At 45.9% G+C, this 54,421-nt stretch carries 70 protein-coding genes and 4 pseudogenes (1 of these 74 cut by a window edge); 40 read left to right on the top strand and 34 right to left on the bottom strand.

Translation table 11 applies throughout. The features are described from left to right. Positions 1-122: 122 nt before the first annotated feature. Entirely contained in the window at positions 123-278 is a 156-nt protein-coding gene (locus KNQ15_RS10850; protein WP_214729364.1) for a hypothetical protein, read from the top strand. Between the two features lie 34 nt (positions 279-312). Here the strand turns inward: KNQ15_RS10850 and KNQ15_RS10855 are convergent, their stop codons facing one another. Beyond that, the gene (locus KNQ15_RS10855) at positions 313-1,011 is read right to left on the bottom strand and encodes a DUF3169 family protein (RefSeq protein WP_214729366.1); all 699 of its coding nucleotides are present in this window, start codon (positions 1,009-1,011) and stop codon (positions 313-315) included. After that, entirely contained in the window at positions 1,008-1,214 is a 207-nt protein-coding gene (locus tag KNQ15_RS10860) for a helix-turn-helix transcriptional regulator (protein ID WP_023468455.1), read from the bottom strand. Before KNQ15_RS10860 ends, KNQ15_RS10855 begins: the two co-directional genes overlap by 4 nt. A 498-nt stretch (positions 1,215-1,712) precedes the next feature. On the opposite strand from KNQ15_RS10860, the pseudogene KNQ15_RS16815 reads away from it, so the two are divergent. The 19 genes and pseudogenes from KNQ15_RS16815 (at position 1,713) to KNQ15_RS10960 (ending at position 21,283) form a co-directional block, all read left to right on the top strand. Further along, positions 1,713-2,978, top strand: a pseudogene (locus KNQ15_RS16815) (M3 family metallopeptidase). After that, complete coding sequence (locus KNQ15_RS10875; RefSeq protein WP_214729372.1) at positions 2,978-3,349, top strand: hypothetical protein; 372 nt, start codon at positions 2,978-2,980, stop codon at positions 3,347-3,349. The pseudogene KNQ15_RS16815 and the gene KNQ15_RS10875 overlap by 1 nt, the downstream one beginning before the upstream one ends. A 10-nt stretch (positions 3,350-3,359) precedes the next feature. Continuing rightward, a complete protein-coding gene (locus KNQ15_RS10880; RefSeq protein WP_214729374.1) occupies positions 3,360-3,800 on the top strand; it encodes an NUDIX domain-containing protein in 441 nt (146 codons plus the stop codon). Between the two features lie 96 nt (positions 3,801-3,896). Next, positions 3,897-4,598 (top strand): ABC transporter ATP-binding protein, encoded by a 702-nt coding sequence (locus KNQ15_RS10885; RefSeq protein WP_214729376.1) that lies wholly within the window; start codon positions 3,897-3,899, stop codon positions 4,596-4,598. Next, positions 4,595-5,365, top strand: coding sequence for an ABC transporter permease (locus KNQ15_RS10890; protein ID WP_035407693.1), 771 nt, complete (start codon positions 4,595-4,597; stop codon positions 5,363-5,365). Before KNQ15_RS10885 ends, KNQ15_RS10890 begins: the two co-directional genes overlap by 4 nt. Before the next feature lie 10 nt (positions 5,366-5,375). Then, positions 5,376-5,798 (top strand): cytidine deaminase, encoded by a 423-nt coding sequence (locus tag KNQ15_RS10895; RefSeq protein WP_214729378.1) that lies wholly within the window; start codon positions 5,376-5,378, stop codon positions 5,796-5,798. 284 nt (positions 5,799-6,082) lie between these two features. After that, positions 6,083-7,075 (top strand): LacI family DNA-binding transcriptional regulator, encoded by a 993-nt coding sequence (locus tag KNQ15_RS10900; protein ID WP_214729380.1) that lies wholly within the window; start codon positions 6,083-6,085, stop codon positions 7,073-7,075. Between the two features lie 116 nt (positions 7,076-7,191). Further along, complete coding sequence (ganS, locus tag KNQ15_RS10905; RefSeq protein WP_214729382.1) at positions 7,192-8,460, top strand: galactooligosaccharide ABC transporter substrate-binding protein GanS; 1,269 nt, start codon at positions 7,192-7,194, stop codon at positions 8,458-8,460. Positions 8,461-8,535: 75 nt separating this feature from the next. Next, positions 8,536-9,792, top strand: coding sequence for a carbohydrate ABC transporter permease (gene ganP, locus KNQ15_RS10910; RefSeq protein WP_214729384.1), 1,257 nt, complete (start codon positions 8,536-8,538; stop codon positions 9,790-9,792). 38 nt (positions 9,793-9,830) lie between these two features. Continuing rightward, a complete protein-coding gene (gene ganQ, locus KNQ15_RS10915; protein WP_214729500.1) occupies positions 9,831-10,646 on the top strand; it encodes a galactooligosaccharide ABC transporter permease GanQ in 816 nt (271 codons plus the stop codon). Between the two features lie 36 nt (positions 10,647-10,682). Beyond that, positions 10,683-12,743, top strand: coding sequence for a beta-galactosidase (locus KNQ15_RS10920; protein WP_214729386.1), 2,061 nt, complete (start codon positions 10,683-10,685; stop codon positions 12,741-12,743). 484 nt (positions 12,744-13,227) lie between these two features. After that, entirely contained in the window at positions 13,228-13,971 is a 744-nt protein-coding gene (locus tag KNQ15_RS10925) for an ABC transporter ATP-binding protein (RefSeq protein WP_214729388.1), read from the top strand. Beyond that, on the top strand, positions 13,968-16,412 hold the full coding sequence (locus KNQ15_RS10930; RefSeq protein ID WP_214729390.1) for an ABC transporter permease: 2,445 nt from the start codon (positions 13,968-13,970) through the stop codon (positions 16,410-16,412). The genes KNQ15_RS10925 and KNQ15_RS10930 overlap by 4 nt, the downstream gene beginning before the upstream one ends. Before the next feature lie 29 nt (positions 16,413-16,441). Further along, positions 16,442-16,759 (top strand): hypothetical protein, encoded by a 318-nt coding sequence (locus KNQ15_RS10935; protein ID WP_035407705.1) that lies wholly within the window; start codon positions 16,442-16,444, stop codon positions 16,757-16,759. 31 nt (positions 16,760-16,790) lie between these two features. Next, on the top strand, positions 16,791-17,261 hold the full coding sequence (locus KNQ15_RS10940; protein ID WP_214729392.1) for a hypothetical protein: 471 nt from the start codon (positions 16,791-16,793) through the stop codon (positions 17,259-17,261). A gap of 105 nt (positions 17,262-17,366) precedes the next feature. Next, positions 17,367-18,290: a DMT family transporter gene (locus KNQ15_RS10945; RefSeq protein ID WP_214729394.1), complete on the top strand. Its 924-nt coding sequence runs from the start codon at positions 17,367-17,369 to the stop codon at positions 18,288-18,290. Positions 18,291-18,499: 209 nt separating this feature from the next. Continuing rightward, positions 18,500-18,975 (top strand): annotated as a pseudogene (locus KNQ15_RS10950) (nucleotidyltransferase family protein). Between the two features lie 20 nt (positions 18,976-18,995). Beyond that, positions 18,996-19,682 (top strand): hypothetical protein, encoded by a 687-nt coding sequence (locus KNQ15_RS10955; protein WP_214729396.1) that lies wholly within the window; start codon positions 18,996-18,998, stop codon positions 19,680-19,682. Between the two features lie 204 nt (positions 19,683-19,886). After that, positions 19,887-21,283 (top strand): annotated as a pseudogene (locus KNQ15_RS10960) (MFS transporter). Between the two features lie 70 nt (positions 21,284-21,353). Here KNQ15_RS10960 and KNQ15_RS10965 read toward each other — a convergent pair. Together KNQ15_RS10965 and KNQ15_RS10970 are read right to left on the bottom strand one after the other, a co-directional pair. After that, entirely contained in the window at positions 21,354-21,518 is a 165-nt protein-coding gene (locus tag KNQ15_RS10965) for an alpha/beta hydrolase family protein (RefSeq protein WP_214729398.1), read from the bottom strand. Beyond that, positions 21,481-21,753: an alpha/beta hydrolase fold domain-containing protein gene (locus KNQ15_RS10970; RefSeq protein ID WP_214729400.1), complete on the bottom strand. Its 273-nt coding sequence runs from the start codon at positions 21,751-21,753 to the stop codon at positions 21,481-21,483. Before KNQ15_RS10970 ends, KNQ15_RS10965 begins: the two co-directional genes overlap by 38 nt. Before the next feature lie 144 nt (positions 21,754-21,897). On the opposite strand from KNQ15_RS10970, the gene KNQ15_RS10975 reads away from it, so the two are divergent. After that, entirely contained in the window at positions 21,898-22,512 is a 615-nt protein-coding gene (locus tag KNQ15_RS10975) for a histidine phosphatase family protein (RefSeq protein WP_023468438.1), read from the top strand. Positions 22,513-22,548: 36 nt separating this feature from the next. Here the strand turns inward: KNQ15_RS10975 and KNQ15_RS10980 are convergent, their stop codons facing one another. After that, positions 22,549-22,899: a hypothetical protein gene (locus tag KNQ15_RS10980; protein WP_214729402.1), complete on the bottom strand. Its 351-nt coding sequence runs from the start codon at positions 22,897-22,899 to the stop codon at positions 22,549-22,551. A gap of 89 nt (positions 22,900-22,988) precedes the next feature. Further along, positions 22,989-23,135, bottom strand: a complete 147-nt coding sequence (locus tag KNQ15_RS10985; RefSeq protein ID WP_214729404.1) for a hypothetical protein — start codon at positions 23,133-23,135, stop codon at positions 22,989-22,991. Positions 23,136-23,251: 116 nt separating this feature from the next. Between KNQ15_RS10985 and KNQ15_RS10990 the strand changes: the two genes are divergently transcribed. From KNQ15_RS10990 to KNQ15_RS11000, 3 genes are all read left to right on the top strand, one after another. Then, a complete protein-coding gene (locus KNQ15_RS10990; RefSeq protein WP_214729406.1) occupies positions 23,252-24,538 on the top strand; it encodes a right-handed parallel beta-helix repeat-containing protein in 1,287 nt (428 codons plus the stop codon). Beyond that, entirely contained in the window at positions 24,535-24,765 is a 231-nt protein-coding gene (locus KNQ15_RS10995) for a hypothetical protein (protein ID WP_214729408.1), read from the top strand. The genes KNQ15_RS10990 and KNQ15_RS10995 overlap by 4 nt, the downstream gene beginning before the upstream one ends. Positions 24,766-24,840: 75 nt before the next feature. Beyond that, positions 24,841-25,251, top strand: a complete 411-nt coding sequence (locus KNQ15_RS11000; RefSeq protein ID WP_133207369.1) for an SRPBCC family protein — start codon at positions 24,841-24,843, stop codon at positions 25,249-25,251. Here KNQ15_RS11000 and KNQ15_RS11005 read toward each other — a convergent pair. The 5 genes from KNQ15_RS11005 to KNQ15_RS11025 all read right to left on the bottom strand — a co-directional run bounded on the left by KNQ15_RS11005 (position 25,226) and on the right by KNQ15_RS11025 (position 28,101). Next, entirely contained in the window at positions 25,226-25,444 is a 219-nt protein-coding gene (locus KNQ15_RS11005; RefSeq protein WP_047394678.1) for a helix-turn-helix domain-containing protein, read from the bottom strand. The genes KNQ15_RS11000 and KNQ15_RS11005 overlap by 26 nt on opposite strands. Next, entirely contained in the window at positions 25,425-25,772 is a 348-nt protein-coding gene (locus tag KNQ15_RS11010; RefSeq protein ID WP_214729410.1) for a hypothetical protein, read from the bottom strand. Before KNQ15_RS11010 ends, KNQ15_RS11005 begins: the two co-directional genes overlap by 20 nt. Before the next feature lie 105 nt (positions 25,773-25,877). Continuing rightward, complete coding sequence (locus tag KNQ15_RS11015) at positions 25,878-26,582, bottom strand: AAA family ATPase (protein WP_023468433.1); 705 nt, start codon at positions 26,580-26,582, stop codon at positions 25,878-25,880. Positions 26,583-26,592: 10 nt separating this feature from the next. Further along, positions 26,593-27,300, bottom strand: a complete 708-nt coding sequence (locus KNQ15_RS11020) for a hypothetical protein (protein ID WP_214729412.1) — start codon at positions 27,298-27,300, stop codon at positions 26,593-26,595. An 81-nt stretch (positions 27,301-27,381) separates the two neighbouring features. After that, positions 27,382-28,101 carry an alpha/beta fold hydrolase gene (locus tag KNQ15_RS11025; protein WP_214729414.1) on the bottom strand — a complete coding sequence of 240 codons (720 nt, stop codon included), beginning with the start codon at positions 28,099-28,101 and terminating at the stop codon, positions 27,382-27,384. Between the two features lie 90 nt (positions 28,102-28,191). Between KNQ15_RS11025 and KNQ15_RS11030 the strand changes: the two genes are divergently transcribed. Further along, on the top strand, positions 28,192-28,854 hold the full coding sequence (locus KNQ15_RS11030) for a Type 1 glutamine amidotransferase-like domain-containing protein (RefSeq protein WP_214729416.1): 663 nt from the start codon (positions 28,192-28,194) through the stop codon (positions 28,852-28,854). Between the two features lie 76 nt (positions 28,855-28,930). Beyond that, positions 28,931-29,407, top strand: a pseudogene (locus KNQ15_RS11035) (histidine phosphatase family protein); the annotation flags it as partial. 8 nt (positions 29,408-29,415) lie between these two features. On the opposite strand, the gene KNQ15_RS11040 reads toward KNQ15_RS11035, so the two are convergent. After that, the gene (locus KNQ15_RS11040) at positions 29,416-29,688 is read right to left on the bottom strand and encodes a hypothetical protein (protein WP_214729418.1); all 273 of its coding nucleotides are present in this window, start codon (positions 29,686-29,688) and stop codon (positions 29,416-29,418) included. A gap of 147 nt (positions 29,689-29,835) precedes the next feature. Between KNQ15_RS11040 and KNQ15_RS11045 the strand changes: the two genes are divergently transcribed. Together KNQ15_RS11045 and KNQ15_RS11050 are read left to right on the top strand one after the other, a co-directional pair. Next, the gene (locus KNQ15_RS11045) at positions 29,836-30,372 is read left to right on the top strand and encodes a PadR family transcriptional regulator (RefSeq protein ID WP_214729420.1); all 537 of its coding nucleotides are present in this window, start codon (positions 29,836-29,838) and stop codon (positions 30,370-30,372) included. 1 nt (position 30,373) lies between these two features. Continuing rightward, complete coding sequence (locus KNQ15_RS11050) at positions 30,374-30,838, top strand: DUF4188 domain-containing protein (RefSeq protein ID WP_214729422.1); 465 nt, start codon at positions 30,374-30,376, stop codon at positions 30,836-30,838. A 36-nt stretch (positions 30,839-30,874) separates the two neighbouring features. Here the strand turns inward: KNQ15_RS11050 and KNQ15_RS11055 are convergent, their stop codons facing one another. Beyond that, positions 30,875-31,024, bottom strand: a complete 150-nt coding sequence (locus KNQ15_RS11055) for a DUF1272 domain-containing protein (RefSeq protein WP_214729424.1) — start codon at positions 31,022-31,024, stop codon at positions 30,875-30,877. Positions 31,025-31,161: 137 nt separating this feature from the next. Between KNQ15_RS11055 and KNQ15_RS11060 the strand changes: the two genes are divergently transcribed. The 5 genes from KNQ15_RS11060 (at position 31,162) to KNQ15_RS11080 (ending at position 34,177) form a co-directional block, all read left to right on the top strand. Continuing rightward, complete coding sequence (locus KNQ15_RS11060) at positions 31,162-31,587, top strand: Lrp/AsnC family transcriptional regulator (RefSeq protein WP_050678021.1); 426 nt, start codon at positions 31,162-31,164, stop codon at positions 31,585-31,587. Further along, on the top strand, positions 31,508-31,963 hold the full coding sequence (locus tag KNQ15_RS11065) for a type 1 glutamine amidotransferase family protein (protein ID WP_214729426.1): 456 nt from the start codon (positions 31,508-31,510) through the stop codon (positions 31,961-31,963). Before KNQ15_RS11060 ends, KNQ15_RS11065 begins: the two co-directional genes overlap by 80 nt. Before the next feature lie 139 nt (positions 31,964-32,102). After that, positions 32,103-32,537, top strand: coding sequence for a MarR family winged helix-turn-helix transcriptional regulator (locus KNQ15_RS11070; protein WP_214729428.1), 435 nt, complete (start codon positions 32,103-32,105; stop codon positions 32,535-32,537). Positions 32,538-32,596: 59 nt separating this feature from the next. Beyond that, on the top strand, positions 32,597-33,580 hold the full coding sequence (locus KNQ15_RS11075; RefSeq protein ID WP_214729430.1) for a ring-cleaving dioxygenase: 984 nt from the start codon (positions 32,597-32,599) through the stop codon (positions 33,578-33,580). 54 nt (positions 33,581-33,634) lie between these two features. Next, the gene (locus KNQ15_RS11080; RefSeq protein ID WP_050678013.1) at positions 33,635-34,177 is read left to right on the top strand and encodes an NADPH-dependent FMN reductase; all 543 of its coding nucleotides are present in this window, start codon (positions 33,635-33,637) and stop codon (positions 34,175-34,177) included. Positions 34,178-34,236: 59 nt separating this feature from the next. Here KNQ15_RS11080 and KNQ15_RS11085 read toward each other — a convergent pair whose 3' ends face one another. The 3 genes from KNQ15_RS11085 to KNQ15_RS11095 all read right to left on the bottom strand — a co-directional run bounded on the left by KNQ15_RS11085 (position 34,237) and on the right by KNQ15_RS11095 (position 35,049). After that, positions 34,237-34,446, bottom strand: a complete 210-nt coding sequence (locus KNQ15_RS11085) for a hypothetical protein (protein WP_214729432.1) — start codon at positions 34,444-34,446, stop codon at positions 34,237-34,239. Positions 34,447-34,521: 75 nt separating this feature from the next. Continuing rightward, positions 34,522-34,692, bottom strand: coding sequence for a hypothetical protein (locus KNQ15_RS11090; RefSeq protein WP_214729434.1), 171 nt, complete (start codon positions 34,690-34,692; stop codon positions 34,522-34,524). Positions 34,693-34,704: 12 nt separating this feature from the next. Next, positions 34,705-35,049: a DUF2200 family protein gene (locus KNQ15_RS11095; RefSeq protein ID WP_214729436.1), complete on the bottom strand. Its 345-nt coding sequence runs from the start codon at positions 35,047-35,049 to the stop codon at positions 34,705-34,707. 82 nt (positions 35,050-35,131) lie between these two features. Between KNQ15_RS11095 and KNQ15_RS11100 the strand changes: the two genes are divergently transcribed. Next, entirely contained in the window at positions 35,132-35,833 is a 702-nt protein-coding gene (locus KNQ15_RS11100; RefSeq protein ID WP_214729438.1) for a hypothetical protein, read from the top strand. Here the strand turns inward: KNQ15_RS11100 and KNQ15_RS11105 are convergent, their stop codons facing one another. Then, the gene (locus tag KNQ15_RS11105) at positions 35,834-36,862 is read right to left on the bottom strand and encodes an ABC transporter permease (RefSeq protein WP_214729440.1); all 1,029 of its coding nucleotides are present in this window, start codon (positions 36,860-36,862) and stop codon (positions 35,834-35,836) included. It abuts the gene before it with no gap. Further along, positions 36,862-37,578: an ABC transporter ATP-binding protein gene (locus KNQ15_RS11110; RefSeq protein ID WP_214729442.1), complete on the bottom strand. Its 717-nt coding sequence runs from the start codon at positions 37,576-37,578 to the stop codon at positions 36,862-36,864. The genes KNQ15_RS11105 and KNQ15_RS11110 overlap by 1 nt, the downstream gene beginning before the upstream one ends. Before the next feature lie 154 nt (positions 37,579-37,732). Between KNQ15_RS11110 and KNQ15_RS11115 the strand changes: the two genes are divergently transcribed. Both KNQ15_RS11115 and KNQ15_RS11120 read left to right on the top strand, forming a co-directional pair. After that, the gene (locus KNQ15_RS11115; RefSeq protein WP_149427425.1) at positions 37,733-38,320 is read left to right on the top strand and encodes a TetR/AcrR family transcriptional regulator; all 588 of its coding nucleotides are present in this window, start codon (positions 37,733-37,735) and stop codon (positions 38,318-38,320) included. Continuing rightward, positions 38,317-38,847: a nucleotidyltransferase family protein gene (locus tag KNQ15_RS11120; protein WP_214729444.1), complete on the top strand. Its 531-nt coding sequence runs from the start codon at positions 38,317-38,319 to the stop codon at positions 38,845-38,847. The genes KNQ15_RS11115 and KNQ15_RS11120 overlap by 4 nt, the downstream gene beginning before the upstream one ends. Here KNQ15_RS11120 and KNQ15_RS11125 read toward each other — a convergent pair. Together KNQ15_RS11125 and KNQ15_RS11130 are read right to left on the bottom strand one after the other, a co-directional pair. Then, positions 38,828-40,102 (bottom strand): hypothetical protein, encoded by a 1,275-nt coding sequence (locus KNQ15_RS11125; protein WP_214729446.1) that lies wholly within the window; start codon positions 40,100-40,102, stop codon positions 38,828-38,830. The genes KNQ15_RS11120 and KNQ15_RS11125 overlap by 20 nt on opposite strands. 30 nt (positions 40,103-40,132) lie before the next feature. Continuing rightward, entirely contained in the window at positions 40,133-41,389 is a 1,257-nt protein-coding gene (locus KNQ15_RS11130; RefSeq protein ID WP_214729448.1) for a hypothetical protein, read from the bottom strand. 266 nt (positions 41,390-41,655) lie between these two features. Between KNQ15_RS11130 and KNQ15_RS16930 the strand changes: the two genes are divergently transcribed. Beyond that, positions 41,656-41,778, top strand: coding sequence for a hypothetical protein (locus KNQ15_RS16930; RefSeq protein WP_255344362.1), 123 nt, complete (start codon positions 41,656-41,658; stop codon positions 41,776-41,778). Between the two features lie 209 nt (positions 41,779-41,987). Here KNQ15_RS16930 and KNQ15_RS11135 read toward each other — a convergent pair whose 3' ends face one another. The 12 genes from KNQ15_RS11135 to KNQ15_RS11185 form a co-directional block, all read right to left on the bottom strand. After that, positions 41,988-42,509 carry an HAD-IIIA family hydrolase gene (locus KNQ15_RS11135; RefSeq protein WP_214729450.1) on the bottom strand — a complete coding sequence of 174 codons (522 nt, stop codon included), beginning with the start codon at positions 42,507-42,509 and terminating at the stop codon, positions 41,988-41,990. A 17-nt stretch (positions 42,510-42,526) separates the two neighbouring features. Continuing rightward, positions 42,527-45,154 carry an ABC transporter permease gene (locus KNQ15_RS11140; RefSeq protein ID WP_214729452.1) on the bottom strand — a complete coding sequence of 876 codons (2,628 nt, stop codon included), beginning with the start codon at positions 45,152-45,154 and terminating at the stop codon, positions 42,527-42,529. A gap of 19 nt (positions 45,155-45,173) precedes the next feature. Further along, positions 45,174-45,944 (bottom strand): hypothetical protein, encoded by a 771-nt coding sequence (locus KNQ15_RS11145; protein ID WP_214729454.1) that lies wholly within the window; start codon positions 45,942-45,944, stop codon positions 45,174-45,176. 26 nt (positions 45,945-45,970) lie between these two features. Next, positions 45,971-46,117 carry a hypothetical protein gene (locus tag KNQ15_RS16820; RefSeq protein ID WP_251137669.1) on the bottom strand — a complete coding sequence of 49 codons (147 nt, stop codon included), beginning with the start codon at positions 46,115-46,117 and terminating at the stop codon, positions 45,971-45,973. After that, the gene (locus tag KNQ15_RS11150; RefSeq protein ID WP_251137670.1) at positions 46,111-46,665 is read right to left on the bottom strand and encodes an ABC transporter ATP-binding protein; all 555 of its coding nucleotides are present in this window, start codon (positions 46,663-46,665) and stop codon (positions 46,111-46,113) included. Before KNQ15_RS11150 ends, KNQ15_RS16820 begins: the two co-directional genes overlap by 7 nt. 634 nt (positions 46,666-47,299) lie before the next feature. After that, on the bottom strand, positions 47,300-47,614 hold the full coding sequence (locus KNQ15_RS11155; protein WP_214729456.1) for a hypothetical protein: 315 nt from the start codon (positions 47,612-47,614) through the stop codon (positions 47,300-47,302). Between the two features lie 9 nt (positions 47,615-47,623). Continuing rightward, entirely contained in the window at positions 47,624-48,607 is a 984-nt protein-coding gene (locus tag KNQ15_RS11160; protein ID WP_214729458.1) for a DUF2268 domain-containing putative Zn-dependent protease, read from the bottom strand. Positions 48,608-48,652: 45 nt separating this feature from the next. Further along, positions 48,653-49,084 carry a hypothetical protein gene (locus KNQ15_RS11165; protein WP_214729460.1) on the bottom strand — a complete coding sequence of 144 codons (432 nt, stop codon included), beginning with the start codon at positions 49,082-49,084 and terminating at the stop codon, positions 48,653-48,655. Between the two features lie 38 nt (positions 49,085-49,122). Further along, positions 49,123-49,929: a phosphotransferase gene (locus KNQ15_RS11170; RefSeq protein ID WP_214729462.1), complete on the bottom strand. Its 807-nt coding sequence runs from the start codon at positions 49,927-49,929 to the stop codon at positions 49,123-49,125. 99 nt (positions 49,930-50,028) lie between these two features. Next, positions 50,029-50,574, bottom strand: coding sequence for a P-loop nucleotide/nucleoside kinase family protein (locus KNQ15_RS11175; protein WP_214729464.1), 546 nt, complete (start codon positions 50,572-50,574; stop codon positions 50,029-50,031). A gap of 11 nt (positions 50,575-50,585) precedes the next feature. Next, the gene (locus KNQ15_RS11180) at positions 50,586-50,996 is read right to left on the bottom strand and encodes a group-specific protein (protein WP_214729466.1); all 411 of its coding nucleotides are present in this window, start codon (positions 50,994-50,996) and stop codon (positions 50,586-50,588) included. After that, positions 50,993-52,012, bottom strand: a complete 1,020-nt coding sequence (locus tag KNQ15_RS11185; protein ID WP_353048913.1) for a serine hydrolase domain-containing protein — start codon at positions 52,010-52,012, stop codon at positions 50,993-50,995. The genes KNQ15_RS11180 and KNQ15_RS11185 overlap by 4 nt, the downstream gene beginning before the upstream one ends. A gap of 144 nt (positions 52,013-52,156) precedes the next feature. Here KNQ15_RS11185 and KNQ15_RS11190 point away from each other — a divergent pair, with 144 nt between their 5' ends. From KNQ15_RS11190 to KNQ15_RS11200, 3 genes are all read left to right on the top strand, one after another. Beyond that, entirely contained in the window at positions 52,157-52,651 is a 495-nt protein-coding gene (locus KNQ15_RS11190; protein WP_214729470.1) for a sigma-70 family RNA polymerase sigma factor, read from the top strand. Further along, a complete protein-coding gene (locus KNQ15_RS11195; protein WP_214729472.1) occupies positions 52,648-53,103 on the top strand; it encodes a type 2 periplasmic-binding domain-containing protein in 456 nt (151 codons plus the stop codon). Before KNQ15_RS11190 ends, KNQ15_RS11195 begins: the two co-directional genes overlap by 4 nt. A 122-nt stretch (positions 53,104-53,225) precedes the next feature. Continuing rightward, the gene (locus tag KNQ15_RS11200; RefSeq protein WP_353048914.1) at positions 53,226-53,555 is read left to right on the top strand and encodes a GNAT family N-acetyltransferase; all 330 of its coding nucleotides are present in this window, start codon (positions 53,226-53,228) and stop codon (positions 53,553-53,555) included. On the opposite strand, the gene KNQ15_RS11205 is transcribed toward KNQ15_RS11200, so the two are convergent. Together KNQ15_RS11205 and KNQ15_RS11210 are read right to left on the bottom strand one after the other, a co-directional pair. Continuing rightward, complete coding sequence (locus tag KNQ15_RS11205; RefSeq protein WP_214729477.1) at positions 53,547-53,930, bottom strand: GNAT family N-acetyltransferase; 384 nt, start codon at positions 53,928-53,930, stop codon at positions 53,547-53,549. The genes KNQ15_RS11200 and KNQ15_RS11205 overlap by 9 nt on opposite strands. Then, positions 53,927-54,421 carry the 3' portion of an HAD family hydrolase gene (locus KNQ15_RS11210; RefSeq protein ID WP_214729478.1) on the bottom strand. 171 nt of this gene lie beyond the right edge of the window, so only the last 495 of its 666 coding nucleotides appear in the window; its start codon lies off the right edge, out of view; it ends in the stop codon at positions 53,927-53,929. The genes KNQ15_RS11205 and KNQ15_RS11210 overlap by 4 nt, the downstream gene beginning before the upstream one ends.

The following is a 54,421-nucleotide window of genomic DNA, read 5'->3' on the forward strand; positions in this document are numbered from 1 at the left end:
GATACCGGGGTTTTCGCTTTTTTTCTATGTTCGATTTAAAATCCGATGGATTTTATGTGTCAACCACACCTTATGGTGATGAGCCAGAATAAAGTAAAAAAGGAATCTAAAGGAGGGTGTCTATGATCTTTATTGCTATTTTTCTCGCCGTTGGTGGAGTCGTCTGGTTCATTTCAGCGCGGAGTCAATCGAAACATCGCTCGCTCGACGATCAGGAATATACACTGAACCAGCATGATGTCCATCACAAAATCATCGTGATTTTTAAAGGCATGTAAAGGAGCATCCAGTCGATTGACTGAATGCTCCTTTTTAGCGATTGCGTACATGGAGAAAATATTTTGCGTTGCTCCAGATCAAGGCGATAATCAATAAGCTGATTGCAAAGATCTGAGATTGACCGGTCTTATACGAATACACGACTAATACGACAATGATACCCATCAATAAAAATTGTAACAGGGACTGTGACCGAATCAGACCTTCGAACATGACGTGACGTTCTCCGTCATCTGAGGCAGCGAATAGCTTTTCAGCATAGTTCTTTTCCGAATACTTTGGGAAATAGCGGTTGGGATAGATCTGGCGCATAAGATTGAGAAAATAAATCGAGGCAATACAACTGATGACGAAAAAGAATCCGCTCAGTATCAAATGAAGACCGAACTGGTTTTCAATGATGCTAAAAGAAGCGAGCCCGATACTGAGGAGATTGGAGAACTGCACGATCATCATGCCGTCCGCATAGTAACGATTCACTTGATCGTCAATCGCGTCCTCTTCGTCGGAAGAAACGGATCGTCGAGTCAATTGACGAATTTGTAAATAGCGTACGACGTAACTGAGAGTCAAGATCGTCAAGATAACGAAAAGACCAGTGAATATGTAATCAAGATAGAGCGATCGTTCAAACTGTGACAAATTGGTATTTTTGAGGACAAACATGACGAAATAACTGCTAATGAAACCGAGTAAAGCTGCGATGATGACCTTGCCTGCTTCCTTGTTCATGTTAATTCCTCCTCATCGAAATAAAAGATGTCTTCTAGCGGTGTATCAAACACACGAGAAATTTTGACGGCGATCAGTAGCGACGGCATGAATTCTTCGCGTTCGATTAAGCTGATCGTCTGGCGCGAAATGTTCGCGCGCCGTGCCAGTTCAGACTGATTCCATCCGTGGCGAGCACGTAATTCTTTTAAACGGGATTTCATATAGGGATTCACCTCCTATATAATGTAACTTATCATAGTCTTTTTGAAAACGATAATAGTCAAAAAAGACAACATAATAGTCATTTATTCGTAAAATGATCATATCGTTGGCATAAACTGTATACTGGAATAAGTTGAAAGGAGATGTGAAATCCGTCGATGAAATCTCAGTCACCTGTAAATGATATTTTTTATAATGATAAGGATGTTGCGCATCGAATCGCTTCGATTCTCCAAATGGAAGAGACATTGCTCAAACAAAAAATCGCGTATCTCCAGGACGTTACAGACCTCGGTACCACTTCTGAATACGAACAAGGGCGTCAGCAGCTATCGGATAAGCTCGATACGTTGAGACGTTCCGTAAAAATGGATCTCGTCTCGCGCGATGACGTCACACTTCGAACGAGAGCACGTTTTGAACAATCACTCAGAGCAACAAGTGCGACAGAGGAGGAAGCTTGTCTTATTCAAGACTATCTCCGGATTGAGGCGACGATGCTGACAAAATCGGGAGAGTCGGTTTCCGATCTTCATGCTGCTTTATTTGACGCGAATGAATCCACTCGAAAACAAGCGCTCTTATCGATTGAGGAAGCGTTCCGCATGAAAGAATCCGTCATTCAACCGTTGTTTTCACGACTCGTTGATTTACGACAAGCGCGTACCACTGCAAGTGGTAAGATCGGATACGAGGAACTAGCTTTTGTAGAACTCGGACGCGTCGATTATACGAGTCAAGATGTCAATCATTACGCCACTATCATTCAATCCGACTTTCTACCGGTCAAACGGCGATTTCAGCGCGAACAACAAACGTTTCTCGGCAAACAGGTGCTCCATCCGTGGGACGTCCGGCAATCGGCCTATACACAGATTGATCATCACGCGACCGGTTCTGACACTTCATTCTTAGACAAGGCACAAGCAATTCTCGAGAGCGTGCATCCATACTTTGCGGACGTATTAAAAGAAATGCGACATAGGAATCATCTCGATATCGGTGCCCGGTCGAACAAAGCTGGCGGAGGATTTTGTGAGTATTTACCGGTCGAACAGCAATCGTTCTTATTCATGAATCGCATCGATACGTTTGATGATCTCGTCATCTTCATGCATGAGATCGGCCATGCCGTCCATCATGATGCGATGAAAGAAACGTACGACGGACTACAACCGATTCCGCTTGAAGTAGGGGAGTTCGCTGCCATGTCGCTCGAGTTGTAGACGATGAACGAATGGCATCAGGTGATTCCGGATAAAAAAGACGTTGCCCGGGCAAAACTCGAACAGATGCGTTCCATGGTTGAGTTCTTACCCGAGACGATCATCGTCGATCGTTTTCAATCATGGCTCTATGCTCACCCGGGTCATGATCCAAAAGAACGACATGCCTATTATGCCGATCTCCGAGAAACATTTGATACGGACGTCATCGATTGGTCGGAAACACCCGATTGGAAAGGCCACGAATGGATGAGTGTCATCCATCTCTTTGAGACGCCGTTCTATTACATCGAGTACGCGATTGCTCAGATCGCCGCTCTCCAGGTTTATCACCGTTTCACGAAAGATCCCGACCAAACGCTGAAAGATTTCATCGCATCTTTAGCGCTTAGTCAAACCCATCCGGTTCAAGACGTCTATGCGAGAGCGGGTGTATCTTTCTTGCCGACTGAAGGAGAGATGAGCGAATTAGTGAGCTTTTTGACATCAGAAGTGGAGACTTGGAAGATAATTTTACAGGAAGGTACATCGATATAATGAAGGACGACAAGAAAATTCATATACCAGAAGAGTTAGAAAGCCTCTATTTTTTCGGAGTAGAGCCGATTCTTGAGTTTCCGGAGGAAGAAGCATTCTATCAGCGGTCTAAATACATGTTACACAACTCCTCAAAAGAGCGTATTCAGTTTATCCTGTATCCGGCATTTACTGAAATGGAACTCCATGTCCTCCGACCGACTGGGGAGACGCTGTCACGATTACGAATTGAAACAATCCAATCCTTAAAATATGTTGAAGAAAACAGAAAACGTCTGTTACTTGATCATAGTGATGATGAATATTACCGCATCAGTGAGATTCAACTGGATCCGTTATTTTGTATCATTCAGACGGAAAGAAGAAAATAGGGGGACGAACATGAATATCCGTAAAAACATCGTCTATGCGACATTATTCAATGCTGCAGGCGATCAATTATTGATGGTCGAGAATCGTGGAGATCATGGTGACTACTATACATTGCCCGGTGGGACAGTCGAGCGCGACGAAACGTTACATACAGCAATCACGCGTGAAGTTCTGGAAGAGACAGGATTTACAATCATACCAGGTGACATCGTCCATCTGGCAGAAGCATTCTTCCCGCAAGCGGGGGAACATTGTCTCTTTTTCTTCTTCGCGGGAGAAATCACTTCTGGTCAGTTAAAAACGAATGTTCCAGAAGAGATTTCCGGACTCGTCTGGATGGACCGTGAAGAAGCGTTCAAACACCTCAACTTACCGGAAGCGTCAAAAGAATCGCTCTTTGCTGGTCGAACGGTACCGTATGATTTTGCCGGAGAGATCATTCACGCGTAAGGAAGTGTCGCTTGACGTACTAAGGTGACGGATTTTCGGGTACAACATTACAGGAGCATTACCCGAAATTTGTAGAAAGTTAGGTGAACACACAGTATGTCGATTCTTACGTTTCACGAAGTCAGCTATCAACACATCTTACACGAAATAACGGGTGAGTTCCGAGAAGGTGTCATTACGACGCTCGTCGGACCGAGTGGTGCCGGAAAATCCACAACATTGAAACACATCAACGGACTTATTTCTCCCGATCGCGGCGAAATTTGTTTTCGAGGCGAACCACTCGAGCAGATGAATCTGCTCGACGTCCGCAAACGGATCGGAATGGCGTTCCAAAGCGCGCCGATGATTCCAGGTACCGTCTACGATAATATTAATTTACCGAAATCGATCTTCGGGGAATCGTTACCACGCGAAGAGGCGGAACGCTTGCTACAACAAGTCGAACTATCCGTCGAACTTGAACGACCGGTCAAAGATTTGTCCGGTGGCGAACGGAGCCGACTCGGAATCGCACGAACACTCGTTAATCGACCGGACGTCCTGTTGCTTGACGAAATCACGGCAAGTCTCGATTACCGGATGGTACAAGAAATTGAGAAGCTGATTCTTGATTTACAGCAGGAGTTGCAGACGACGATCATTTGGATTACGCATGACTTAGAGCAAGCCAAGCGGGTCAGCGACGACGTCTGGTTTTTAAAAGACGGTCGATTGATCGAGTCTGGTGCTTTTAAAGAACTCGTTTCAAGTGGTCAAGCAGAGACACAAGCGTTCTTGAAGGGGGTATCGATATGAGTTACCTCCAACTGGCGACTTCGCTGATCTTCATTTTGATCCCCCTCGTCTTAGCGCGGACGTTACGGCTTGGTCTAGAGAAGGACATCCTCATCGCAACCGTTCGATCAATCGTCCAACTCTTGATCATCGGTTATATTTTGACGTTCGTCTTTGAAAGCGGCAGTCCAATTTTCATGTTACTCATGATTCTGTTGATGATCGGTGCAGCGACACTGAACGTCATCCGTAAAGGGGACGGGATTCCCGGGATCCAGTGGATCATCTTGTTGACATTGATTGCGGTCGAAGCATTAACGATGGGCATTTTGCTTGGATTACAAATCATTCCGTTTGAAGCCCAGCAAGTCATTCCGATCAGCGGGATGGTCATTGGGAACTGTATGATTTTGTCCTTGTTGTTTCTTAATAAGTTCAAGGACGAGGTCGAACGAAGCGACGAGGTCATCGAACTGATTCTTTCGCTTGGTGGAGATGCGAAGACAGCGATTGATACGAGCTTAAAAGGCGCGATCCGGACAAGTATGATTCCAACGATTGAAGCGCAAAAAACGATGGGCCTCGTCCAATTGCCAGGGATGATGAGTGGGTTGATCATCGGTGGCGCGGATCCAATGGAAGCGGTCCTTTATCAACTATTGATTCTATTCCTGATCTTGACGACGGCGGCGATGGCATCGGTCCTCGTTGGTTTTCTATCCTACCGTCGACTATTCAATGAAAAAGCACAATTCATCGGTTTGACCTATAAGAAAAAAGACACGTAAGGAGCACGTTATGCAGACTTATCCGATTACTGAAGCCGACCTGCAACTGGTCGAACTAGCAACCAAAACGATTCAAAGCCGTTACGCTGACGATAAACATCACGTCGCAGCTGCGTTGCGGACAAAAGATGGCGCGACGAAAACGGGTGTTCATGTCGAAGCGTATATCGGACGGGTGACGGTGTGCGCGGAAGCCATTACGATCGGTTCCGCCATCACGGATGGATTGACGGATTTTGAGACGATCGTCGCTGTCCGACATCCCTATTCGGATGAAACGGACCGAACGATTCGTGTCGTCAGTCCGTGCGGCATGTGTCGCGAATTGATTTCCGATTATGCACCGGACGCGTTTGTCCTCTTGAAGATCGACGATCAGTTGACGAAAGTGCGGATTGCAGACTTAATTCCACTTAAATATGTTCGTTCGTGATTATAAGAATGGAATAAAATTCGTTGATTTAAAAAAAGAAACGAAGGAACTATCATCGTCTGAGATGTGTAGTTTCTTCGTTTTTCTTTTTGTAGAACACTTAGTTTTGTAATTGAAAAAAGCTCAACATCGTTAATGCATTCTTTTCTTCTCATTATGGTTTCCTTCCTCTTTTTATGAATTATGAAGTAATATAAAAAAAGAAAGGTATAATTTAAAATATAAAATTTGTAATTTTACTTAAAAATTTTACTTAAATCTAAATTTAAAAGGAGTGTTATCATTTGGCGACGATTAAAGATATTGCTAAAAAAGTAGGCTGTTCAATTTCGACAGTTTCACGGGTATTAAATAATGATTTAAGTTTATCGGTTGGTGATGAGACGCGAACGCGGATATTTGAGGTAGCTGAAGAGCTTGGTTACAAAAAAAAGACGATGAAATCACTCGTTAAAAATATTGCTTTTTTGTATTGGTTGACAGATAAAGAGGAGCTTGAAGATATTTATTTTCACACGATGCGAATTGCGATCGAGAGATTGGCTAGGGAGAATAACATGGAGTTAACGACCTACAAAGTAGCGGATGGGATTGAAAAGATTCCGCTAAACATCGAGGGATTTATTGCAGTGGGTTCTTTTATGGATCGAGAACTGGAATATTTAAGAGAGTTGACGACTAATGGAGTCTTCATAGATTCGACACCAGATGCTGAACAATATGATTCGGTGCGTCCAGACCTTGACCAAATCACACGAAAGACAATTGAAGTTCTGAAGCAGCAGGGACATAAAGAAATTGGATTTATCGGTGGAACTTTTCAGAATGCTGATACAAATGTAGAAGAAATGGATGGGCGGGAACGTGCTTTTCGTAAGTATATGCAGCAAGAAGGAATGCTAAATGAGACATTTATCTTCTGTCATCATGGTTTTTCAGTTGATAATGGCTATTTTTTAATGATTCAAGCGATTGAACGCCTTGGTGAAAATATGCCAACCGCTTTTTTTGTAGCGGCAGATCCAATCGCCGTTGGCTGTCTGCAAGCACTTCACGAAAAACAAATTGATGTCCCGAACCGCGTCAGCCTGATCAGTGTGAATAATACGAGTATCGCGAAGTATGTTTCGCCTCCCTTGACGACTTTCAATATTGATATTGAAGAAATTTGTAAAAACGCGATTCACTTATTACTTGAACAAATCATTGAAAAACGAAAAGTAGTAAAAACATTGTATATAGGTTCTGAGTTAATTATGAGAAAAAGCACCATTTAATTTTAGTAAAATTTTTTACTAAAATTATTTACTAAATCTTTTTAGAGTGTTATATTTTATTTGTTAAAGCGCTTTCATTTGTGTTTTACAATTCTCTAAGGAGGTTTGGTTTTTTTATGAAAAAACAATTAAAATATTCTGCTGTGCTTAGTGGTTTTGTATTGAGTATGTCGTTAGCTGCGTGTGGTCCGCAAGATGAAGCAAAAAATACAGAGACTCAAAATGGAAAAATCAAATTGATTGTTTGGGAAGATATCGAAAAAAGCGAAGGAATCAAGTCTGCTGTGAAACGATTTGAAAAAGAGAATGATGTTAACATCAAAGTTGTTGAAAAACCGTACGCAAAACAAATTGAAGATCTCCGGTTGGACGGACCTGCCGGAACAGGTCCCGATTTATTGACGATGCCTGGAGACCAAATCGGAACGGCAGTAACGGAAGGAATCATAAAAGAAATAAAGGTTCCGAAAGAAGTCCAGTCTCAATATACGGATGTTGCACTTGATTCACAAATCGTCAAGGGCAAAATTTACGGCGTGCCTAAAGCTGTGGAGACGACGATTCTATATTACAACAAGAAATTAGTCTCAGATAAAGCGTTACCTAAAACGATAGAAGATTGGTATACATTGTCGAAAAAGATGAAAACTGAAAAGTCGTTCGGTTTTTTAGCATTGTTTGACCAAGTTTATTATGCGCAGAGTGTCATGAGTGGATATGGCAGTTACATATTCAAGCGTTCGGAAAGTGGAGTATACGACACAAAAGACATCGGTTTAGCGAATGCTGGCGCAATCGAAGGAGCAAACCACATTCAAAAATTCTACAAGGAGAAGCTGTTTCCGTCGGGAATTATTGGTGAACAAGGGATTAACGTTTTGGAATCACTGTTTATGGAAGGAAAGGCAGCAGCTATCATCTCTGGTCCATGGAATGTTGGACCATTTGAGAAAGCGGGCATCGATTTTGGGGTCGCCAAACTTCCTGAGCTTGAAAATGGGAAAAATATGAGTTCATTTTTAGGTGTAAAAAGTTATAACGTTAGTAGCTATTCAAAACACGCAGAGCTTACTGAAAAATTAGCGCTCTATTTAACGAACGAAGAAAATTCAAAAAAACGCTTCGAAATCACTAAAGAAGTACCTGCCATCAGTGCATTGGCGAATGACCCGATCGTTACAAAAAGTCCAGCAGCTCAAGCCGTGGCAGAACAATCAAAATTCGCTGATTTGACACCGAATATCCCAGAAATGAATGAAGTATGGAAGCCAGTCGATGCAGCCCTCCAAACCATCGCAACAGGAAAAGCTGAACCGAAACAGGCGATGACTCAAGCCGTTGATACCATTGAAGGACAAATTAAAGCGAAGCACAGCTCAAAATGAGAAGGATGACTCCGATCCGTCGGTTAGCCCATTGATGCAGTCTGTTGCTAAATAATTTGTGAAGAGGTGAAAGGCGTGCAACATCGTAGAATAGGTATGCTTTTGTCAGTGATTCCCGGACTCGGGCAATTGTATCATCGTCAGTGGATTAAAGGCGTGTTGTTATTTACGGTAAGTATTGCATTTTTAATTGCGTTCGCTGACTTGTTGAATATGGGGTTGTGGGGTATCGTGACGCTTGGTACGGAAGTGCCGCGAGACAACTCTATATTCTTACTAGCACAAGGTATCATCGCTATTATTGTATTGATGTTCGGTCTTGCCCTTTATTTTTATAATCTTCGAGATGCATATCGAACAGGACAAAAAAGAGACGATGGATTACATATAAGTTCATTCAAATCAGATTACTTGAACCTGATTGGACAAGGATACCCTTATTTAGTAAGTAGTCCAGCATTGTTTCTCTTGATTTTTGCGGTTATTTTTCCGATTTTATTTAGTTTTGCTTTAGCCTTCACGAACTATGATCTTTATCATTCTCCACCAGCAAAATTAGCTGATTGGGTCGGTTTTTCTACATTTGTTCAAATATTCACAGTCGATATATGGCGATCGACATTCTTTGATGTGTTGTCATGGACGATTGTTTGGACATTAGTCGCATCGACCTTACAAATTTCAGTCGGGATATTTTTAGCGGTTCTTGTCAACCAGAAAGAAGTTCGTTTTAAAAAAGTCATTCGAACAATATTCGTCCTTCCTTGGGCAGTTCCAGGATTCGTGACGATTCTAGTATTCGCGGGACTATTCAATGATAGTTTTGGTTCAATTAACAACGATGTCCTCGCATTTTTTGGCATCGACGCCATACCTTGGCTGACGAACGAAAAGTGGACAAGGGTGGCACTCGTATTCATGCAAGGGTGGTTAGGCTTTCCCTATGTTTTTCTTGTCACGACAGGAGTCTTGCAATCGATTCCTGAAGATTTATATGAAGCGGCGACAATCGATGGCGCTTCATTCTTTGCAAAATTCCGCTTCATCACGATGCCGATGGTATTACTTGCGATGTCGCCAATCATCATTACGCAGTTTACATTTAATTTCAACAACTTCAATATCATTTATCTGTTCAATGGTGGTGGTCCGTCTGTACCTGGATCGAATGCGGGAGGGACCGATATTCTCGTATCTTGGATTTACAAATTGACGATGCAATCAGGTCAATATGCACTAGCCGCGGCTTTAACGATTTTACTATCGATTTTTGTCATTACAATTGCGCTTTGGCAGTTTAGACGAACAAATTCGTTTAAGGAAGGAGCGTGACGCTAGTGTCGAATATAAAAAGACTACGTTTCATTCGTATGACGATCACCTATGTCATTTTGTTAGTCGTATCGCTCGCCATCTTTTATCCACTCCTATGGACGATTGGTGCGAGTTTTAATCCAGGAAATAGTTTGGTCAGTACATCGCTCATTCCGAAAAATCCTACACTTGATCACTACCGCGAATTATTTGATGGAAAAGAAAGCCTTCAATATAGTCAGTGGTACATGAACTCATTGAAAATCAGTTTGTTTACGATGATTGGAACTGTCATTAGTGTCTCTTTCACTGCATATGCTTTTTCGCGTTTTCGTTTCAAAGGACGTAATCAAGCATTGACTTTATTTTTGTTACTTCAAATGATTCCTCAATTTTCGGCTTTAATCGCGTTGTTCGTGCTAGCGCAAATTCTAGGGATGATGAACAGCCATTGGTTGTTAATTTTATTGTACATAGGCGGGCAAATTCCGATGAATACGTACTTGATGAAGGGTTATATGGACTCAATTCCATTAGACTTAGATGAAAGTGCAAAGTTGGATGGTGCAAGTAATACAAGAATATTCCTTCAAATCATCATGCCATTATGTCGACCAATGTTAGCGGTCATTGCGATGAATGGGTTCACCGGACCACTTGGAGACTTTGTTTTGGCATCGACGATACTTCGAACACAAAAATCCTATACATTACCCATCGGTCTATTTAACTTAGTGAATGAAGCGATGGGAGCAAGTTATACGACATTTGCAGCAGGTGCGATTTTGATTAGTATTCCGATCGCTGTCGTCTTCGTTCTGCTCCAGAAGCATTTCGTAGCCGGTTTGACGGCTGGTGGAACAAAAGGGTAATAGATAGAAATCAGTTTTTTTAGGAGAGGAATATCTATGGAGAAATCAGGTAAATCTTATGTAACGTCTGCTAGGCGAATGCTCCATGGTGGAGACTATAATCCAGATCAATGGTTGGATGTTCCGCATGTCTTACGCCAAGATATCGAATTGATGCGTCTCGCTCATACGAATACGTACTCCATCGGCATTTTTGCCTGGAGTGCATTAGAGCCGGAAGAAGGGGTTTACACGTTCGAGTGGTTGGATCGAATCATAGATGACATTCATCAAAATGGTGGAAATGTAATTTTAGCGACACCGAGTGGAGCGAGACCCGCATGGTTATCGCAAGCATATCCTGAAGTATTGCGCGTCGATGAACGACGGGTTCGACAGCTTCATGGCGGACGTCATAATCATTGTTTCAGTTCGCGTGTTTATCGGCAAAAAACGCAACACATCAATCGACTATTGGCGAATCGTTATGGGAAACATCCGGCATTATTGATGTGGCATATCTCGAATGAATACGGGGGAGAGTGTCATTGTGATCAATGCCAATCCGCTTTTCGTGTCTGGTTACAAGAAAAATATAAAACACTTGATCGGCTGAATGCTGCTTGGTGGGGAGCATTTTGGAGCCATACGTTCAATGAGTGGTCTCAGATTGAATCGCCGTCGCCAATCGGCGAAAGCATGGTCCACGGCTTAAATTTAGATTGGCGTCGTTTTATCACGGATCAAACCATTAATTTCTATCAAAATGAAATTCAGCCATTACGCGAAGTGACTCCGAATATACCGGTGACTACCAATTTCATGGCAGATACGGATGACTTGATTCCCTTCCAGTCGCTTGATTATAGTCAGTTCGCGAAATATGTTGATGTCGTGAGCTGGGATGCGTATCCAGCTTGGCATAACGACAGGGAGTCAACGAGTCGTTTGGCGATGAAGGTCGGATTTATTAACGATCTATTTCGTAATCTAAAACAACAACCGTTCTTGTTAATGGAATCGACGCCGAGTGCCGTTAATTGGCATCCTGTCAATAAAGCTAAACGACCAGGAATGCATTTGTTATCTTCGATGCAAATGATTGCCCATGGTTCGGATAGCGTACTTTACTTCCAGTGGCGTAAATCTCGAGGGTCATCTGAAAAATTTCATGGGGCAGTCGTCGATCATGATGGAAGTTCTGAAAATCGTGTCTTTCAAGAAGTTGCAGAAGTCGGTCGTTTGTTAGAACATTTAGATGAAGTCGTTGGTACACATCGTCCAGCCGAAGTTGCGATTTTATACGACTGGGAGAACAACTGGGCATTTGACGATGCGCAAGGATTTTCGAATGACACGAAGCGTTATCCCCAAACACTCCAAGAACATTACCGGGCGTTTTACGAGCGTGATATTCCGGTAGATGTCATTACAAAAGAACAAGATTTTGATGGTTACAAACTGTTGATCGTTCCGATGCTTTATTTAGTCAGTCAAGAGACAATCGAACGTTTAAATCGATTCGTCGCGCAAGGTGGGACTCTCATATCGACGTATTTGACCGGGCTAGTTGATGAATCTGACTTAACTTATTTTGGTGGATGGCCAAGTGAGTTAAAAACGATGTTCGGAATCGATCCAGTTGAAAACGATACGCTATACCCAATGGATAAAAATGGAGTGAAGGTCCGCGATAAGACATATGAACTAAAGGATTATGCGACAGTCTTGAAAGTAGTGACAGCTGAAACAGTTGGAGTTTATACAGAAGACTTTTATGCTGACACAGCGGCAGTGACGCGGAATAATCACGGAGAGGGCGTCGCTTGGTACATTGGTGGAAGGTTGGAGGAGCGATTCCAAAACGATTTTTATGCAGAAATCATCTCTTCGTTGAATTTGCTATCGCCTCTTCAGATTGAACATCCAGAAGGTGTCTCGGTGCAGGTGAGAATCGATGCGTCGTCTATCTACGGATTTATCATGAATTTTTCGGAAGAAGTCAAAGCGATTGAACTGAAAAATCCAGTCGAAGAATACTTGACGAAAGAACGACTCATCGGAAATGTATTACTACAACCGTATGAAGTAAAGATTGTGAAGTGTAGCGCCGAATAACAATGTTGTTTGAAAGTGTATTGTGGATATCTGATGGAAGGGATTGTATAAAATAAACTCAGAAAACGAGACTGTGTTGTGAATCGTTATCGAAATTGAAAAAACGTAGGACCTCCTTATCATTCGGTAAGGAGGTCCTTTCGAGTTTACGAAGTAATAGTCAATCGGCTTAAATTGTCTTTGACTTGATTTCGAGTTGATCGAATTCCAAACTGCCTTGAACAACTAAGAGTGTTCGATGTTCGTGTTTTTTATTTCGAGTAAACCTTCTGTTCTTGAATGTGGTGATCTAACGTAGTAATAATCTGTTCACTTACTTTCTATTTTGTATGTTTTATCTTTTCCTTACTAAAAATAGTTCGTTTAAATGAGTACAATCCCTTTTATTGCCTTGATAATGTGCGTATCAGCTATTTATGTATTTACTTCTAAAAAATCCTTATATTGGTTATCATGATGATATCATGTTACAGGAGGGGTCGTTGTGGACAGTTTATTAGAAGTCGAACGGTTATCAAAAACCTACATACGTGGAACGGAGACGATCCATGCATTGAAGCAAGTCAGCTTTACGTTAGAGGAAGGAGGGTTCATCGCCATCATGGGCACGAGTGGCTCCGGGAAAAGTACACTGTTGAATATCCTGGGAGCGCTTGACGCGCCAACCAGCGGAACGTTGACCTTAAAAGAAAAACGGCAACGCGACATCTTCACTGAACCTGCTGCGACGTTATACCGTCAGCAACACATTGGGTTCATCTTTCAATCGTTTCACCTGCTCGATGATTTGACGGTCCAGGAGAACATCGCCTTACCGTTGATGTTGAAGGGGATGGATGACAAAACGATCAATCAAGAGGTAGAGATTTGGCTCAAACGAGTCGGACTGACGAAATGGAACAATCATCGACCGCAAGAACTGTCGGGTGGACAGCAACAACGTGTCGCGATCGCACGTGCCTTGATCAGTCGACCACCGATCATCTTAGCGGATGAGCCGACGGGGAACCTCGATTTCAAGACATCTGCTGAAATCATGCAGTTGCTACAAGAACTTAATCGCGAACAACAGACGAGCATCCTGCTCGTGACCCATGATGCGACCGTAGCCGCTCATGCGAAGCGGGTGCTGTATTTCCATGACGGACAGATCGTCGCCGATCAGCCGTCGACCGGTGACGTGGCGCCGATCTTAGAGACATACGAGCAGTTCGTGGGGGCTGTATGAAACGACAACATCTCTTCCGTCTTTCCCACCGACTGTACCGTAAAAGTCCGATGATTCTAGTGACCTCAATCGGAAGCGTCATGATTTCGATTGGTCTTGTCTTAACGATGGTCATTTTTTTACTACATAATCAAGCCGCTATCGAGACAGATCGTGTACAAAGATATGGTCAAGTCGATCTGACGGTCAAATATACACCTAAAGACGAGCGGACGGATCAGACCGTGTTTGAGCAACTTAAAAAGGATCACGATGTCTTGGGCGCAGAGTCGATCTTACAGACGACAGCGCGCGTCGCTGGTCAAGCGATGGCCGACGTGGAGACGATAGGAGTTCATTCGGATGCTCTGACGAAAAGTCGGTATCATTTCACGAACGATTTGAAACAGGGAGAAGCGATCGTGTCAGCTCGACTCGCGACTTCGCTTGATCGTAATGTCGGGCAAACGCTTCGCGTCGGAGAAGCGACGTATCGAATCCGCGAGATTGTACCAAATACAAAAACACCGGGAGTCTCCCACGATCAAGTCTTGCTTTCGTATGCTGATCTGAAGAAGAACCATCCAATCGAAACGAAAGCCGTCTTGCTCAATCTAAAAAAAGAGGCAGATCTCGTCCACTATGCCGATACGCTCGTCAAAGCGAATCCGAAGCTCCGAATTGAACTTGCGGAGGGGCAAGCGCTCTCACCGGCGCTGAACGGCTACATCGGAATCTTGTCAGTACTGATCCTTGTCGTCTCCGGCTTCATCTTGATGGCGAACTTCGACTTGTATTTACGCAAACATGCTGTCCAATTTGCGATCATGCGGACGCTTGGAGCGACAACACGACAACTGTTCCAGCTGTTCTTCGTTCAATCTGGGTTGATTGTCTTAGCCGGAATGATGCTTACGATTCTAGGCAGTATTTGCTTACCGTTACTTGGTCAACTCGAATGGCCGACAGAGGGTAAAATGATCGTCTCCCTCATGATTGATCAGGGAGCGTTCTTGATGCTCGTAACGTTCGGTAGTGCCTTGTTAATTCTGCTGTTGCTCGCGAGTACGGCTTATCGAAAACGGGATGTGTTACCACTCCACGTTTTGCGAGAAAATCTGAAAACGGCGTCACGACCGACCCGGCGAAAACGTCTCGTCCTGTTCAGCAGTGGATTGACCGGCAGCTTAGTATTATTCGCTGAAGTGATTGCCAGTACGGGTGGGTCACGGGCGATCGCCTGGCTCGGTGCGACCGTCGCTTTTTTACTGACGATGTATCTCGCGACGCCGCTCCTCTTGAAAGGAGTGCTCCATCGAGCGGAACCGATCGTTCGTCGGTTAGCGGGACCGACGAGTTTCGTCGCCTTCCGGGGCGTGTTGCCGCAACTTCGGAAAAATGCCTGGTTGATGCTGATCGTTCAAGTATTGATGATCATCGTCGTCATCGGCTCGACGTTCCTTGAGACGGTGCAACAAAACGAGCGGAAGTACATCATCAGCCAATATCCGACGGAAGTCGTCTTAAAGAGTCGTTTGGATGAAGGATCGCAAGGAGACCCGCTACAATTGATTCGACGGATTGAAACCGAGTTACCTGGCGCAAAAGCGACCTTCCTATCGTCTCGAAGCTCCTTTGAATACCAGTTGCCTCAAGAATATGTCTCAATCGAGTACGAAGTGACGGACTATCGTCGTCTTGACGTCTTAGAGGGAGAACAGACGAGTGACACAGACGGAATCATCATCTCACGTACCTTCGCTAAAAAACACAGTCTCCAAAAAGGCGATACGTTGCCGCTCGGCCGATGGGACGGGGAACAAGAGCGAAGTGTTTCGCTCGGTCAATTCCGAATCGTTGGAATCGAAAAGAAGATAGCACCAGACATCCTCGTGGATTGGCGGAATGAGGAGCTACGGCAACCAAGCGATCAAATCTTGAATGTCTTTATCGACGTTCCATCCGAGTTAAAGAAGGCGCAAGTGACAAAAAAATTATCAGAGATCACGCAAAGTTATCCGACATTGCAAATGAATCGACTATCTGACGCGCTTCATGATGCGGAGCAACAAACGACGGAACGTTGGTTCGTCTTCATCATTGCGCTTGTCGTCATGAGTGGATCCGTCTGGTTCGGACTTGCAAACGCCTTACTCAGTTTCGTGAGTGGAAAACGAGGCGAGTATGCCTTGCTACGAACGATTGCGCTGACTCGAAAAAGGCTGCGTCAATTGACACTCATACAAATGCTCTTGTTCATTGGGAGCGGCATCATCTTTGGACTGATCAGTGGTCTTGGTGCGACAATCTTCGTGACACGGATTGATGATACAGGATCATTCTATCTCAACGTCCCGACGATTGCTGGAACCAGTGCCGGTTTGGTGGTGCTTGTCCTAGCCATCGCTTGGTTCGTCACCCGACGGAAGCAGGAAAACCTCGTTCACGAATTGAAACAGTAAGTATGGGCAAGTGAACCGGGGGGATCGAATTGCGAAAAACGATCGGGGCGATTTTATTACTTGTAGTGATTGGCGGTGTTGGTTGGTGGATGATCGCAGATGAACGGGATGCAACCTATGAGCAGATTGTTGAAGTGCAAGTCGTTCGGCACGTGACGAAGCAGTTCGGGCGCGACAATATTGCGTCAGTCAAACCTTATTTCGTAGCGTCCGAATCATCAAAATCACGACGTCACCAGATTGCCGTTCAATTGAAATCGGCACCGACTGGAGAATACCGGATGTACCGCGTATTTCAGAATAAGGTCGAATACATCGGTCGATCACGAACCGTTCGATCAGATTAAACAGGTACGTTGAATCAGTTGGGGGATTTAAATGAAAACGAAAGCCGAACGTATCGCGTTCATTCAAGAAGAAAAACGTCAACTCGCTAAATCACGTTTGTACAGCTCATTACTGTACGGCTTTAGCATCCTGTTGGTCGTCGCCAATCGGGACATGTACTGGCCACTATTTTTATTATTTGTAGCACTAGTCTGGATTGCGCGGATCCACTCGCAAGAAGTCGAACGTGATATGGCTTTAACGATAGAACCACAGATGAAGAAAATCATTCAATGGCAGTATGTAACAGATTTTCTGTTCGTCATTTTAATGGGATTATTCTTTCCAATACTAATCGTATTCGATTTACCATTTTTCCTAAGTTTTGCCGTCTACGTCGTGTTTGCTATCGCTTTGCTCGTATCAGATATGCTACTTGAACGAAACGGAAAACGTCTCGATGTCGAGCATCCGACGAAGAAGGAATTGCGGACGCATCCGAAGTCGTGGAAAAAGATTTAATTCGTGGAGCCGGTCGTTGAACCGGCTCCTTTTTGAGCATTCCGGTCGCTTCAGCGTGCGAGACTGCCGTATGATGAAAGGGCACATGAATAAGGAGGTCCTCGTATGCTTGCAATCATCATTGGATTTATCATCGGTTTGCTCGTACCGGTTCAAACGAGTGTCAATACGCGATTGCGGGGCGTCGTCGGTTCGCCATTCCTCGCTTCGCTGATTTCCTTTTCGATTGGCTCATTATTCTTATTGATTCTTGTGTTGCTGGTCGACGGGAACCTCACAGGTCTCACAGCTGCTGCCGATGAACCGTACTGGATCTGGGCTGGAGGGGTACTCGGTGTCATCTATTTGACCGGGAACATCTTGTTGTTTCCGCGACTCGGAGGCGTCCAAACGGTCATCATGCCGATTTTTGGTCAGGTCATCATGGGACTGTTGATTGATCATTTCGGATTGTTTGAAGCGAACGTCACGACACTTTCGTTAACGCGGATCATCGGTGCAACGCTTGTGTTACTCGGTGTCGTCGGAACGGTCGCGCTCGGTGACTATTTAGCACGGCGCCACAAGCAACAGATGGCATCAACAGAAAAATCGTTGTTTCTCTGGCGTGTGTTCGGGATTCTGACTGGTACGTTGGGTGCTGCTCAAACGGCTATCAATGGTCATCTTGGAAGTGTTCTCGGTTCAGCTGTGAAAGGTGCCTTGATTTCGTTCGTCATCGGAACGATCGCTTTGTTGTTGCTGAATCTGATTTTACGAACGAAGTGGCAAATTGATCGCTCGCAACCATTCCCCGCCTGGATTTGGATCGGTGGATTGATTGGTGCATTATTCGTTGCCGGCAATGCCTTCATCGTTCCGCTCGTCGGTACAGGTCTCGCTGTCGTGATCGTCACGATTGGTTTACTGACTGGCAGTCTGTTGATTGATCGTTTCGGCTGGTTCGGTGCAAAGAAACAACCGGTCACGGGTGTTCAAATCGTCAGTCTGCTTGTCATGCTTGGAGGTATCGTGTTGATCCGCATTTAAGAACAGCTCGTTCGAACGTATGGATAGATACGTTGAGAACGAGCTGTTTGTTTAATCGTTCTCAATAAAAAGAAGGAAATGATTTCCTAATCGATGAATTGAGATAAACTGAAGAAAGAGTCATCATTTAGGAAGTAGATTCGGAGGAGAAATGCATGAATTTAGTGGATATCGAACGACGATTACGAGAGGACTCAGAAGTGCAGCTCATGCTGACGATCGTGGAACGACTCGATTTACCGGATTGGTGGATTTGTGCCGGTGTCCTTCGTTCGAAGATTTGGGGCATTGATCAAAACGCACAGTCGGACATCGATATCGTCTATTTTGACCCATCGGATATTTCTGAAACGACGGAAAAAAACATGAGCGGCAATTATGTGAATGGATAGATTTACCGTGGTCTGTTAAAAATCAAACGCGAATGCATCTCGTCAATGGATTACCACCTTATCAGTCCGCAAAGGATGCGATTTCACAGTTTCCTGAGACCGTCACAGCAATCGGCGTGACGAGACGACCAGACTTTGAACTTTACCTTCCATATGGAGCAGATGACTTTATGGATCGGATCATTCGACCGACGCCACCTTTTCAAGTCGGTACCGCGCGTCATTCGATTTTTCAGCGACGTGTGATCGAAAAAGGATGGCAAGACGACCCGGGTCTACAAATATGTAAATGAAACAAGAAGGAGCGTATGTGATGAAACGAATCAGTTATAAAAAAACGATACCGCTTCTACTAGTAGGACTCCTCTGTATCAGCGGATGCGCACCGGAAAAGAACGAGGTGAAGGAAAAGATTCACGTTGATGGTACGAGTTTGTTCGACAGTGGCTCCTATCCGACTGCTGTAGAGACGGCCGAGCATCAGTTTAAATATGACTTGAGTGACAAGTCCACCTATACGTTAAAGCAAGACGATTTCCGAGTGGACGCGCGATTCGATGACTATAATTTACTGCTAGCAAGCGTCATCGATGGGCAATATGATTCGCTGATGATCTACGAAAAAAAGTCGAACTGGATGTTAAGCAGTTCGATGGATCTCATTCGGGATCAATCCACGAAAGGCGAGTCGATCGAAGGGAGTCTAGCGTGGGAAGGAAACAAGAAAAAAATGACGACGAAAATTGTCACGAATCGTCATTACACGGTGATTGAGACACGACTGAAAAGTGAGCGTATTCCAGCTCGATTCGGAGAACGAACGCGCACTATCAACGGGTTGAAAGTACATATTCAAAAGCAAGGGAAACAGCTCAATCTTGCCTACCAAAACGGAACGGACGTGATGTGGATCGTCAGTGATCGACCAGAACAAGTCCTACTTCGGCTCATAACGGCATCTCCAGACAGTCCGATTTCGGAACTATCCGATGACTTTTAGATCCGCCTCGGTGGGTCTTTTTTTATTTCCTGTGACCCGGTGAGAAATTGTATGTGGTTGAGGTTATGGCGCGTTTATCGGTCCTGTTTAGTGGGAATCTTATCCATGCAATCATATGTTGAAAATAATGAAACGATCGATGATCAAAAAGGTGAGGTGAGTTGTTAATCGTAACGCATTCATAGAAAAGGAAGTGAGAACTTCATGCGATTCAGAAGGGAACATGTCAATGTCGTTGATCCGGCGCAAACGAAAAAGAGTGTCTATGCGACCGGAATCGGCAATGCGATGGAGTGGTTTGATTTTGGGTTGTACTCCTACCTCGCCGTCATTATCAGTCAAAATTTCTTTAGTGGTGTAGAAAATGATGAACTGAAGCTCGTCTTTACGTTTGCGACGTTTGCGATCGCCTTTTTGATGCGACCACTCGGCGGATTGATCTTTGGACGAATGGGCGATCGTTTAGGACGAAAAGTCGTCTTGACGACGACGATCGTCATGATGGCATTTTCGACCTTGTTGATTGGTCTGCTGCCGACCTACGATCAAATCGGTGTCTGGGCACCGATTCTTTTACTGTTGGCAAGGATCTTGCAAGGCTTTTCGACTGGTGGTGAATATGCTGGTGCGATGGTCTATATTGCCGAGTCTTCACCTGATAAACACCGGAGCGCGTACGGTAGTGGTCTTGAAATTGGAACATTAGCTGGGTATATTCTTGCTTCCGTGTTAGCGACGATCCTGTTCGTCTCTCTATCAGACGATCAAATGTCATCTTGGGGATGGCGTATTCCCTTCATCTTAGGTGCACCACTCGGATTATTTGGTCTTTATCTTCGGCGACACTTGGATGAGTCTCCGATTTTCGAGAATGAGATCGATGAGAGTGAACAGGAACAAGCGACGTTTCGGACGATCATCCAAGAACACCGGAAAGACATCATCGTCTGCTTCATCGCCGTTGCTTTCTATAACATCACGAACTATATGTATCCTATATGCCGTCTTATCTGGATGAAATCATCGGTCTACCGAGTGCAACGAGTACGATGTTAATCACAGGTGTCATGATTATTATGATTCCGCTCGCTTTCTCGTTTGGTCGCTTGAGCGATCGACGCGGCAATCGACGATTGGTACTGCTTGGATTGACGGGGTTAGCCTTAACATCGATCCTCTCATTCTTCCTGATCGGGCAAGACTGGTTGTTATTCGTCGGCATCGGGATCTTCATTATTGGTTTCTTTTTGTCAATTTTCGAGGGAACAATGCCAAGTCTGTTGCCAAGTATTTTTTATTCAGATGTGCGGTACCGGACGCTTTCCGTTACCTTTAATATCGCAGTGTCGATCTTTGGTGGGACGACCCCACTCGTCTCGACCTGGCTTGTGCACACGACAGAAGATCCACTCGCTCCAGCCTATTACCTGACAGCCGTCAGCGTCATTGGCTTCATCACTTTCTTCTTTTTCTTTGAGAACACAGCAGGTAAGGCGCTCAAAGGATCACATCCGACGGTTGCTTCGGAACAGGAAGTACATGAAGTCGCAAAAAATCCAGAAGATGCGCTGTGGTGGAAAGAAGACGACAAAAAAGAATGACGATAATACGAACAGTCCCTTACTCGACGGAGTGAGGGACTGTTGCTTTTCATGAATTTGTGATGCAACGTTATGAACGTTTAGCGGACTGATAGACATGTCTAAGAAAATCAGCAATCCGTTGCCAAGCCTGAAGCGCTACGTTTGCGTCACCGTGATGCGTAAAGGCATGGGGTTGTCCGGCAAATTCCTGGTGTTCAACAGCGACACCTGTCTCCTGAAGAACGATTCGCATACTGCCGCGCTTCCTGCGCCAGCGAGTCGAGCTCCGCCGTCAGGACGAGCGTTTGTGGTAACGCATCGAGTTGAGCCGCATAGAGTGGCGAAGCGAGGTGATGATACGCGTCTTCCGCACGAGCGATGTACATCGCGTTGAACTGGCGTGCCTGCTCGGGAGGAGGTGTGACTTGAGGACGTTCCTCATCTGAGCGGATTTGTTTGGCAAGGTCAATCATCTCTTGGCGATTCATCGAATTCCTCCTTTAGGTCCATCTTCATCATACCGAACGGATTGGTGAATTTCTCTTCTGGATTCGTTTTCTCTAGTTGCAGGAAAAAGCAGCCAGAGTTTGATACACTTTTGAAAGAAACTAGAAATCGAAAGGATGGAATAGATGCCAACACTTTACATTACGCGTCATGGCGAGACGGAATGGAACTTAGAAAAACGAATGCAAGGCTGGGAAGACTCTCCTCTGACAGCAAAGGGCAGACAGAATGCGCGGGACCTTGGTCACCGCTTACGTGAAATTCATCTGGATCATCTCTATATCAGTCCGATTGGTCGCGTCCGAGAAACAGTTCGAATGATGGATCTCGATCCAGCGATTCCGGTCACCATCGACGATCGATTGCGTGAAATGCACATGGGAACCTGGGAAGGACGGACGGCGGCGGAAATTGAAGTCGCGCATCCGCTTGCTCATGCTGCATTTTGGCAAACGCCGCATACCTACATACCGGAGAGTGGAGAATCCTTTGACGCGGTCCGCGAGCGCATCCTATCGTTTTTGGAACGACTGGCAGACCATGAAGAAGACGAAAACATCTTAATCGTCACCCACGGCATCTTCCTTAACATCTTGCTGACATATCTTCAACGTAAGCCGTTCGCGACATTATGGGATCCGCCGTTCATTCATGGAACGAGTTTGACGATCGTCGAATACAGGGATGGGGAAGCCGTGATTCGATTAGAAGCTGACATGTCGCATGTCATAGCGGACTAAAAAAACGGCGGACTTTTTCTCGGTCCGCCGTTCTCCTTATCGTGATTTCATCAAATAGATCAAAATTGCGCCTTCTTGTTTTCTGACCTTTAGGTGAGGAGAGGATAACGTGTCAATCGAGCGACCGATGATCGATTCTCCTGTCGTATAGCGTTTGAGGAGTAAGGGGTAGAACAAAGCATTCGTCTGTTTCTGATCATTGAATTGACCGCTGTCAGTCTGGACATTTTGAGGTAAGGTATAGACCGTTTTCGTCTCAGTAATACCATTCTTCGCATCAAGCGAATAGGTGAAGGCATGCGAATCCTTGAGCAGGTTCAAATCATACGTCAACTGGAACGGTGTGCGATCATATGTACCGGCAGGAATCGATTTGTCGATCAGCACATCAGCACCTCTGGTGGTTCTGTATCGTCAAATTGGACCGCTTTGAGCTCGAGCGGGCGATCGAGTGTACCAGTTAAGAAAAATGTCCGCTATTGCTGCGACTCGTCTTTCGCGGTAGAAGGTGTGATCGAAAAGTACGACTTCTTGATCTTGACGGTCTCTTTAGGAAGGACGGTTGCTTCCGTTGTGCAACCAGCAAACAAGAAGGGTAGAGTGAATAAGAGCGCGTATTTCATGACGTGTTCCTCTTTTCCAAAGTCATAGTGAATCGAGAAAAAATAAAATATTCAAAAAATTAGAAATGATACCTAGATTATACCAACAATGTTCTTGCTAAATAAAGGAGGAAATCATGAAAGGCAAATGGTTATTAGCAACCGTCCTGCTCGTCGGTTGTGCCTCGACGGGGGAAGAGGCCGAATCGACGGCAAAATCGTTATACGTCGCACCGAACGGCAGTGATAAAAATACCGGCACGTTGAAGCATCCGTTTAAAACGATCCGACAGGCGACACTAAAAGCGACTGCGGGTACGACAGTCTACTTGCGAAAAGGAACATATCACGAGGCACTAAATGTCAGACAAAGTGGAACGAAAGAACACCCGATCACCTTCCGAAACTATCAAGACGAGCAGGTCACGTTGAGCGGGAAAAACATCAAAGATCGGGATGCCACTTTACCGATCGTTCAGGTGAAAAATCGAAAATATGTGACAATCCAAGGACTGACGATCGAAGCCGTTCAGTCGAAACGGTCGGATGCGACACCGATCGGCATTTTGGTCACGGGATCAGGATCTAACATCACGTTGAAGAACAATACGGTTCGCCAGATTAAGACGCTCGCGAAAGATGGGAATGCACACGGCATCGCCGTCTACGGAACGGGAGCGATTCGTCACCTGACGATCACCGGCAACCGAGTCGAGCAGAATCGTCTCGGTTTCAGTGAAGCCCTCGTCTTAAACGGAAACGTCAAACATTTCCGGGTGACGAAGAACGTTTTACGGGATAACGACAACATCGGCATTGATTTGATCGGCCACGAAGGAATTGCTCAGTCGAAGAAAGACGACTTCGTCCGTGAGGGCGTCGTGTCGGAAAATCGTGTTTACCGGACGTCGAGCTACGGCAATCCTGCTTACGGGAAGGAATACAATGCAGCCGGTATCTATGTCGATGGTGGGAAAAACCTAACAATTGAGAAGAATCTCGTCGAAGCGAGTGACATCGGGATTGAAGTGACGAGTGAACATGCCGGACGATACGCAGAAGATGTCATCGTCCGCCAGAATGATGTACGGCAAAACGTCTACACCGGAATTGCGATCGGTGGGTATGACACGAAGCGAGGCGGTACAAAACGTGTCCGGATCGAGCAAAATCAGCTGATCGGCAATGATACGAAAGGGCTCGAGGGTGGTCAATTGCTCGTCCAGCATGATGTCCATGACAACACGATCATCAAAAACACATTCGATGGTTCGTTAAGTGTCGCCCATTACTTCAAGACGAGTTCTGGAAATCAGTTTGAAAAAAATACGTTCAAGCATACAAAACGTTTCATGTGGCGCGACGCCTCCTATAAAACGGAAAAAAGCTTTCTGAAAGCGGTCCGAAAGGTGGAAGGAAGATGAAGTTATCGGAGCGACTCCTCGCTTACTGGATCCGGATTCCGAGACGCTGGCGGCTTGCAGCGTTGACCGCCTGTATGTTAACGATTTGGACGGTGGAAGGCGTTCGGTTTTTAACCAATCCGGCGTTACGACTGCCGACCGTTACCGATGCAATCATCTGTCTCGTTCCAGCGATTTTATTGTTCATGGTATGGAAAACAAAGCGTCCAAAATCACCTCTGAATTAATCGATAAAAACAAGGAATTTGTCTAGGTATTCTCGAAAAAAGGAAGGAACTTCAAATTAGTAAGGAGGAAGAAAGATGACGAAACTAACGATTCAAGCCGTGATTGATCGTCCGGTCGAGACCGTGTGGGAGATCTGGAACGCACCGGAAGACATCAAACGCTGGAACGCAGCGTCTGACGATTGGCATACGACGGCGTCAACGAATGATTTGACGGTCGGTGGTCAATTCACGAATCGAATGGAAGCAAAAGACGGTAGCATGGGTTTTGATTTCACGGGTACATATGAGGCAATCGTACCTTATGAGCGCATTGCGTATGTCCTTGAGGATGGTCGTCAGGTGACGATCGACTTTTCTCGGAACGGGGAACAAACCGAAGTCGTCGAATCGTTTGATGCCGAAACGATTAACCCGCCTGAGATGCAACAAGCGGGTTGGCAGGCGATCCTTGATCGGTTCAAGGCGTATGCTGAGTCGAAGTAAGTCGTTCGCTTCGTAACTTCCGACCACGGCGATCCGTCAGGGCAGGAATACCGCCGCTCTCATAGCGCCGGACCCAGTTATATAATTGTTGATACGACACATCATGCCGTCCGGCGATGCGTTGGTAGTCCTTTGCGGCCGCCAAACAATCGAGGACGGCATTCATGCGTTGTTCAAGAGTGTTGATGGACATGAACGTTTTCCTCCTCATTAAATCGCCCTGGATTCGTCCATGGCATTAAACTAGTGCACATACAATCGATGGAAGCCATTGAATCAAAGAAAAATTGACGCGTCTCCTGTTGATTCGTTTTGACGATCAGTCGTTTTTCTAGCGTTGGTAAATGCACGAGAAACGAAATCTGACATTCCATAGGCTGCGAGAGAATGGTGGTAGATCGTTTTTGCAAGTGGATAGCTGCTGAATTCGCAGTGACGTATAAGACGTGTCGATTCCATTCCTCTTCGTTGAAAAGTGAATCCATCATCGTGATAAAAGCTTGACCGGAAATGAAGTTCATCGGACGACCTCCTTTCTTATAATGTGTATATCCTGTACATGTTTTTCGAAAACCTATATTTCAAATATTACAAAAAAACCACCTCCAAAAGAGAGGTGGTTAACGTTATCCTGCCAGTTCAAGCATCTGAACGAACGCGACGTCCGGATCGGTCGTCTCGAATCGGTTCAACCAATCCTTGAAGTCGCCTTCGTACAAAATACGACCTTGATGGAGAAAGATGACATGGGCATCGGTATGCAATAGATCGTGTAATTGATGGGTCGAGAAGAGGCACGTTTGACCGTTTGCGGTCATCTGCTCGAAGCGTCGCATGATATGAAGCCGTGTTGCCGGGTCGACCCCGCTCGTCGGCTCGTCAAAGATGTAGAGCGAACGTGGTACTGTCGTCAACAGGGTGACGAACAACCATTTCTTTTCGCCAGCGGACATCTTACCAATTTTCATTTCCCACAGATGAGCGAATAAATCGAGCTCTCGCGGCTGTTTCAGATGACGCGTATAGGTCTCTTGTTTGCGATATGCTTTCAAACGAGCGAGCCGACCGACGAAGACGGCGACATCCTTGCCCTTTAATTCATCCGAGTAATAGATGAATTGCGTCAAATAGAGAATGTCCGAGATATCGGGTAAGTCCAGTTCTCCGGACGTGATCGGTAAGGCACCGGTCATGCAATCAAACAGTGTCGTTTTCCCGGCACCGTTCATCCCGATCAAGACGTTCAGTTTCCCGGGAACAAGCGAAAAGGAGACATCGTGTAACAGATCAGGTGATTTCGGATAGTTGAAGCGTACGTGTTGAACGTGCATCTGAATCCTCCTATCGGGTCAGTAATGACATGAGATTAAAACGTTTGACAGAGAATAGACCAAGTAACAGATAAACGACGAGTACGACGGTCAAGATAAGGAACGATGCTCCCGTAACGTGCTCAGAGACAGCGAGACCAAGTGTTTTCATGACATAAAAAGGATTCAAGTAGCTGTACCAACGATCCGGTTGACTACTCGCGAACAAGAACAGGGGATACATGACGATGTTGAGCAATGTCGACATACTCGAAATCTTTGCCGGCAGCATTGTCAAAGCGATGCTCGCGAAGGCAAGCGGGATGCTGAGCACCAAGACGAGATAAGCGAGTAACAACGTTAAAGGTGAGAAGAAGCCGAACACAAGCATCAGAATCGTCGTAAAGACCGTTAAACTAACGGCTGCAAATACGAGCTGAACGAGAACGAGTGCGAGAATACAACCAATCTTACTACCGGAAATCATGATATACGTCTTCATCAAACCATGTTCCCGCATCCGGGCAAGTTGGAGACCAATGCCGTTGACATAAATCGAAAGTAAGATATAGCCCCAAAAGAGTGCAAGAAATGATAGGAAACTGCTCTCTGTGAAATCGAGTCGTGACCCGAAGACGAACGCGAGAATCAATGGGAAGATCAACGACCAAAAGACCGGAATCTTATCCGTCAGCATGATTTTTAAGTAGAGTATGAAGTAGCTAGGAATCGAATACATATGTGCCTCCAATCAGTGTGTCGAATCAAGCTTATATTAAGTATACGTTTGGAAATGGGAAATAGTTCCTTTGAAAAGAGCTTAAGAATCACCTGAAATCAAACGATGTAACGCATCGACAACAATATGGGGGGCATCCTGTTGAATGAAGTGCCGGCTGTTGACAACTTCGATGAATGATCCTTGAATCGACTGTGCAGCAGTTTGTCGTTGCAATTCGTGCCACAATAGTTGCGCCTCACGCGAATAATGATCCTTTTTACCAGCAGACAGAACAATGACTGGAAATGGGTAGAGGATATCAACGTTCGTCGCTTCAATACTCTCTTTAAAATCTTCGTATGTACATTCGAGCGTGAATTGTTTTTTGTATATGGATTGGAACGTGTTTGGCATCACTGGTAAGAAGCGTTGAATATAGGACTCTTGTGTTGCATCGATGAGCAATAGACCTTTTATTTCACTTGGATATTGCGATGCAAATTGTCGAACTAACGTGCCGCCATAGGAATGACCCACAAGAATAAAGGGTGGTTTGAGAGATAAGGTATGGATCAAACGGCGAAGGCGATTCACGCTCTGGCGACTAGTCTCGGAATCATGCTGCATACTACCACCGATGTTCGTACGGTCATACATCAAGATCGTTCCAAGTCCTTCAACTTGATCCATGATTGGTTGCCAGGTTGAAAGATCTTGTCCATATCCATTTTCAAAGATAAACGTCGGTTGATCGGAAGTTCCGAGAATCAGACGATAGTGTAACGTCGTTTCAGGTAACGTCATTAAATCGAAAGACATATGATTCCTCCTATTCTAGTGGGAATAAAAGTAAGGATACCAGAAAGAAACAAATATTGTAAACTGAAGCAAATGACTGGAGGTATGATGATGGACTATTTATTAACGTCCGGTGGGATACAAAATCCATCGATTTACAAAGCGTTACGCGAGATGCTCAGAAAACCGATTGAGGAATGCCATGCCATCGCGATCACGACAGCTTCCTATGCGTTAGGCAGAGGAACGGACCTCGCTGTCAACTTCATTCAAGGAAAAGATGAGGCACCGATGGTTGATTTAGGATGGAAGTCAGTCGGTCTGTTGGAATTATCAGCGGTCTCGGTAATTGATCCAGCAATTTGGCAACCAGCGGTCGAACAAGCGGATGTCATCCTCGTCAATGGTGGGGATCCACTCTTTCTACATCACTGGTTCGTCGAATCGGGCTTCGATCGACTATTACCGCAACTGACCGGTGTTTATGTCGGGATGAGTGCCGGCAGCATGGTGCTTACGCCACGAATCGGAACAGATTTCGTTGGATGGAAAAAGACGCCGGAGCAATCGGACGCAACATTAGGTCTCGTTGACTTTTCAATTTTCCCACACCTCGATCATCCGCAGTTACCAGATAATCACATGCAAGCAGCAAAAGAGTGGGCAAAGAGACTGACGAATCCAGCGTACGCGATCGACGACGCGACAGCGATCCGTGTCATCGGTTCGAACGTAGATGTAATTTCTGAAGGAACGTGGGTCCAGTTGCGATGAGGACGATCTATTTCGTTCGCCATTGCGAATTGATCAAAACAGGCAGTGATCGCGAGGGCGGGGATTAACAGATGCAGGTCAGGAACAAGCGCAAGAACTCGTAGCGTTCTTTCAAGCGCTGCCGATTGACGCCATTTATTCGAGTCCGATGCAACGGGCGATGGATTCCGTTCGCCCACTTGCGAATCAGAGGAACATGCAGGTCATAACGGTTCCATTTCAAGAGCGACTTTTTCAACTAATCGATGAACGATTAACGACTGAGAGACTCGAGAAAGTATTGAGACAGTCATTTTTAGACGCCGATTACTCTGAAGTTGGTGGAGAGTCGAATCGCATGGCACTTGATCGTGCTGTAGCAGCCATCGAAAAGCTCCATGACATGCATCCGAATCAACAAGTGGTTGTCGCGACACATGGACTTGTATTGGCGTTAGTTCTTGAAAAATATACTGGGCGAGCGGCGAACGAATGGTTAGATGCCATGTCGAGTCCAGCGATTCACAGGTTGACATTCGATGCCCTCAAAAAAGCGTCTCATGAACATCTATAGAAAGACGATTAAATTTGACCGCTGAAGATGAAACCGAGAAAGAGTAGTAGCAGCACGCCGAGCGGAATGGCACAGGCGAGACTGACATATTTAAGAATCCCGGGCTCCCGTCGTCTGAAGGCGACGATCCCGAGACCGATTCCGAACAGATAAATGACAAGTCCGATCGGAATCGTAAGCATCGAGTTCGGTCCGAACGACCAGTTGAGCGGTGGGAAAATCATATAGGCGATGAACAGACCGAGCAAACTAAAGAAGATAGAAGCTTTAGCGTATGTCATGTGAGAACTCCTTTTAATTAAGTATGTGAACAAGAATTCGGATTTAAAACGAGAATTCCTGCTTCATTTAGTGAATTTCTTGTTTGGCATTTGAATGAACGGGAACTATATCTAAAAGATAGTATCTTTTAGATATAGGAGGGACCGATGCCTAAGGAAAACATGACCCGTTATGCGATTCTCGGACTTCTTGCAAGTGGATGTACGTCTGGTTATGAGATGAAACATACGATCGACACGAGCTTGAATCACTTTTGGAAAATCAGCTTCGGACAAGTCTATCCGACGCTGAAACGGTTAGAGGCGGAAGGATTGATCGTTGAAGAGGTCGCGGATGGGGAACGGAAACAATTCGCCCTGACGAAAAACGGGCATGCGGAGCTCGAGCGGTGGGTCGCTGAACCGTCCGTCGAATTGCCCGTGCAACGGAACGACCTGTTGTTGAAGCTGTACTTCGCTCGACATGCTTCAAAAGAGGTCACGTTGCAGAAAATTCAGGAGCACGCTCGATTGCTCGAAGAACGGCTTGAGACGTATCAAGCGATCGATGCGATGATTCGTTCTTATCCTGACTCGAATGATGCCGTCTATTGGTTATTGACGCTTGATTATGGCATTCGGAAGACACGGGCGTTACTCGACTGGTGCGACGCTTCCCTTGAGACCCTTGAAGGAGGAAATTGACATGAAACGGATCATTGCGACTCCGAACAAAGACGTCGTCGTGTTCATCATCGGTTTACAGATCAATCGCCTACGTTCTGTCCGGCAGTGGTTACCGACGGTCCAAGCGATGGGACCGATGCTACAAGAGTGTTATGAAAACGATGTCGGTCTGATTTCGCATGAGTCACTTGTGGGTTGGCGTTCCGTGACGTTGATTCAGTATTGGCGTTCGACGGAAGAATTGATGGCATATGCCCATGGTTCCCGTCATTTGACGGCGTGGAAACGATTCAATCAGAAGGCACGGACATCAGACGCGGTCGGGATCTTCCATGAGACGTTCGAAGTCAGCAATTATGAGTCGATGTATGTCAATCTTCCAACCCGAGGTCTAGCGAAAGCGCTCGGGGAGTCGGCGATCAAGCCGCATCAAGAACAAGCAAAAGGGCGCTTAGCCGAGCGGCAATCACAAGAGACGATCTAAATAGACAAAAGACGGGTGCCGAGCCATCCGTCTTTTTTATGTCGCGACTGGTTCGAGCATCTCCCCGCAGTTTTGGCAAATATGATCGAGCGTATTCGTACACGGTTCGCAAAATGTACAAGCGTGCGAGCACTGATAGACCGTCGTTTCAATCGTTTCTTGGCACCGGACACAGGTTGGTTCCATAAGTATCACCTCCTGTTACTAGTATAAGAAAAGCATTTTGATGAGCACAGTAGGAGAACATAGAAAAAGGCTATATTTCCCTTTGATTCCATGTTAATTTGAAGAAAGTGGTTTTTAATTCGAAGGGAAGATGAAAAATGGACCAAATTGATCAACAGATTGTCCGGATTCTGCAAGACGATGCCCGGATTCCATGGTCGGAACTCGGACGTCAGATCGGATTATCGGCACCTGCCGTCATCGAACGGGTCCGAAAAATGGAGGACGCGGGAATCATCGAAGGGTTCCGCGCTGTCATTAATCCAGAAGCACTCGCGCAAGGATTACTCGCGATCGTCATGTTCGAAGAGACACGCTGCGCAGGCTTGATTGAATTTTGTAAAGGACATCCAGAAGTCGTCGAGTGTCACCGCCTGACCGGTAGCTATAACTTCATGGTCAAGTTGCAAACCGCGTCCGTTGCAACACTGGAACGTTTTCTCGATGATGCATCGGTCTACGGCAAACCGTCGACCTGGATTCGGCTGTCGACGCCAGTGCCGTTCACGGGATATACGGTATGACGGAAGCGACACGTGTACGGATCGAACAACTGACGGGGGAGATCGAGGACGTGAAAAGCTCGATGAGCAAGGGGGAACTTTGACCGTATACCGAATCATAGCATGGTACGTCGGTGTCAGCGCTAGAGCAATCTATGCGATAACATACGGGATCCGAACGAGTGAGGGCGGAACGGGCTATTGCCTGGATTTGGGGCAAGGCTGGCTGAACGGTTGCCTTTGTCCGCACTTGAACCAGAAAAAACGGGCAGCCCGTTTTCAGGAACATCTGCCTCAAATGGATAATGCGATTGGATTACCTGACGATACGGTCTATATTCAATCTGAGACAGATCACTATCTATTAGGAGAAGGGCACGTGCTTTGTTTTAAATGATGATGAACGCTTCGAACATCCATTGTGTTCATCATCGTGATTAAAAGTGAATCAAAACAGTTGACGAACAAAAATTGAGATGGTATATTTATCTCGAATTAAAGATATATGAATTAAAGATACAAAAGAGGTGAAGGAAATGACGCGACCGAATCCGAACTTGAAAGCATTGACGGTCATGGTGCGCGCAGTCGACGCGTTACATGAAGTCATCAAGAAGGATGTTGCGCAATGGGGATTGAACCCAACGGATTTTTCGGTTCTTGAGTTGCTGTTTCACAGGGGCAGGCAACCGATTCAATTGATTGGGAAAAAAGTCTTGATTACGAGCAGTAGCATCACCTATGTCATCGATAAGCTTGAAAAGAAGAATTACGTTGTCCGAAAAGCATGTCCAGAGGATCGGCGCGTGACATTTGCGGAACTGACCTCTGAAGGGCAACAACTGATGGAAACGATTTTTCCGGAGCACGAGCAAGCGATTAATCAAGTATTTCAAGGGATAGACCCGTCTGATCTTGAAGCTTTTATCGAGACAGCCAAAACAATCGGTTATCAAGCAAAAAAACAATAAAAAATTTTTAGGCTGATATCTCGAATTCGAGATAATAACCATTAAAGGAGCGATTTTTCATGAATGAACTAAAAGGAATCCACCACGTGACGGCGATTACGAGCAGTGCCGAGAAAAACTATGACTTCTTTACGAACGTCCTAGGAATGCGATTGGTCAAGAAGACCGTCAATCAGGATGACATCCAGACGTATCACTTATTCTTCGCCGATGATAAAGGATCTGCCGGCACGGATATGACGTTCTTTGATTTCCCAGGTATTCAAAAAGGGTCACACGGAACGAATGAAATTTTCAAGACGGCGTTCCGTGTTCCAACGGATGCGGCACTCGAATACTGGATCAAACGCTTTGACAAATACGACGTCAAGCACCGTGGTATCAAAGAACAATTCGGTAAGCAGACACTCTCGTTCGTCGATTTCGATGAGCAACAATACATGTTGATCTCTGACGAGCATAATCAAGGTGTCGCTTCCGGCACACCGTGGCAAAACGGTCCGGTACCCCTCGAGTTCGCGATCACGGGTCTCGGTCCAATTCACATCCGGATCGCGGAATTCGACAATTTAAAAGCGGTACTCGAACAAGCGATGTTGATGCGCGAAGTCGATCAAGCTGGTTCCCTGCACTTGTTCGAGATGGGCGAGGGCGGAAACGGTGCCCAAGTCATCGTCGAGCATAACGTCGTCCTGCCGAGTGGACGTCAAGGATTCGGAACGGTCCACCACGTCGCTTTCCGCGTTGAAGATACGGCTGCCTTACAGGAATGGATCGAGCGGATGCAACAGCTTCGCTTCAACACATCCGGTTACGTCGATCGCTTCTTCTTCGAGTCCCTTTATGCCCGTGTCGCGCGCGGTGTCTTGTTCGAGTGGGCAACGGATGGTCCTGGTTTCATGGGTGATGAGCCATACGAAACGGTCGGGGAGAAATTGTCATTACCACCATTCCTCGAGCCGCAACGAGAACAGATCGAACAAATGGTCCGTCCGATCGATACGGTCCGGAGCACTCGGAAAATCGAAAAAGAATACCTTTAAGAGAACGTTACGATAACGTAGCTAATCGCATCTAAATAAGAGGAGGAAATGAAGATGGAGAAATTAAACATTGGCATCATCTTAGGATCCACACGTGAAGGACGTCTCAGCCCACAAGTCGGGAACTGGGTCAAACAACTGGCTGATCAACGAGGTGACGCGAACTATACGATTCTTGATATCGCCGACTACAAATTACCGCTCCTAGGTGAAAAGGATGGGGATGCGTCGGGTGCTGCTGCTTGGTCGAAGGATGTCGCAGCACAAGACGGATTCGTCTTCATCGTTCAGGAATACAACCACTCAATCGCAGCGTCACTCAAGAACGCGCTCGATTATCTACGGGTCGAATGGAACAATAAAGCAGCAGGGATCGTCTCTTACGGTTCTGTCGGTGGAGCTCGGGCGGCAGAACACTTGCGTGGCATCCTCGGTGAGTTATTGATTGCCGATGTCCGGGTGCATCCAGCGTTATCCTTGTTCACTGATTTCGAGAATGGATCGGTCTTAAAAGCGGCAGCCGTTCAAGAAACATCGGTCAACCAGATGCTCGATCAAGTCATTCCGTGGGCAACGGCATTAAAAACGATTCGCTAATTCGTGATTGATCAGAAAACCCCCTCATTTCGCTGAAATGAGGGGGTTTTCTATCGTTGTCATGTACAACACGACGTGACGCGGCGCAGATCCTTTTCTTGAATGTAAAGCGTGTGTTGGCGGACTTTATAAGGAATGTCAGCCGCTTGAAGACGTTCGAGATAGTGACCCGTCGGAGCGACCGTCCATTTCACATATGTTGTTGCGGCATTCGGTGAAGAAAGACAGATGAGTAATACAAGTGGAAGGATCCATTTTCGAATCTTCAATCGTATACCTCCTTCATTATTTCAAATACTGTATTAATGATTTTATTGTTTAAATTAAAAACTAAAAATCACTAATCACGTCAGCAAAAAATAACTGACCATCAAACCGACCAACAGACCACTAAAGACAAGTCGATAGACGGGTGAACAATGGGTTCCTTTATTTCGTTTGACTTGATAGACGATGAAATAGGTCACACTGGTCACCATGACGAGGATCGCCAGTGTACTGAGTAAAGCAGACATCAGCATTCCTCCTTATCGTAAGATTTTAGCTAACGCTTTTCCTTTCGCCAACTCATCGACGAGTTTGTCGAGAATCCGGATGTTACGAATGTGCGGATCCGTTAGATTTTCCACACGAATCCCGCAGATGATGCCAGTGACTAAAAAACGACGTTCATTCAGGGCGGGTGCGTGCTCGAAAAAGGCTGCGACGTTTTGGGTTTGTATGGCTTGTTCAAGAGTTGGATTCGTGTGTCCGGTCAACCAGAACAGCACGTCATCGAGTTCCTCTTGTGTCCGTTGCTTACGCTCGACTTTTTGACGGTATACCTGATACAGCTGCAACATTGGCATTTGAAATACTTTTTCGTAACTCATCTGAATCGCCTCCTTTCATGGTAACATATGGGAAAAGGTCTTGTGTCACGGATTTCAATTCGGTTTGGAGGTGCAGGATGAAATGAGACATCGAATCATTGGAATGACTTTTTTGACGTGCCTAGCCCTATTTTTAGGCATCATGGGTGTAAAACTATCGTATCAAGCATTGATCGATCCACCGATTGATCAATCGACAGGAAACTGGGTACATATTCCGAGCAAGATCTTACCGACTAAAAAAGTCATCTATGTGAAAGAAGAACAAATCATCAAACAACCGGATTCTTCAAAAATTGGGCACGAAAGATATCGGAAGGAACCTAAAAAGAAAAAACCGATTGAGCTTGGGAAAGGTTTCTTGACAGATGCGATCAATCAAATCGCACGTATGACTCCTTGGATGGTCGCTCTAGTCATCATCTACCTGTATCGTCGACAACGATTCAACCGTATGCAGTGGTCATTCCCATCAAGTCATCAACCGAAACGAACCGCTCTATCGCTTCCGCTAACGCCTGAAGTCCAGTCCTCATCAGAAGACAGTATTCTTGATTCAAAAATTCGTGAAGCATTGCGCGCGTTCAATCGGTCACTTGCTCCAGCGCAACAGCGACGGACACATGAGACGCTGACGGAGTGGTTAACACGTTTAGAGGTCACGGTTCCGTATGAGATGTATCAGCTCGTTCGGTATGCCGACGTGGCAGAACAGACACTCGATCCCTCTCGACGGACTGTTTTTCTTGAACAGCTTGAGCAAAATCAGACACGGCTCGTGTAATCAGCCGTGTCTTTTTTGATGTCCGCGATACTTATTAAGAGCGAGCATGTTCAACAGGAACAAGGCTGCTCCATAAAGGAATAGTCCGAGCCAGTACGGCCAGATGCTTGACCACCCGTTGCCGTAGACGAGCACCTCTTTGATCGCACTCGCTCCGTAGAAAATCGGGGTAATATATCCGATGTTACCGAGTCCGTACGGGATTAGATCGAGCGGAATCAAACCCGAGAAGAAGATCTGTGGAATGATCGTAAAGGGAATCAACTGGACGACCTGCAGCTCAGACTGGGCAAAAATCGAAATCGTTGCCCCGAACAAGACCGCGACGACGGCAAGTCCAAGCATCGTCAGGAAGACCCAGATGATCGAACCTTCAGACGGTAAGTCGAGAACGGTCGTCGCGTACAGGACGACAAGAATCGCTTGGATCGAGGCGAAGACGCTATAACCGAGCGTATAGCCGAAGATGACGTCGGTTTGGCGAATCGGTGTCATCATCAACCGCTCGAGCGTGCCGCCACTGCGTTCCTTGACAAGTGCCATTGCTGACAAGATAAAGACGAAGAAGAATGAGAACAGCGATAAAAAGACGAAGCCAAGCGCATCAAAGGTCGATTGATCAACATCTCCGTACAGATAGTTCGTCTCGAGTTGCATCGTCGGTTGCAGTGACGCAAGTCCAGCTTGAATCTCGCGTAGTGCTTTCGAACTTTTCGTCGATGGTTCGCGGAGGTTCAACGCTAGCTGATTGTCTTTCATATCTAAGACGACGTCGACCGTTTCATGATTCTTGAGATAGGCGTCAGCATCGCTGCCGTTATACGTTTTAATCGACAGATCCTGTTTTTCGATTGCTTGTGAGACCGGAGCCGGTACATCTTGACTGATGGCGACGACAGGCGTGTAATCATCGTTTCCAAGTAGGAAATAGATCAAGGTGAAGATTAATAATGGAGCAAGCAAAATCAGTCCGACGCTTCGTTTATCGTTCAACGTTTGACGGATGACCCGTCGTGCGAGTTGCCACATCACGTCACGTCCTTTCCAGCGAGCAGGAATAGTTCCTCGACTTGACCGTTTTCAGTCTGTGCGAGCAGACGATCGAGCGGATCGTAGGCGATGATCCGACCGTTATAGATCAATGCTGCCCGGTCGCATTCATTGATTTCATCCATGACGTGGGTCGAGACGACAATCGTCGTACCTTGCGCACGAATCGCTTGGAATTGATTCCAAATCTGGCGGCGTAACACGGGATCAATCCCGACGGTCGGCTCATCCAGGAATAAGACGGTCGGACGATGCAAGATTGAGATGGCGAGGGACAATCGTTTCTTCATCCCACCGGAATAATGGCGAACGAGCTTTTTTTGATCATTCGTTAAATCGACGAGTGTCAAGACCTCCTCGATGCGTTTTGCTAAATCCTGACGGGACATGTTGTATAGGGAACCGAAAAATTGCAGGTTCGCAAGCCCCGATAAATCCTCATACAAAGCATCGTTTTGTGGCATGAAACCAATCTGCGATAACATCTTGAAGTTTGGCATTGAAGTGTCACCGATTTGAATCGTTCCTGAATCCGCTTGAATCGCACCGATCATCAAACGAATCAACGTCGTCTTTCCGGAACCTGACGGACCGAGCAAGCCACAAATCTCGCCGGACGGAATCAAAAGATCAATCTGTTGGAGGACGTTCTGTTGATGAAACGATTTCGATACACCATTCAGTCGTAAATCCATCGTATTCTCCCTCCTTTTATGAAATAATTATTGAACAACGTGTTGATTAATTTCATTATAAAAGGGAGGGAAACTGGGAGCAATGACCACTTGACGTTTATCTGTCGCTTAAGCGACACATCTCGACAAACTGTTGAAGAAAGAGGCGATTTCGATGAAAAAACAGGATTTACGCGTTATCCGGACCGACCGGAGGATACGCGAGACGTTCCTTCAGCTGATCGACGAAGTCGGTTTTGACGCCGTGACGATTAAGTTGTTGACGGAACGGGCGGAAGTCAATCGCGGGACGTTCTACCATCATTACGCGGATAAATACGAACTGCTCGAGCGGATGACGAATGAGGTTTTTGAAAAGATCGAAGCGACGTTCGAACGCGAGATTCCATTCGTCCTGATCAACAAAACGGAGGACTCACCATACCGACGAATCATCCCGTTTCTAACGTTTCTTTATGAACACCGGACGCTGATGCGGATCTTACTCAGTCCGACGAGTGACGGAATGTTTCGGAAGCGGGTCCGTGATTACATGCAACAGATTCTGTTTTCAGGACTACCGGAACAAGGAGAACGGCTTGTTCCAGAAAATTATCTCATTGCCTATCTCTCAGCCGCCCATCTCGGTGTCATCGAATCCTGGTTGAGCCACCCAAACGAGACATCACCGGATGAAATTGCTCGAATTGTCTTTACGATTTCGATGGAAGGACCGTTTCGAGCAGCGGGGTTCCGGCGATGAGTATTGAGCAAGTCTTAGAAAAAGTCGTCGTTTGTTTGCAGCAAGAACGGATTCATTTTGGTATCGGTGGTTCATTATTGTTGGCGCAGCATGGACTACCAGTTGTACCGCGCGACATCGATCTCGTCGTCGCGTTAGCGGACGCCGAACGAGCAGTCCAACTGTTGGCGGACATGGGGACTGTCGTCGAACAAGACAAGACGTCACTTTACGCGACGGAAGTGTTCCAAGAATTTATGATTGAAGGAATCGATATCGATTTGATGAGCGGACTGCAGATTCGTCATGGTGAGGGCGTGTTCATCTATCCGTTTGATGAACAATCAATCGATTCAGCTGGACGTCCGTTCATGTCACTCGTTGATTGGTATGTCATTTATCAACTGATTCCAGGGCGGGAACAAAAGGTCGCGATGATTGAAGACGTATTTACAAAACAGGAAGTGGACTGCAAGCGTCTCGAACAGCTGAGAAGCCTCGTTCTTCCGCAAGCAGTAAAGAAGCGAATCAATCAGTGGCTGAAATGACATACAGGTCGTCGAGTAAGACAACCTCATTTGTTGTCAGTAAATAAGCGTGGTTCGAGTCAAGCAAACCACAGAGAACATAGTGGTCAAGTGCCCGGTCGAAGACATAATGCGGTTTCAATGTCAGGTAAGGCATGAGTGCGTGACGTATGACTTCTTCCGGAACGCTATTTGGCAATCCTTGTGTCGAATCATGAAAGAGGTCAATAAATGCTTCGTTATCAACGATTAGGCTGACTTCAAAAGTATCTTCCATCAGAAGAATCGTTAAACGACGTTTGTAAGCGAGATTTATGTCGTCACGAGTCCGGCGTACTACTACGTTAATGAATGGAAAATCCCGATGGATTTCTTGAATCGTCCAAGCTCCGGACTCCTCCGGATATTCCGCAGCGATGAGATCTACAGCAATCGACTGACATGTTTCCAGCATCTCGTCAGTCAACGGTCGGTAATCCGGATGTGGCGTTTGAGCTTCGGCATCGAGTGCCGTGACGGTGTCTCGCCGCTTAATCAATTTGCGCGTATAGGAGAACGTGGACGGTTTGTCCCATGTCACGATCTCGTTTATGGCAACGGACGAAGTTTCGGGATTACATAGAGGATACGTGCGCAAGCCGTCTTGAGAAACAAAGGTTTCTTCAATTGCATATGCTAGTTTGCGTTGGTGTTCGTTAGGAACTGAAAAACTCCGGAACTGTTGCGAGATGATAGGAGCCATTTGTTCAAGGGATAATGTGAACAGTTCAGTCGAATACTTGTTACTCAGCGCGGGGGTTCCATAGATACTGAAAGAATCGAGCGCTCCTTCATTCGTTAGCTCAAGCGATATGAACAGACCAGGGGAGAGGCGAATTCCGTGATGACAGCTGACATACTGATACAGGGAAACTTGATGCGTAAGGAACATGAACTGCTTCTCGAACGTCATTCCTAATTCTTGCTCAAGCCAAGCAATCCGTATGTCTGAATCACGTAAATCCTCTGGAACTGAATAAATCGCGACAGCGCCATTTTTGTGGATCGAAGTCGTTCGTTTTGTAGCCGTATCGACTTGAATCTCTATCGTACCGTCTGGATAACTCTCGTCTTCAGACCAAGGGCCGTGATTGATGGGGAACCAACATGTCTCAAGCGAATATTGCGTTTCACCATGAATTTTTTCACGGCGATAGAAGGTTTCATGTAAGACATAATCGTTCAGTTGATATTTGTCTTGGATATGGGAGATTAAATCTTTCGTTAATGGATGCAACTCGTTCACTCCTTTATATCTAACTTCACTTTATAGATCACGTATTAAAACGACCTCATTTGTTGCTGGTAAGTAGGCATGGTTCGAGTCAAGTAAACCACAAAGAACGTATTGACCTTTTGAGATATCGAACACATAACGCGGCGTGAGCAAAAGGTACGGACGTAATGCATTGAACATGACATCTTGCTGATCATCCTCGAGCTCTGGTGCAGTAACGGATGCGAAAACGGTATGGAGTTCCTGATCGTCGGTCAAGCTAATCCAGTCAAGCGTCTTTTCATCAAGTAGAATCGTGACGCGTCTTTGCTGATCAACATAGGACGTCGGATTCGCGCGAGATAATTTGACAGCAAGGTAAGGATATTGCCGGTAGATGTGACGAATCGCCCATTGTCCGGATTCACTGGGGTAGACGTTTTGGACGATTTCTTGAATCGCAATTCGACAAGCGTTCACTGTCTTTTGCTGGATCGGACGAAAATCAGGATGTTCGGTCTGCATGACCACATCCTCTGCTGTCACGCTTGCTGCTGATTGGAAAGGATGGCGCTTGAGAATTGAAGTTGACGGATTTGCCCACGTTAAGATGTCATTTCGATCAAGTGATGACGTGAAATCCAGTTTACTAGGCACAAGGATAGATCCTTCTTGCGTCACGATCGTCTCGACGACGGTATGCGCGTATTGATGTCCTGGTTTTGTATACGAGAACCATTTTAGTTGTTGTTTAGTTAGCGATTTGATGTCCTCAAGCGTTAAGGCGAAAGGTTCCTGTTTCACATGATGATCAAGCGGATGAGGACCGTATAGTAACAACTCATCGAATTGACCGTTGTCCGTTAACGTCAGATGAATGAAACAACCGGGAGACAGCCGAATCCCTTCATGACAACTCACATAACTAAAAAAAGTTTCGTTTTCTTCTTCGAGCATGAAATGCGTACCATGGATCATGTCGGTCTCTGATTCGATCCAAGCCATCCGAGTGGTTGGATCACGTAAATCGTTAGGCACGGAATGAATCGAGGTCGGACCGTGTAAGGATAACGTCGTCGTTCGTTTCGTAACAGGGTCAATCGTAATCTGCACGGTTCCTTCTGGAAGCATCGTTTCATCCTCTTCCTCGATAACAGATGCACCTCGCGGAATCCAAAACGTTTCAAAAGAGTAGACGGTTTGGTCGTTTATTTTGTGTCGAGCGTAAGATGACTCATAGAGAATGTAATCATTTAACTGATACTTCTCGAGAATGAATTTGACTAATTGGGTAGTTAAGATATGCACTACTTTCACTCCTTTAAATAACGATTAGCTGATTCATAATGATGATTGATCAAAAACAGGTGTACAATATCAGCTAATTGTTCAAGGAAAAGAGAAGACCATCGATGAGTACTTTCTCTTTTTCATACGTTTAGTGTAACCGTGAAGTATTGGAAAAAGAATGTGAATTGAAAATTATTACATAATTGTAAGAGTTCAAAATATAGTGAATGTATTATTATAGTAAAATAAATATAAGGACCATTGAAACGTAGGAGGAAACAAAAGTGTCAGATTTTAGTCTAGCAATGAATCTTTTATTTGGGAGTGTCCATCTCATTCTTATGGCGATGGCGATCCCATCGATCATCTATGCACTCTATCTATTACGAAAAATCGCTAACAAATGATTGCAGGAACTTTTTGGTAAGAACAAGAAGACAGTTTAAGTACCCTCGCATCATCAAAAGGAGGCGGTAGCATGTCATTTTGGACATGGTTTGCAATCTTATTTGTGTTAGCGAACAGTATCTTCGTAGCTTCTCAATCGAAACGTTCCAAGAAATAACAAAAGGCGCAATTCCGTAAATGGAAGTCGCGCCTTTTTGTTTGTTCAGTTTTACGTTTCGAGCCAATCGATCGCGTCCGTTAAGTCGTCGGCGATATAGTCGACGTTTGCTTGTTCCACCCGGTCAGCGTAATCACGAATGGAGCTCTCTCCGGCACCGGTTCGGACTAAAATTTTGATACACCCGGCGTGCGCAGCTGCCATTATATCACTCCATCGGTCCCCGATGACGACACATTGATCGAGTCGGAGATCGTGTTTTGCTTGTGCTTGTTTTAATAATTCAGGTGATGGTTTGCGACAGGTGCAACAATCTTCCGCGGCATGCGGGCAAATCAGCGTATCATCAAAGCCAAAGCTCAGTAATTCTGTCCGAAAATCCTCTTCACGCGCCAATCCTTTTGAGATACCAGGTTGATTCGTAAACGCAATCAGTAAAATCCCTTGATTACGTAAGCGTTCGATTAACGAAGAAACGTATGGAAATAACGCAAACGTTCCAGGGTAGTGGGCGGTAGCATCTCCACCAATCGTCCCGTCCCGGTCAAGAAATATTGCCTGAATAGAATTCATGTGTACAACTCCTTTGATTACGAAGCATCTTTCAGTTCTTGATACGGTTGAACACGTGCTGCCAGTTGTGCTGGGATGAAGGCGGCGATGACACCGAACAGAATCGGTAAGGCAAGCGACACGCCTATCAATAACGGTTCATTCCATGGAACAAGATCGTACAAGACATAAATCGTCGTGTAGGCGACAATCAGCCCAATCACTCCAGAAATCAGACCAACAAGGAAACCTTCAATGACAATCAATTGACGGATCGCACCGTTCGTCCAGCCGAGTGCTTTTAGGACGGCGAGTGAGGCGCGGCGATCGGTGACGTTTTGCCACATGATCTCACCCGTCGTCAAAATAGCGATTGTGATTGCAACGCCCATCGTCACGTAATGCATCGGGCCGACTTGTAAGGCAACGAATTGTCCGAGCCACGATGTATAGAGAACACCTTGTAAATGGAACGTCACGAATAAGAAGAACGTCAGCAGTGCCGTTGGAAGAGCAATTGAGAGAACGGACAAACTATTACGCTTCCATTTCCCAATCAGTTCCTTTAATGCAAGTGTCATCGTCGAACGAAGTTTCAGTCCGACGCGAGCTGCTTTCGCGTATTCACCGGTCTTGATCGCTTCGTATGGTGAGATGCGGCGAATCGTCCACGCCGACCAAGCGGCACCAGCGAGGTAGATGACGAGACTGAACAGCGCAATCCAGAAAAGGCTCCAGCCGTTCATTGCTTCATTACGGACATATGAGAAGATGCCTTCGACGATCAAGGCGATTGTTGAAACGAATCCAGCGAGGATCGCCGCCTCGATCAAGACGATTTTGTAGAGGTCCTTCGTCCGCCAGCCAAGTGCCAGTAAAACAGCGAACTCCTTCCGGCGGGCGAGCATCGAGACATAGCTCGTCGCGAGGACATAGACGATGGCGACGGCAAGCATCGCGAAGATGACACCGGAAAAACCAACACTCGTCTCGCGGAAGATCGTGATTGCAGCGCCGATGTGGATCCACGGTTGTTCGATCCAACCGAGCGTCTTCCCGTTATCGACGACCTTCGTGACGACGGGTTGAGGAGAGGAACCTTTGGTGATCGTAGCGATAAGACCAGTCTCTCGTTCGATTTCCGACTTGATACGTTGTAAGGTTTTATCTGACTGTTCACCGACAGTAGAAGCACCCTTTACTTTTAACCGGATTGATGAAATCGATTGATCGCCCATCACCTTTTGGACACTATCGACTGTCGTGAGCACGTTTGGAGAGTTCGTCAACAGACCAACGGGATTCCCGGTCGTGTTGATCGATTGGGCAGGATTAACTGGTTCGTTTTTTGAGTCAAGTACGATACTCGCAGCGGATGGTCGATAGGTCTCCATCGGTAATTCGTTCAATGGATCTTTGGATACATTGATCTTGTTCGGATCATACAAACCGACGACATTAAACGTCAGATAAGGATTCAATGATTTAAAATCAGATCCATCCGATTTTTTCAGTTTTATTTCATAAGAGTCTACCGTCCGGAAGCCATGCTTCGGAAGATAAGAGGAAGAATATATCGTGTTTTTGAATGCAGTAGGTGCTGTATGCACTTCATAAGCATTCTCCCACCGTGTAGGGAACGGACTCTTCACTGTTTGATAAGTCAAAGAGCCTGTCTGGGCGACGAGTTGAGCGTCAGTATTTGCTTCTGCTTGCGGAAGGGACTTAGTTTTTTGACCGAGTAGGGAATCAAAAAAAGCGCTCTCGACTTTAGATGCATTAACTTTAATGTCTTGGATGATCTTCCGTTTTTCTTGATCGAGAGGTTGAGGGGCGTTCGATTTTGCTAGTCGTTGATAGAATGTGTCGCGTGCTTGTTTCGTTTTCAAATCGACGTTAACTTGTTCTAACTTAAATTGACTATATCCCGTATTGAAGGATTTTGGGTTAATCAATACCGGAATATCGAATTGGTTGGAACTCTCCTTGCTGGCTGAGGGGACATCCTCCTGGTTGAAGTAACGAAACTTCTTCTGATTCAGGATGCTCTTATCCAAACCGACGAGTTGCGCTTCCGCCTCCGGATCGATTCCGACGATGAGACTATAGGTAAAGGGTTGTACGGATGAAAAATCTTGTGGATTTTGAAGATGGATCAATCGCGTGTTCGGAGGAACGAGCGGTTCTTCAATAGTTGAAAAGTAGGCACTATCCTGTGCAATGAGTTCTTTTGAAAATCCACCAGCACCATAATGTGAATTACTCAGTCGATAAATACCAGGCTTGTCCGGAAAGTGGATTTGATTTGGAATTGAGATGCCGATATTGGCATATCCCATGACAGCAACAGGAGCTGCGATATCAATCTCGTTCATTTGTTTGATTTGTTGGTACTGCTTAAACGAAATCCCACCATTGATTCCGTTGAGATAATTGGGTTCGAGCAAATTACTCGATTCCGTCGACATCTGACTGCCTTTTGGTCGGACGACGATATCGTAGGCGGATGACCATTTTTTCTGTAACGTCTGTTCGACCGTGCCTTGACTGGAGTCCGTCAAGTTGAACATCAGACTGAGTCCGGCGCTGATGATGAGGGCACCGACGAGCGTCAGGATGAATTTCCCGCGCTGCCGAAGCCATTGATTGATGCCGAATCGTAGCATATGTAGTCTCCTTTGTAGTTTAGTGGGAGAGCTTTGTCTTTAAATAGTGCGCAAGATCTTGTTCGAAATGGTGAATTTCTTGTGCGTCGAGTGCCTCCACTTCCGCTTGCGTCGCGTAGCGGGTGACGAAATAAGGTGAGAGTGGCGTCACCAGATGAATGCGCTCTGTCCAGTCTGTTAACGATTCATGGCTTCGTCGCTTGAGGGCGCGTGGTAAGCGTTGATTAAAATCAAATAACATTAAGCGTAATGATTCTTCAGGTGGTGTGGAATTTGTTTGCGTTGCTTTAGACGTTCTATTCTTGAAAGGAAGGCTAGATTGATTTTGTATAGTATCCGTAGCTTCGAGAGTATATTTTCCTATAGATCGCTTTCGTTTCTTGATTACGAAACAAATGACGCAACCTGTTACAAGAAGTGCTACGACAAAGAACACCGGAAAATTAGAACTCGCTTTTTCTTTTGCTGATTCCAAAAAGCCGGGCGACTTTGAAGGATTGGCTTTACCACGTGCTGTCCCATTCGTTTTTTCCGTTTTTCCTGTGCTACCACCTAAAATTTCACTGTCGGAATTTTCGTCGATCGTATTATCGAATGTACAACTATTTTTTTTGAAAATAAGTTTTGATAAGTCATCATGATTACAATCTCGCACAATCGTCGTCTCTTGTTCCGAGAAGTCCGCATTCCGAACCGCTTCATACGCAGACTGCGTCGATACGGACAACAATAGAAAAACGACAATAGAGCCAATGAAACTCGCAATCAGTTTGCTTCGAAACGTTTGCATCGCAGACACCTCCTCATAAACAGTACTTAGACACTTTGTACCGTGCGTTTTCGGCGGTCTTCGACGATCCGACCATCCTGCATGAAGAGAATTCGGTCAGCGCGTTCGGCGAGTTCTAAGTCGTGTGTGACAAATAAAACGCCACATTTGGCTTCACGATGCAGTTCTAGCAACAGTTCAAAATCGCGTCACCGGTCATGGAATCAAGATTACCAGTCGGCTCATCTGCAAGAATCCATTGCGGATGATGCAACAAGGCGCAGGCGATTGCCACCCGTTGTTGCTGCCCGCCGGATAGTTGAGCAGGTAAAGCATTTCGTTTGTCGTCGAGTCCGACCCGATCGAGCAGCTCGAGGATTCGCTCGTCTTGATTAAACGATGTCTTTTGTTTTAACAAGGCGACCTTTAGGTTTTCAGACACCGTCAGTGACGGTAGGAGATGAAACTGCTGGAAGATGAAGCCAATCTCTTGCGAGCGAAATTGTGATAACCGTTTGTTCTTCCAAGACGTAATGTCCTGTCTGTCATAGAGAATCTGGCCGGACGACGGACGATCGAGCGAACCAAGGAGACTAAGGAACGTCGATTTTCCGGACCCGGACGGACCGACGAGTGCCGTTACTTCCGATTGCAAAAATTGTCCGTTTAGTTGATGCAAGACATCGGTCCGGACACCGCTTCGCTCGAACGAGTGCGAAACATCTTGAAAGGTAATATTCATGTGACCACTCCTTTTACATAATTTGGTTAAATATAGTGTATTATTTTCAGAAAATTTTGTCTATTGTGTTTTTATTTTCGAAATCCATACTCATTTATGTTTTTCTTATAACTTCTCTCTAAGATTGGATTAAACCCAATCTAGGGAGATATTTAAAATGAAACGAAGACGTAAGAAATGGCTATGCATTAGTAGAAGAATCATGCTGAAGCTCCTGTGAATCGATACCACCATCTTTTTAGGACGATGAGAGGCATAAGGAACGAAAAGAGTAGTGGAGTCGAAGACATTAAAAATATTCTTCTATTTCTCATAAACGCTTGAAACAAAAAATCGGTAGACGGTCATTGAAAGGAAACGGTACCGCCTCGATAAACAACCTCGGACGTCACACCTAATATTGGAACGACAGTGGACGAAGAAATCACTTCGAATTGTCCTTGATTTACTAGACGTGTCTGTTAATCGTCAAACGGATGATCGATTCACATGATGGTGAGGTAACGATTGAGAATCATCTGCATCAAGGAACTATCGTGACCGTTTTGTTGATAATGCACGATATTCGAGCATGATGACATAAAAAAGGAGCGCGAACTCACACGAGATCTTCGTGAAGTGTGGCGCTCTTTTTTTATGTTTCTAGTCTGATATGAATTGCTCGTAATTGTTTTTCCAAAGCCGTTCTCGCTAAAGGTTCACCTTTTGCTTGACCACGCTCAAAGGCATAATCACTAAAGATTTTAGCACCGTCCTTGAGCCAGTTCGCACGATACAAGTCGTGTGCTTCACTTCTTGATAAGAAGTTACCATCCTCGATTTCGACATCATCGTCTACTCCGAACTGAAAGCCGCAACAAGAACAAAGTTCGAACGAAGCGTCACCATTTTCATAATAAACAACGTCGTCCATTCGGTCATATCCACAAACGGGACATGTGTATTTCATGAAAGCACCTCATTGCTCAAGAATCTTTTGATACGTGTATCCTTTTAAGATATCTGCTTGATTCGTATAGGTCCAGTCAGCAATTGACTGATCTGGATGCGACTCAAAATAGTGATTGAGGATATCACGCCCCAAAATGTAGTTACTCCAGCGAGGAATCTCTTTTTGTTCGTTACCTACGACGAAGTCGAGTTGTGATACTTCATAGCTGTTGACCAGATGTACGACATGTTTCTTCGTTGCTTCATCCAATTCGACATTCCATGGAGGGGAGACGCCTTTGACGATTCGGTCGGCAAAGGCATCTGCCTTTCCTTCGACGATGACGGAATTAAGAGTCGTACTTAAACTAAAATCAGGTGTATCCTTGAGGACTAAGTGATGATATTCGTGTGCCGTCGAATATGCCAGGATGTCTTGATCGTAGTTTGTATCCAGGTAGAGAATGAATGCATCTTTATAGGCTGCTCCTGTAACACCTTTCATCGACTGAAGATCGAAAGAGGATTCAGGATTAACCGGAGCGACGATAATGGTACTTTTCTTTTTGGGAAGGATCTTATGAGAAGCGATGTAATTTTTTTTAATGATTTTTGTAATGTCATCTTGTTGTTTCATCAAGTTCTCGATTTTGTCGAGTAGCTCTTGTTCGTACACGGTTGATTGCAACATCGGGAAACCTTTCAAGTCGGCTGTCGCGAACTGCTCCTTTTCCCCGATTTTGTCGATATAGCTTAAGACATATTTGGCATAATTCTTTTTATCTTCTTCAGGATCTTTGTTTTTTAAGGACGATTGTAGATATTGTTTGTATGGTTCATAAAGAAAAACAATGTTCAATTTACTTTCGGCATCGATTTTTACAGATTCGGATTGTACTTTTGTACTCTTTGACATCATTTTAATAGGAGGCTGTGTTGTCTTTTGCTCCTCTGTACAAGCAGACAAAAACAGAAGGGGAGCAGTTAAAAGTAATATCAATGATTTTTTCAAGATACGTTCATCCTCCTTTTTTATGATGTAACAACTGCTGTTCAATTAATCCTCTTTCGCCATATGATCAATGATGATTGGATCACTGTAGGATAAAATGTAAAAATCCTGTTCATGTGTCCTGATAGCGAATAAGTGCAAGTCTCCCCGTTCCGTATAAATTTCCTTCGTTTTCATATACTTCGCAGCGAACTCTCCCAAGATCGATTCTTTTGACTTCACGACCGGGTACGGATTTCGGAGTCTGTCGTCGATGATGCCATGCTCTTGCAACGTACCTAGGAAAACGGCGTACTTTTCGAAACGCATCAAAAAGTAATCGCGCGAAGGATCGTCAATCAAAAGCTTGAATGTTTCGTCAGCGCCATAAAAATAGAAATCAATCGCGTAATGGTCGTTCGCCTTTAACGACATCGTATCTAGTTCGAGATCATATTCTTCAGTCGTCAGTAAAAAATCGAGATCAATTATCTTCAAAAAAATCACTCCTTTGTGATGATCGATGTCGTCGAACATTATTTTATCGAAGATTTATCGATGAACCACTTCTCCCCATGTTCCGCGATGAAACGGTATTCCGCGCGGTAATGTGTGTCGTGACCTTCTTCTTTCATCTTGATGAAGGCAGCATCACCTTCCGCAGCTCTTTGATCAATTAATAGATAGAGGGCTTCGATGCGCAACAATAACATGGATAGCAGTTCGGAACGCGGTCCTTCATAGCCATACGCATCAAGGAACCGACTCACTCGCTTGGCGAAACGTGTGTCATCTTGCTCCGGTGAATAAGCAAGAACGGATCCGTCAGGTGCTTGTCGTCTGCTGCTAAGCGGAACGAACGTATAGAGCGTGTAGACGATATCCCAAGCACGTGGACCGGGTGCCGCGAGGTCAAAGTCAATCACGCCACTCAGTTTTTGATCCTGAAAAATCGTATTGTAGACGGCAAAATCGTTGTGACAGATGACTTCGTATGGAGTCGGGGTATTGAGCAACGGTGCCCAGTCCGGCGAGACGTCGAAGTCGACTGTCGCGTCATGATACTGGCGCATCAGACGTGCGACATCGTCCAATACGTCATCATGCCACATGTATGCTTTTAGGGGATAATCGGCCGTTTCGCCAGGGAGAAAGGTCAGGATCTCTCGATTTTGTTCGTCGATACCGACGAAACGGGGAACACCGGATAGGCGTTTCGCTTCTAAGTGGCGTAATAACCGTTGGACGTTGTTGCTGTTCTCTTTTTGTGAGCGATAGACATGCTCACCTTTTTGATAGACAGCGGAGACATTTCCGCCGGTCAATCGTTGTTCTTCAGACATGAGTGTTCCTTCTTTCTTTTGTAATCGGTTACATATCGGCTAGTCTTTTTGCATGCGTTGATGAAGAAGCGGGTGCTTTACGTGCGATTGTCATGTTCTTCAATCAGTCGATACCGCATCGAAGAGAGCATCAAGCGACGGATTCGTGACATGGTCGAGGAGTGTGTCAACGTCTTCCGTCGAACGAAGACGAACGATTTGGTCCGCTTCACCGGAAACTGGCGGCTCGATTCGTTGCCGCTGATAGATATCGTAGTACGACGAGTCGCCACGAATTTCTCGTCCATCGCGTTTGGAGTGAGTCAGTCGGTTTGAAAGGATGGCTTCGGGTAAATCGAACCAGACGAGGATCGAGCGGAACGTCGAACGGGAGAATGGATCTAATAATTGTTTCCGACCAATCCGCGAGGTGTTGGCATTACATAAGATGATTGTCTCGACGGAGGACGTGATTGCCTGTTCGATCAACCATCCCGTCAAGTCATGTTTGATCTGATTTGGTCCTTCTGTTGGAACAAGGTCTGGATAATGTTCGAGCAAAAAACGTGCTTGAAGATCCTGATCGATGACAAGGCTTGCTGGTAGACGTTGAGCAAGCTGTCGGGCGAACGTCGTTTTCCCGGCATGGGTCGGTCCAATCGTCAACAGGACGGTCCTCATGACGTCAGTTGTTCTTCCGGTAAGCGATCGGCGAGAATCTGCGTGAGCCAATCTTCTTTCGTTCCGAAGCAAGAGGTCGTCCGTCCGATATGATAAAACGTACTGGCCAATGGTCCGGTGAAGTAGGTCGCATCCGGCATGCATAAGTAAATCGGACGATTCGTCGCGAGCGCAATCCCGAGTTCGACGTGACTACTTTTTCCTGCCGGTAACACGAGCACGAAGGCGTCCGCTTGTTGTATGGCTTCGAATTCAGCAAGACCAATCTTTCGTAATGCTTCAGGATCCTCTGCCCGATTGTTCATCGTCCAGTCGTATGTTAAATCGTGTCCACGCAAGCGGAGTTCATCGCGGAGCCAGCGGACGGTCAACGTGTGATCAAAGCGAGAAGCGATATAAAGGTTCATGTATGGATTCCTTTCTCAAGTAAAAGTTGTTCGATAGCCTGAACGAGCGCGTAGGCTCCGTCAGACGTATTCGATAAGACGGTGACGATCGTTTCCGATTGTGGATAATAGGCGGAATGAAAGCTGACACCCGGGTCGTAACCCATGATGTGCCACTTCTCGTGCGAGGCGTCGAGTCGTTTCAGCCAGACGCCGTAACCATAAGACGCAACATCGTTGACTTTGACGTGGGGATGAAACAGTTGCGCGGTCATCGATTCGGACAGCAATTGATGCGTCAGAAGACTTCGCCAGAAACGTTCCATGTCTGATGCTGTGAGGAAGGCGCCGCCATCTGGTCCGCCAATGATCGGTAACGCATAGTGATTCGTTCGCCACATACCGTCTTCATTCTCGATATGGCCGGTGGCTGTATCTGCCGGTAGCGAGTCGAGTCGGAAGTAACCAGACTGTGTCATTTGCGCGCGAGCGAATAATTCGTTCGTCACGTAATCCGAGAAGGGTTGTTTCGTCAATTGTTCGATCACGAGGCCGAGCAGGATGTATCCCGCATTGTTGTAATGAAAACGTTCGCCCGCAGTGAACAGTCTTTTTTGGTCCTGAAACAACGGTAAAAAATCGATGGGACGACGCAAACGGTACATCGGGAAATCTTGAAAAACCTCCTCGAAATCGGTCATCGTCGCTTCGTCAAAATAATCACCGATGCCTGACGTATGGGTTAACAGATGATGTACGGTCACGCCGTCTAGATCGATTCCTATGTCCGGTAGAATCGGCGCGACGTGTTCGTCGAGTGCTACCTTTCCTGCCTCGACTAACCGTAAAATGGCGACCGCCGTGAAAAGTTTCGCACCAGAAGCAATTCCGAATCGTGTCGTTTCTGTATTCGATGCGCGGTAGCCCCGATGTGCGAATCCGTTAGCATGGCTAAAGATTTGTTCACCTTGCTGGTGGATGGAGACCGCCCCTTCGAGGTGCGTAAGCTCCGGTAAAGCAATGAGTTTCTTGTACACGTTTATCACCCTCTCTGCTTCCCATCCTATCGAATTCATTCATGCATGAAAAGGGAATTATAAGAAAAATTTGAAAAAAATGAAACTTTTTAAACGTGTCGTGTATCTAATAGGGGAATGATTGTAAAAAAGGAGGATGCCGATGTGTTTCGAAAGTCAGGTGCAGCATTATCCGACGCTGCTTTTGAAGCAGCTTTATTCGCAGAAGAAGACTATGTGTACCGTATTTCCTTCATTTATCTGAAAGAGGAGGTGGCAGCGCTTGAGAACGTCCAAGAGGTCGCGTACCGGGCATGGCGTGGGCGAAAGAGTTTACGGGATGCTTCGTATTTTAAGACGTGGTTGACGCGCATCACGATGAATTGCGCTTTCCAGCAACAGCGAGCGTCGTTTCAGCCGCTCGCGATCGAACCCAGTCAAACGACGTCGTTTGAAGAGCGTCTCGTCGATCGCTTGTACTTGGACGATTTACTGGATGTCCTCGAGCCGACCGAGCGATCAATCGTCTACTTCCGGTATGAAGAAGATTTGTCATTGCAAGAGATTGCGCAAACCTTCAATGTGCCACTGAGTACGATCAAAAGCACGTTGTACCGCGCACTCGAGAAAGTACGACGACAGAAGGGGATGAGTCTATGAATCACGAGCCAAAAATCTTGATCGACGTACCGTCATCTGTCAGGCAACGGACAATCCAAGGTATCCGCAAAGCGAAACGGCGCCGGCGCTCGTTACAAGCTGCTTGTCTCGCTGCCGGTCTGACGATCATCGGCTTTAGTTCCTTGCATGAGACCGTTCCCGAGCAATCGTCGCAATCGATGGTCGTCGGCATGTATTATGATGAACAGTTATACACGGTAGCCAAAAAAATTACGGATACAGATTGGCAACAGCTGAAAGGGAAGCGACTCGGTGTCACGGATGATGTCTTGACTGATACGCAACTAGAACAGGACACATCTGATTTTGCGTCGAACCTCGATGCGTTTACCGTCTATCAAGTCAAGGACGATCCGGTATCTGAGCACGTGCTGGTCGTCGGTGAGGAAGAGGGTCGAGAACGGGTGATGATTCTGTCGCCCACACGATAAGGGGGGAGAGAAATATGACCATCCGGTCTTGGACAACAGACGATCTACCACAATTGGTCGGATTGATGACGCAACTTGGTTATCCGGCAAGCGAGGACGTCTTACGTGAATGATTTTCGCGGATCACTCGTCATCCGGATTATGAATTGCTTGTGTTAGAAGACGACGATATTCTTCTCGGCTGCGTCGGTCTGTTTCAGGCGCAAGCGTTCGAGCATGATACGACCTATGTCCGAATCGTCGCGTTTGTCGTCAACGCGAAACATCGTCGGCAGGGAATTGGACGCCGTTTGATCCGAGCAGCGGAAGACTGGGCGCATGCAAGAGGAGCAACTGCCGTTTTACTGAACAGTGGTAATCGACCAGAACGCGAAGCAGCCCATCACTTTTATCAAGCGATGGGCTACAGCGTAACGAGCACAAGTTATTCGAAATCATTCGCTTCATCGTGATTTACGGAAACCATGGAAAGCACGAAATCCTTGTTGTTCATAAAAGGAAGCAGATTGACGAGTTGCCAGGAGATCAATCCGCGTCGGATAGGTAAGTTGCAAGTGATCGAGTAACTGTTGTCCGTACCCACGCTTGCGTGCGTTTCGGCTGACGAGGAGCTCACAGACGAACGTCGTCACTGAACCGTCCGTTAAAGCGCGGACATAGGCAAGGATTTCTCCGTCAGACTCAAGGACGAAAGCGGCATTTGCATTCATCCACGCGTTGCGGGTCCGCTTTTGATCAGCGACGAGATCCTGCCATCCTTCTAATGCGTTCAATCGATGAATCTGCTCAAAATCGTCAGGTTGGAAACGGCGAATCTGTTCCGTCATGGCTGGTTCTCCTTTCGTATCAGGTCTTGGAGTGGGGCAGGTAACTGGCACCAGTCCGAAAATTGCGTGTCAGTCAATGGAACATCGCCTGTGCGCTTCCAAATCGCCTGCATACCGAGGGCGCGTGCCGGTAAGATGTCGTGGTCGTAATTGTCGCCAACATAAAGGACGTCGTCCGGGCGAACACCTAAACGGTCCGTTAAGCGAAGGAAAAATGCCGGATCCGGTTTACGGACGCCTTCTTGTTCCGAGATCCCGATCTGCGTAAAGGAGGGAGACAGTCCGATTGCGTCACAGACGGCACGTTGGAACGTCGTCCGACCGTTCGATAGTAAGCCGATGGGTAGCTCAGGCGGTAATTGCGCAAAAAAGGTGTCGACCCCCGGAAAGCTCCGTGCGAAGATTGGATAACGCGTCACGTAGTCGTGTAGCAGTACTTCAACAGAAAGCGACAATTCGAAGCGACGAATCATTTCCGTATAGACGACGTC

Origin of the sequence: Exiguobacterium sp. s168, assembly GCF_018619035.1 — a bacterium.
Taxonomy (GTDB): domain Bacteria; phylum Bacillota; class Bacilli; order Exiguobacteriales; family Exiguobacteriaceae; genus Exiguobacterium_A; species Exiguobacterium_A acetylicum.

Excerpts from the sequence above, each read along its gene's own strand:
- KNQ15_RS10850 (WP_214729364.1), top strand. The coding sequence starts at position 123 with ATGATCTTTATTGCTATTTTTCTCGCCGTTGGTGGAGTCGTCTGGTTC.
- KNQ15_RS10855 (WP_214729366.1), bottom strand. The coding sequence starts at position 1,011 with ATGAACAAGGAAGCAGGCAAGGTCATCATCGCAGCTTTACTCGGTTTC.
- KNQ15_RS10860 (WP_023468455.1), bottom strand. The coding sequence starts at position 1,214 with ATGAAATCCCGTTTAAAAGAATTACGTGCTCGCCACGGATGGAATCAG.
- KNQ15_RS10875 (WP_214729372.1), top strand. The coding sequence starts at position 2,978 with ATGAAGGACGACAAGAAAATTCATATACCAGAAGAGTTAGAAAGCCTC.
- KNQ15_RS10880 (WP_214729374.1), top strand. The coding sequence starts at position 3,360 with ATGAATATCCGTAAAAACATCGTCTATGCGACATTATTCAATGCTGCA.
- KNQ15_RS10885 (WP_214729376.1), top strand. The coding sequence starts at position 3,897 with ATGTCGATTCTTACGTTTCACGAAGTCAGCTATCAACACATCTTACAC.
- KNQ15_RS10890 (WP_035407693.1), top strand. The coding sequence starts at position 4,595 with ATGAGTTACCTCCAACTGGCGACTTCGCTGATCTTCATTTTGATCCCC.
- KNQ15_RS10895 (WP_214729378.1), top strand. The coding sequence starts at position 5,376 with ATGCAGACTTATCCGATTACTGAAGCCGACCTGCAACTGGTCGAACTA.
- ganS (WP_214729382.1), top strand. The coding sequence starts at position 7,192 with ATGAAAAAACAATTAAAATATTCTGCTGTGCTTAGTGGTTTTGTATTG.
- ganQ (WP_214729500.1), top strand. The coding sequence starts at position 9,831 with ATGACGATCACCTATGTCATTTTGTTAGTCGTATCGCTCGCCATCTTT.
- KNQ15_RS10920 (WP_214729386.1), top strand. The coding sequence starts at position 10,683 with ATGGAGAAATCAGGTAAATCTTATGTAACGTCTGCTAGGCGAATGCTC.
- KNQ15_RS10930 (WP_214729390.1), top strand. The coding sequence starts at position 13,968 with ATGAAACGACAACATCTCTTCCGTCTTTCCCACCGACTGTACCGTAAA.
- KNQ15_RS10940 (WP_214729392.1), top strand. The coding sequence starts at position 16,791 with ATGAAAACGAAAGCCGAACGTATCGCGTTCATTCAAGAAGAAAAACGT.
- KNQ15_RS10945 (WP_214729394.1), top strand. The coding sequence starts at position 17,367 with ATGCTTGCAATCATCATTGGATTTATCATCGGTTTGCTCGTACCGGTT.
- KNQ15_RS10955 (WP_214729396.1), top strand. The coding sequence starts at position 18,996 with ATGAAACGAATCAGTTATAAAAAAACGATACCGCTTCTACTAGTAGGA.
- KNQ15_RS10965 (WP_214729398.1), bottom strand. The coding sequence starts at position 21,518 with ATGCGAATCGTTCTTCAGGAGACAGGTGTCGCTGTTGAACACCAGGAA.
- KNQ15_RS10970 (WP_214729400.1), bottom strand. The coding sequence starts at position 21,753 with ATGAATCGCCAAGAGATGATTGACCTTGCCAAACAAATCCGCTCAGAT.
- KNQ15_RS10975 (WP_023468438.1), top strand. The coding sequence starts at position 21,898 with ATGCCAACACTTTACATTACGCGTCATGGCGAGACGGAATGGAACTTA.
- KNQ15_RS10985 (WP_214729404.1), bottom strand. The coding sequence starts at position 23,135 with ATGAAATACGCGCTCTTATTCACTCTACCCTTCTTGTTTGCTGGTTGC.
- KNQ15_RS10990 (WP_214729406.1), top strand. The coding sequence starts at position 23,252 with ATGAAAGGCAAATGGTTATTAGCAACCGTCCTGCTCGTCGGTTGTGCC.
- KNQ15_RS10995 (WP_214729408.1), top strand. The coding sequence starts at position 24,535 with ATGAAGTTATCGGAGCGACTCCTCGCTTACTGGATCCGGATTCCGAGA.
- KNQ15_RS11000 (WP_133207369.1), top strand. The coding sequence starts at position 24,841 with ATGACGAAACTAACGATTCAAGCCGTGATTGATCGTCCGGTCGAGACC.
- KNQ15_RS11005 (WP_047394678.1), bottom strand. The coding sequence starts at position 25,444 with ATGTCCATCAACACTCTTGAACAACGCATGAATGCCGTCCTCGATTGT.
- KNQ15_RS11010 (WP_214729410.1), bottom strand. The coding sequence starts at position 25,772 with ATGAACTTCATTTCCGGTCAAGCTTTTATCACGATGATGGATTCACTT.
- KNQ15_RS11015 (WP_023468433.1), bottom strand. The coding sequence starts at position 26,582 with ATGCACGTTCAACACGTACGCTTCAACTATCCGAAATCACCTGATCTG.
- KNQ15_RS11020 (WP_214729412.1), bottom strand. The coding sequence starts at position 27,300 with ATGTATTCGATTCCTAGCTACTTCATACTCTACTTAAAAATCATGCTG.
- KNQ15_RS11025 (WP_214729414.1), bottom strand. The coding sequence starts at position 28,101 with ATGTCTTTCGATTTAATGACGTTACCTGAAACGACGTTACACTATCGT.
- KNQ15_RS11030 (WP_214729416.1), top strand. The coding sequence starts at position 28,192 with ATGGACTATTTATTAACGTCCGGTGGGATACAAAATCCATCGATTTAC.
- KNQ15_RS11040 (WP_214729418.1), bottom strand. The coding sequence starts at position 29,688 with ATGACATACGCTAAAGCTTCTATCTTCTTTAGTTTGCTCGGTCTGTTC.
- KNQ15_RS11045 (WP_214729420.1), top strand. The coding sequence starts at position 29,836 with ATGCCTAAGGAAAACATGACCCGTTATGCGATTCTCGGACTTCTTGCA.
- KNQ15_RS11050 (WP_214729422.1), top strand. The coding sequence starts at position 30,374 with ATGAAACGGATCATTGCGACTCCGAACAAAGACGTCGTCGTGTTCATC.
- KNQ15_RS11055 (WP_214729424.1), bottom strand. The coding sequence starts at position 31,024 with ATGGAACCAACCTGTGTCCGGTGCCAAGAAACGATTGAAACGACGGTC.
- KNQ15_RS11060 (WP_050678021.1), top strand. The coding sequence starts at position 31,162 with ATGGACCAAATTGATCAACAGATTGTCCGGATTCTGCAAGACGATGCC.
- KNQ15_RS11065 (WP_214729426.1), top strand. The coding sequence starts at position 31,508 with ATGATGCATCGGTCTACGGCAAACCGTCGACCTGGATTCGGCTGTCGA.
- KNQ15_RS11070 (WP_214729428.1), top strand. The coding sequence starts at position 32,103 with ATGACGCGACCGAATCCGAACTTGAAAGCATTGACGGTCATGGTGCGC.
- KNQ15_RS11075 (WP_214729430.1), top strand. The coding sequence starts at position 32,597 with ATGAATGAACTAAAAGGAATCCACCACGTGACGGCGATTACGAGCAGT.
- KNQ15_RS11080 (WP_050678013.1), top strand. The coding sequence starts at position 33,635 with ATGGAGAAATTAAACATTGGCATCATCTTAGGATCCACACGTGAAGGA.
- KNQ15_RS11090 (WP_214729434.1), bottom strand. The coding sequence starts at position 34,692 with ATGTCTGCTTTACTCAGTACACTGGCGATCCTCGTCATGGTGACCAGT.
- KNQ15_RS11095 (WP_214729436.1), bottom strand. The coding sequence starts at position 35,049 with ATGAGTTACGAAAAAGTATTTCAAATGCCAATGTTGCAGCTGTATCAG.
- KNQ15_RS11100 (WP_214729438.1), top strand. The coding sequence starts at position 35,132 with ATGAGACATCGAATCATTGGAATGACTTTTTTGACGTGCCTAGCCCTA.
- KNQ15_RS11105 (WP_214729440.1), bottom strand. The coding sequence starts at position 36,862 with ATGTGGCAACTCGCACGACGGGTCATCCGTCAAACGTTGAACGATAAA.
- KNQ15_RS11110 (WP_214729442.1), bottom strand. The coding sequence starts at position 37,578 with ATGGATTTACGACTGAATGGTGTATCGAAATCGTTTCATCAACAGAAC.
- KNQ15_RS11115 (WP_149427425.1), top strand. The coding sequence starts at position 37,733 with ATGAAAAAACAGGATTTACGCGTTATCCGGACCGACCGGAGGATACGC.
- KNQ15_RS11120 (WP_214729444.1), top strand. The coding sequence starts at position 38,317 with ATGAGTATTGAGCAAGTCTTAGAAAAAGTCGTCGTTTGTTTGCAGCAA.
- KNQ15_RS11135 (WP_214729450.1), bottom strand. The coding sequence starts at position 42,509 with ATGAATTCTATTCAGGCAATATTTCTTGACCGGGACGGGACGATTGGT.
- KNQ15_RS11140 (WP_214729452.1), bottom strand. The coding sequence starts at position 45,154 with ATGCTACGATTCGGCATCAATCAATGGCTTCGGCAGCGCGGGAAATTC.
- KNQ15_RS11145 (WP_214729454.1), bottom strand. The coding sequence starts at position 45,944 with ATGCAAACGTTTCGAAGCAAACTGATTGCGAGTTTCATTGGCTCTATT.
- KNQ15_RS11150 (WP_251137670.1), bottom strand. The coding sequence starts at position 46,665 with ATGAATATTACCTTTCAAGATGTTTCGCACTCGTTCGAGCGAAGCGGT.
- KNQ15_RS11155 (WP_214729456.1), bottom strand. The coding sequence starts at position 47,614 with ATGAAATACACATGTCCCGTTTGTGGATATGACCGAATGGACGACGTT.
- KNQ15_RS11170 (WP_214729462.1), bottom strand. The coding sequence starts at position 49,929 with ATGTCTGAAGAACAACGATTGACCGGCGGAAATGTCTCCGCTGTCTAT.
- KNQ15_RS11180 (WP_214729466.1), bottom strand. The coding sequence starts at position 50,996 with ATGAACCTTTATATCGCTTCTCGCTTTGATCACACGTTGACCGTCCGC.
- KNQ15_RS11195 (WP_214729472.1), top strand. The coding sequence starts at position 52,648 with ATGAATCACGAGCCAAAAATCTTGATCGACGTACCGTCATCTGTCAGG.
- KNQ15_RS11205 (WP_214729477.1), bottom strand. The coding sequence starts at position 53,930 with ATGACGGAACAGATTCGCCGTTTCCAACCTGACGATTTTGAGCAGATT.